At 65.0% G+C, this 54,665-nt stretch carries 58 protein-coding genes and 2 tRNA genes (1 of these 60 only partly in view); 31 read left to right on the top strand and 29 right to left on the bottom strand.

What is annotated here, in order from left to right; genetic code table 11:
• Positions 1–162: 162 nt before the first annotated feature.
• The 3 genes from I6F16_RS20210 to I6F16_RS20200 form a co-directional block, all read right to left on the bottom strand.
• Complete coding sequence (locus I6F16_RS20210; protein WP_026312634.1) at positions 163–774, bottom strand: PilZ domain-containing protein; 612 nt, start codon at positions 772–774, stop codon at positions 163–165.
• Between the two features lie 124 nt (positions 775–898).
• On the bottom strand, positions 899–2,149 hold the full coding sequence (locus I6F16_RS20205; RefSeq protein ID WP_345960993.1) for an MFS transporter: 1,251 nt from the start codon (positions 2,147–2,149) through the stop codon (positions 899–901).
• A gap of 267 nt (positions 2,150–2,416) precedes the next feature.
• A complete protein-coding gene (locus I6F16_RS20200) occupies positions 2,417–3,355 on the bottom strand; it encodes an acyl-CoA desaturase (protein ID WP_225115093.1) in 939 nt (312 codons plus the stop codon).
• 196 nt (positions 3,356–3,551) lie between these two features.
• Between I6F16_RS20200 and I6F16_RS20195 the strand changes: the two genes are divergently transcribed.
• From I6F16_RS20195 to I6F16_RS20185, 3 genes are all read left to right on the top strand, one after another.
• Entirely contained in the window at positions 3,552–4,703 is a 1,152-nt protein-coding gene (locus I6F16_RS20195) for a zinc-binding dehydrogenase (protein WP_225115092.1), read from the top strand.
• Positions 4,704–4,706: 3 nt separating this feature from the next.
• Positions 4,707–5,189 carry a DUF5680 domain-containing protein gene (locus I6F16_RS20190; RefSeq protein WP_225115091.1) on the top strand — a complete coding sequence of 161 codons (483 nt, stop codon included), beginning with the start codon at positions 4,707–4,709 and terminating at the stop codon, positions 5,187–5,189.
• A gap of 107 nt (positions 5,190–5,296) precedes the next feature.
• Positions 5,297–5,719 (top strand): VOC family protein, encoded by a 423-nt coding sequence (locus tag I6F16_RS20185; RefSeq protein WP_036015254.1) that lies wholly within the window; start codon positions 5,297–5,299, stop codon positions 5,717–5,719.
• Positions 5,720–5,725: 6 nt separating this feature from the next.
• Here I6F16_RS20185 and I6F16_RS20180 read toward each other — a convergent pair whose 3' ends face one another.
• The gene (locus tag I6F16_RS20180; protein WP_225115090.1) at positions 5,726–6,466 is read right to left on the bottom strand and encodes a metallophosphoesterase family protein; all 741 of its coding nucleotides are present in this window, start codon (positions 6,464–6,466) and stop codon (positions 5,726–5,728) included.
• Positions 6,467–6,737: 271 nt separating this feature from the next.
• Between I6F16_RS20180 and I6F16_RS20175 the strand changes: the two genes are divergently transcribed.
• From I6F16_RS20175 to I6F16_RS20165, 3 genes are all read left to right on the top strand, one after another.
• Complete coding sequence (locus I6F16_RS20175; protein WP_225115089.1) at positions 6,738–8,663, top strand: DEAD/DEAH box helicase; 1,926 nt, start codon at positions 6,738–6,740, stop codon at positions 8,661–8,663.
• 394 nt (positions 8,664–9,057) lie between these two features.
• A complete protein-coding gene (locus I6F16_RS20170; RefSeq protein WP_225115088.1) occupies positions 9,058–9,543 on the top strand; it encodes a phasin in 486 nt (161 codons plus the stop codon).
• 115 nt (positions 9,544–9,658) lie between these two features.
• Positions 9,659–9,886, top strand: coding sequence for a hypothetical protein (locus tag I6F16_RS20165; protein ID WP_225115087.1), 228 nt, complete (start codon positions 9,659–9,661; stop codon positions 9,884–9,886).
• 45 nt (positions 9,887–9,931) lie between these two features.
• On the opposite strand, the gene I6F16_RS20160 is transcribed toward I6F16_RS20165, so the two are convergent.
• From I6F16_RS20160 to I6F16_RS20150, 3 genes are all read right to left on the bottom strand, one after another.
• Positions 9,932–10,438: a GNAT family N-acetyltransferase gene (locus I6F16_RS20160; RefSeq protein WP_225115086.1), complete on the bottom strand. Its 507-nt coding sequence runs from the start codon at positions 10,436–10,438 to the stop codon at positions 9,932–9,934.
• A 79-nt stretch (positions 10,439–10,517) separates the two neighbouring features.
• Entirely contained in the window at positions 10,518–11,651 is a 1,134-nt protein-coding gene (locus tag I6F16_RS20155) for a DJ-1/PfpI family protein (protein ID WP_225115095.1), read from the bottom strand.
• A gap of 135 nt (positions 11,652–11,786) precedes the next feature.
• Entirely contained in the window at positions 11,787–12,341 is a 555-nt protein-coding gene (locus I6F16_RS20150; protein ID WP_036029643.1) for a PAS domain-containing protein, read from the bottom strand.
• Between the two features lie 450 nt (positions 12,342–12,791).
• Here I6F16_RS20150 and I6F16_RS20145 point away from each other — a divergent pair, with 450 nt between their 5' ends.
• Both I6F16_RS20145 and I6F16_RS20140 read left to right on the top strand, forming a co-directional pair.
• On the top strand, positions 12,792–13,610 hold the full coding sequence (locus tag I6F16_RS20145; RefSeq protein ID WP_036015285.1) for a rhomboid family intramembrane serine protease: 819 nt from the start codon (positions 12,792–12,794) through the stop codon (positions 13,608–13,610).
• 188 nt (positions 13,611–13,798) lie between these two features.
• Complete coding sequence (locus I6F16_RS20140; RefSeq protein WP_036015240.1) at positions 13,799–14,227, top strand: CBS domain-containing protein; 429 nt, start codon at positions 13,799–13,801, stop codon at positions 14,225–14,227.
• Here the strand turns inward: I6F16_RS20140 and I6F16_RS20135 are convergent, their stop codons facing one another.
• Positions 14,228–15,301 (bottom strand): patatin-like phospholipase family protein, encoded by a 1,074-nt coding sequence (locus I6F16_RS20135; protein ID WP_036015237.1) that lies wholly within the window; start codon positions 15,299–15,301, stop codon positions 14,228–14,230.
• 247 nt (positions 15,302–15,548) lie between these two features.
• Here I6F16_RS20135 and I6F16_RS20130 point away from each other — a divergent pair, with 247 nt between their 5' ends.
• The 4 genes from I6F16_RS20130 to I6F16_RS20115 all read left to right on the top strand — a co-directional run bounded on the left by I6F16_RS20130 (position 15,549) and on the right by I6F16_RS20115 (position 20,629).
• Positions 15,549–16,622, top strand: coding sequence for a hypothetical protein (locus I6F16_RS20130; protein ID WP_109143309.1), 1,074 nt, complete (start codon positions 15,549–15,551; stop codon positions 16,620–16,622).
• A gap of 319 nt (positions 16,623–16,941) precedes the next feature.
• On the top strand, positions 16,942–17,181 hold the full coding sequence (locus I6F16_RS20125; protein WP_225115011.1) for a hypothetical protein: 240 nt from the start codon (positions 16,942–16,944) through the stop codon (positions 17,179–17,181).
• Between the two features lie 440 nt (positions 17,182–17,621).
• On the top strand, positions 17,622–17,918 hold the full coding sequence (locus I6F16_RS20120) for a hypothetical protein (protein ID WP_225151349.1): 297 nt from the start codon (positions 17,622–17,624) through the stop codon (positions 17,916–17,918).
• A 248-nt stretch (positions 17,919–18,166) separates the two neighbouring features.
• Positions 18,167–20,629: an EAL domain-containing protein gene (locus I6F16_RS20115; RefSeq protein WP_225173961.1), complete on the top strand. Its 2,463-nt coding sequence runs from the start codon at positions 18,167–18,169 to the stop codon at positions 20,627–20,629.
• On the opposite strand, the gene I6F16_RS20110 is transcribed toward I6F16_RS20115, so the two are convergent.
• The 3 genes from I6F16_RS20110 to thrS all read right to left on the bottom strand — a co-directional run bounded on the left by I6F16_RS20110 (position 20,615) and on the right by thrS (position 24,647).
• Positions 20,615–21,883 carry a serine hydrolase domain-containing protein gene (locus I6F16_RS20110; protein WP_225115013.1) on the bottom strand — a complete coding sequence of 423 codons (1,269 nt, stop codon included), beginning with the start codon at positions 21,881–21,883 and terminating at the stop codon, positions 20,615–20,617. The two genes, I6F16_RS20115 and I6F16_RS20110, sit on opposite strands and share 15 nt — an antisense overlap.
• 64 nt (positions 21,884–21,947) lie before the next feature.
• Positions 21,948–22,511 carry a nitroreductase gene (locus tag I6F16_RS20105; RefSeq protein WP_036010490.1) on the bottom strand — a complete coding sequence of 188 codons (564 nt, stop codon included), beginning with the start codon at positions 22,509–22,511 and terminating at the stop codon, positions 21,948–21,950.
• 93 nt (positions 22,512–22,604) lie between these two features.
• Positions 22,605–24,647, bottom strand: coding sequence for a threonine--tRNA ligase (gene thrS, locus I6F16_RS20100; RefSeq protein ID WP_225115014.1), 2,043 nt, complete (start codon positions 24,645–24,647; stop codon positions 22,605–22,607).
• 187 nt (positions 24,648–24,834) lie between these two features.
• Between thrS and I6F16_RS20095 the strand changes: the two genes are divergently transcribed.
• Together I6F16_RS20095 and I6F16_RS20090 are read left to right on the top strand one after the other, a co-directional pair.
• Positions 24,835–26,010, top strand: a complete 1,176-nt coding sequence (locus tag I6F16_RS20095) for an MFS transporter (RefSeq protein WP_225115015.1) — start codon at positions 24,835–24,837, stop codon at positions 26,008–26,010.
• Between the two features lie 89 nt (positions 26,011–26,099).
• Complete coding sequence (locus I6F16_RS20090) at positions 26,100–26,465, top strand: hypothetical protein (protein WP_036010500.1); 366 nt, start codon at positions 26,100–26,102, stop codon at positions 26,463–26,465.
• A 21-nt stretch (positions 26,466–26,486) separates the two neighbouring features.
• On the opposite strand, the gene I6F16_RS20085 is transcribed toward I6F16_RS20090, so the two are convergent.
• Positions 26,487–27,806, bottom strand: coding sequence for an alpha/beta hydrolase (locus I6F16_RS20085; RefSeq protein ID WP_225115016.1), 1,320 nt, complete (start codon positions 27,804–27,806; stop codon positions 26,487–26,489).
• Between the two features lie 360 nt (positions 27,807–28,166).
• Between I6F16_RS20085 and I6F16_RS20080 the strand changes: the two genes are divergently transcribed.
• The gene (locus tag I6F16_RS20080) at positions 28,167–29,534 is read left to right on the top strand and encodes an amino acid permease (RefSeq protein WP_225115017.1); all 1,368 of its coding nucleotides are present in this window, start codon (positions 28,167–28,169) and stop codon (positions 29,532–29,534) included.
• 2 nt (positions 29,535–29,536) lie between these two features.
• Positions 29,537–30,751 carry a hypothetical protein gene (locus I6F16_RS20075; protein WP_225115018.1) on the top strand — a complete coding sequence of 405 codons (1,215 nt, stop codon included), beginning with the start codon at positions 29,537–29,539 and terminating at the stop codon, positions 30,749–30,751.
• Here I6F16_RS20075 and I6F16_RS20070 read toward each other — a convergent pair whose 3' ends face one another.
• Together I6F16_RS20070 and yidD are read right to left on the bottom strand one after the other, a co-directional pair.
• The gene (locus tag I6F16_RS20070) at positions 30,752–30,958 is read right to left on the bottom strand and encodes a hypothetical protein (protein WP_036044035.1); all 207 of its coding nucleotides are present in this window, start codon (positions 30,956–30,958) and stop codon (positions 30,752–30,754) included.
• Between the two features lie 89 nt (positions 30,959–31,047).
• On the bottom strand, positions 31,048–31,386 hold the full coding sequence (gene yidD / locus I6F16_RS20065; RefSeq protein ID WP_225115019.1) for a membrane protein insertion efficiency factor YidD: 339 nt from the start codon (positions 31,384–31,386) through the stop codon (positions 31,048–31,050).
• Between the two features lie 255 nt (positions 31,387–31,641).
• On the opposite strand from yidD, the gene I6F16_RS20060 reads away from it, so the two are divergent.
• Complete coding sequence (locus I6F16_RS20060; protein ID WP_036027720.1) at positions 31,642–32,538, top strand: hypothetical protein; 897 nt, start codon at positions 31,642–31,644, stop codon at positions 32,536–32,538.
• Between the two features lie 105 nt (positions 32,539–32,643).
• Here I6F16_RS20060 and I6F16_RS20055 read toward each other — a convergent pair whose 3' ends face one another.
• Positions 32,644–33,099: an iron-sulfur cluster assembly scaffold protein gene (locus I6F16_RS20055; RefSeq protein WP_225113268.1), complete on the bottom strand. Its 456-nt coding sequence runs from the start codon at positions 33,097–33,099 to the stop codon at positions 32,644–32,646.
• A 250-nt stretch (positions 33,100–33,349) separates the two neighbouring features.
• Here I6F16_RS20055 and folE point away from each other — a divergent pair, with 250 nt between their 5' ends.
• The 4 genes from folE to I6F16_RS20035 all read left to right on the top strand — a co-directional run bounded on the left by folE (position 33,350) and on the right by I6F16_RS20035 (position 37,108).
• Complete coding sequence (gene folE, locus I6F16_RS20050) at positions 33,350–34,042, top strand: GTP cyclohydrolase I FolE (protein WP_036027718.1); 693 nt, start codon at positions 33,350–33,352, stop codon at positions 34,040–34,042.
• Between the two features lie 27 nt (positions 34,043–34,069).
• The gene (gene hisI / locus I6F16_RS20045) at positions 34,070–34,492 is read left to right on the top strand and encodes a phosphoribosyl-AMP cyclohydrolase (RefSeq protein WP_128264665.1); all 423 of its coding nucleotides are present in this window, start codon (positions 34,070–34,072) and stop codon (positions 34,490–34,492) included.
• Positions 34,493–34,588: 96 nt separating this feature from the next.
• The gene (locus I6F16_RS20040) at positions 34,589–35,662 is read left to right on the top strand and encodes a transglycosylase SLT domain-containing protein (protein ID WP_225113267.1); all 1,074 of its coding nucleotides are present in this window, start codon (positions 34,589–34,591) and stop codon (positions 35,660–35,662) included.
• A gap of 270 nt (positions 35,663–35,932) precedes the next feature.
• Positions 35,933–37,108, top strand: coding sequence for a DUF2336 domain-containing protein (locus I6F16_RS20035; RefSeq protein WP_225113266.1), 1,176 nt, complete (start codon positions 35,933–35,935; stop codon positions 37,106–37,108).
• 129 nt (positions 37,109–37,237) lie between these two features.
• Here the strand turns inward: I6F16_RS20035 and I6F16_RS20030 are convergent, their stop codons facing one another.
• From I6F16_RS20030 to I6F16_RS20020, 3 genes are all read right to left on the bottom strand, one after another.
• Positions 37,238–37,816, bottom strand: coding sequence for an Hpt domain-containing protein (locus I6F16_RS20030; RefSeq protein WP_225113265.1), 579 nt, complete (start codon positions 37,814–37,816; stop codon positions 37,238–37,240).
• Positions 37,817–37,844: 28 nt separating this feature from the next.
• On the bottom strand, positions 37,845–38,390 hold the full coding sequence (locus I6F16_RS20025) for a response regulator (protein WP_011088265.1): 546 nt from the start codon (positions 38,388–38,390) through the stop codon (positions 37,845–37,847).
• Between the two features lie 92 nt (positions 38,391–38,482).
• Positions 38,483–39,262 carry an NAD kinase gene (locus I6F16_RS20020; protein WP_036010536.1) on the bottom strand — a complete coding sequence of 260 codons (780 nt, stop codon included), beginning with the start codon at positions 39,260–39,262 and terminating at the stop codon, positions 38,483–38,485.
• Between the two features lie 251 nt (positions 39,263–39,513).
• On the opposite strand from I6F16_RS20020, the gene I6F16_RS20015 reads away from it, so the two are divergent.
• On the top strand, positions 39,514–41,082 hold the full coding sequence (locus I6F16_RS20015) for a peptidase S10 (protein ID WP_225113264.1): 1,569 nt from the start codon (positions 39,514–39,516) through the stop codon (positions 41,080–41,082).
• Here the strand turns inward: I6F16_RS20015 and I6F16_RS20010 are convergent.
• Entirely contained in the window at positions 41,069–42,457 is a 1,389-nt protein-coding gene (locus I6F16_RS20010; protein ID WP_036010539.1) for a serine hydrolase domain-containing protein, read from the bottom strand. The two genes, I6F16_RS20015 and I6F16_RS20010, sit on opposite strands and share 14 nt — an antisense overlap.
• Positions 42,458–42,579: 122 nt before the next feature.
• Entirely contained in the window at positions 42,580–43,122 is a 543-nt protein-coding gene (locus I6F16_RS20005; RefSeq protein WP_225113263.1) for a tetratricopeptide repeat protein, read from the bottom strand.
• Positions 43,123–43,370: 248 nt separating this feature from the next.
• Between I6F16_RS20005 and I6F16_RS20000 the strand changes: the two genes are divergently transcribed.
• The 4 genes from I6F16_RS20000 to I6F16_RS19985 all read left to right on the top strand — a co-directional run bounded on the left by I6F16_RS20000 (position 43,371) and on the right by I6F16_RS19985 (position 45,926).
• Positions 43,371–43,778, top strand: coding sequence for a hypothetical protein (locus I6F16_RS20000; RefSeq protein ID WP_225113262.1), 408 nt, complete (start codon positions 43,371–43,373; stop codon positions 43,776–43,778).
• A 230-nt stretch (positions 43,779–44,008) separates the two neighbouring features.
• Positions 44,009–44,404: a hypothetical protein gene (locus tag I6F16_RS19995; protein ID WP_036010577.1), complete on the top strand. Its 396-nt coding sequence runs from the start codon at positions 44,009–44,011 to the stop codon at positions 44,402–44,404.
• Between the two features lie 261 nt (positions 44,405–44,665).
• Positions 44,666–45,370, top strand: coding sequence for an outer membrane protein (locus I6F16_RS19990; RefSeq protein WP_036027726.1), 705 nt, complete (start codon positions 44,666–44,668; stop codon positions 45,368–45,370).
• Between the two features lie 313 nt (positions 45,371–45,683).
• The gene (locus tag I6F16_RS19985; RefSeq protein ID WP_036010549.1) at positions 45,684–45,926 is read left to right on the top strand and encodes a DUF6719 family protein; all 243 of its coding nucleotides are present in this window, start codon (positions 45,684–45,686) and stop codon (positions 45,924–45,926) included.
• Positions 45,927–45,953: 27 nt separating this feature from the next.
• Here the strand turns inward: I6F16_RS19985 and I6F16_RS19980 are convergent, their stop codons facing one another.
• Together I6F16_RS19980 and I6F16_RS19975 are read right to left on the bottom strand one after the other, a co-directional pair.
• Positions 45,954–46,208 carry a hypothetical protein gene (locus I6F16_RS19980; protein ID WP_036010552.1) on the bottom strand — a complete coding sequence of 85 codons (255 nt, stop codon included), beginning with the start codon at positions 46,206–46,208 and terminating at the stop codon, positions 45,954–45,956.
• A 312-nt stretch (positions 46,209–46,520) separates the two neighbouring features.
• Entirely contained in the window at positions 46,521–46,889 is a 369-nt protein-coding gene (locus tag I6F16_RS19975; RefSeq protein ID WP_109145738.1) for a hypothetical protein, read from the bottom strand.
• Positions 46,890–46,988: 99 nt separating this feature from the next.
• On the opposite strand from I6F16_RS19975, the gene I6F16_RS19970 reads away from it, so the two are divergent.
• Positions 46,989–47,153, top strand: coding sequence for a hypothetical protein (locus I6F16_RS19970; RefSeq protein ID WP_167361680.1), 165 nt, complete (start codon positions 46,989–46,991; stop codon positions 47,151–47,153).
• A 43-nt stretch (positions 47,154–47,196) separates the two neighbouring features.
• Here the strand turns inward: I6F16_RS19970 and I6F16_RS19965 are convergent, their stop codons facing one another.
• Positions 47,197–47,400, bottom strand: a complete 204-nt coding sequence (locus I6F16_RS19965; protein WP_225113261.1) for a hypothetical protein — start codon at positions 47,398–47,400, stop codon at positions 47,197–47,199.
• 235 nt (positions 47,401–47,635) lie between these two features.
• Between I6F16_RS19965 and I6F16_RS19960 the strand changes: the two genes are divergently transcribed.
• On the top strand, positions 47,636–48,355 hold the full coding sequence (locus I6F16_RS19960; protein ID WP_225113260.1) for a class I SAM-dependent methyltransferase: 720 nt from the start codon (positions 47,636–47,638) through the stop codon (positions 48,353–48,355).
• Here the strand turns inward: I6F16_RS19960 and I6F16_RS19955 are convergent.
• Together I6F16_RS19955 and I6F16_RS19950 are read right to left on the bottom strand one after the other, a co-directional pair.
• Positions 48,343–48,417: transfer RNA gene (locus I6F16_RS19955), tRNA-Thr, on the bottom strand. The genes I6F16_RS19960 and I6F16_RS19955 overlap by 13 nt on opposite strands.
• A gap of 170 nt (positions 48,418–48,587) precedes the next feature.
• Positions 48,588–49,082 carry a hypothetical protein gene (locus I6F16_RS19950; RefSeq protein WP_057029593.1) on the bottom strand — a complete coding sequence of 165 codons (495 nt, stop codon included), beginning with the start codon at positions 49,080–49,082 and terminating at the stop codon, positions 48,588–48,590.
• A 283-nt stretch (positions 49,083–49,365) separates the two neighbouring features.
• Between I6F16_RS19950 and I6F16_RS19945 the strand changes: the two genes are divergently transcribed.
• Entirely contained in the window at positions 49,366–49,848 is a 483-nt protein-coding gene (locus I6F16_RS19945; RefSeq protein ID WP_225173960.1) for a hypothetical protein, read from the top strand.
• 41 nt (positions 49,849–49,889) lie between these two features.
• Positions 49,890–50,402: a hypothetical protein gene (locus I6F16_RS19940; RefSeq protein ID WP_225139850.1), complete on the top strand. Its 513-nt coding sequence runs from the start codon at positions 49,890–49,892 to the stop codon at positions 50,400–50,402.
• A gap of 262 nt (positions 50,403–50,664) precedes the next feature.
• On the opposite strand, the gene rlmB is transcribed toward I6F16_RS19940, so the two are convergent.
• Positions 50,665–51,495, bottom strand: coding sequence for a 23S rRNA (guanosine(2251)-2'-O)-methyltransferase RlmB (rlmB, locus tag I6F16_RS19935; protein ID WP_225173959.1), 831 nt, complete (start codon positions 51,493–51,495; stop codon positions 50,665–50,667).
• Between the two features lie 207 nt (positions 51,496–51,702).
• On the opposite strand from rlmB, the gene I6F16_RS19930 reads away from it, so the two are divergent.
• Positions 51,703–51,788: transfer RNA gene (locus I6F16_RS19930), tRNA-Tyr, on the top strand.
• A 123-nt stretch (positions 51,789–51,911) separates the two neighbouring features.
• Here I6F16_RS19930 and I6F16_RS19925 read toward each other — a convergent pair.
• The 3 genes from I6F16_RS19925 to I6F16_RS19915 all read right to left on the bottom strand — a co-directional run.
• Entirely contained in the window at positions 51,912–52,943 is a 1,032-nt protein-coding gene (locus tag I6F16_RS19925) for an LLM class flavin-dependent oxidoreductase (protein WP_225173958.1), read from the bottom strand.
• Between the two features lie 95 nt (positions 52,944–53,038).
• Positions 53,039–54,019, bottom strand: coding sequence for an NADPH:quinone oxidoreductase family protein (locus I6F16_RS19920; protein ID WP_225173957.1), 981 nt, complete (start codon positions 54,017–54,019; stop codon positions 53,039–53,041).
• A 56-nt stretch (positions 54,020–54,075) separates the two neighbouring features.
• On the bottom strand, positions 54,076–54,665 hold the final stretch of the coding sequence (locus I6F16_RS19915) for an ATP-dependent helicase (RefSeq protein ID WP_225173956.1). Its footprint extends 1,468 nt past the window's final position; 590 of the gene's 2,058 nt are visible here — the last part of the coding sequence; the start codon falls outside the window, past its right edge — the gene reads right to left on this strand; the stop codon is at positions 54,076–54,078.

Below are 54,665 nucleotides of genomic sequence, written 5' to 3'. Positions count from 1 at the left end.
TTCCTATTAACGCGGAAACGCTGGGAGGAGCGTTGTTTGCGCTCATCTGCGGCCCCTCCGTTAACCGCTGGCCATTCACCGCGGGACATGAAAAAGGCGGCGTCCGCATCGCGGAAGCCGCCTTCGAGCCTGGAAATATGGAGGTTTTCGCGTCCTTGCGCTTTACCGCGCGGTAACGCTCTCTTCGAGTGTCTCCGCCGGCTGCTCGTGCATGAACTCGAGCGCGAAGCCGTCCTCGAGGTTTCGGACCACGCGGCCCTGGACCCGGCCGAGCAGAACCGTCGATTTCAGCGGCGGCCGGTTCTCGGCAGCGATGGCCGCGCCCGACAGCGAGAGGTCGATGATGCGGCAGGTCATCTTGGTGCCGTCCTCGAGCGTCAGCACCGCGATCGGGTTGCGCGGCACGATGCGGTCGTGGCGGCGGTCCTCCGGCAGATTGAGGATGTCGCGGTTGGCCAGCCAGGTCAGCTGCGCGGCGAGCTTGTCGCGCTTGCGCGGCGTCGCACCGATGGTCATGGCGAAGCCGTTGTCGATGATCCGGGTGATCTTGCCCTCGACGCGGCCGATATGGTCGAGATAGGCGACCACGCGGTCGCCGACATTGCCGATGCCGGGGGCGAGCAAAGCGAGGCCGCCCGGCGACATGTTGATCACCTGGCAGGGGAATTCCCGGCGGTCCGGCAGCATGTAGCGGCCGAGCAGGTGCACCTTCACCCGCTGGAAGCGCCTGCGCTCCTCGGCGGCCGGAAGAAATTTTTTGTTCGCCAACGCCATTTCCAACACCCGACCCCCCGCCCGGGCGGAGTCCTTGCGACCCTAAGGTGCACAGGGTTAATGCCGCGTTAGGATCGGGCGCGCTGGACACGGACAGACACGATGCGCTCGAAAAGCCACACCTTCAGGCGGGGCTCGGCTTCCTCGCGGCGCGCCCATAAAGCAGGCACAGCAGCGCCAGCAGCACGGCGGCCGACAAGCCGAGCGACCAGTGGATGCCGATCGCCGCGCCTGCCACCCCGACCGTGATGCCGCTGAAGGCGCGCATGCCGAGGCCGGCCATGTTGTAGAGGCCGACGACGCGGCCGCGGATGTCGTGCGGCGCGTTCAGCTGCACCAGCGCCTGCGCCATGGTGTTGAACGAGAGCTCGAAGAAGCCCGCGAAGAACAATAGCGCGATCGCGACCGGATAGACCGGCACCAGCGCGAAGCCGAGCAGCGCCACGCTCCACAGCATTGCCAGCGTGATCGCGGTGCGCGGGGTGCCCTTGAGCCGTCCCCAGGATTCCAGCACGATTGCGGCAAGCACTGCGCCGGCCGCGTCCGCGGCGAGCAGCACGCTGTAGGAGACGCCGGGATCGCCATGGCCGAGATCGCCGGCATAGCCCGGCATCTGGGCGTGATAGGCGTTGCCGATCATGAAGGAGGTGAGGCCGGCGAGCCACGTCATCGCCGACAACACGGGCTGGGTGCCGATCGCGCGGATGGTGAGCACGATGTCGGCAAGGCCGCGCACGGCAAAACGCCTTGCCGCCACGCTCTTGTCCCTGATCGGGGCCCAGAACAGCCAGAGCAGCATCGGCAGATAGAACAGCGTGTTGAAGATGATGCCGTGCGAGGGACCGAGCGTCAGCATGATGAGCCCGCCCACCGCAGGTCCGACCAGGATGCCGAGATAGCGCGCCATCGCGTTCAGCCGCACCGCGCTCGGCAGGTCGGCCGGGCCGACCAGGTCGTAGAGCAAGAGCTGGTTCGGCGTCTGCCAGAGCACGCCGGCGCAGCCATGGATCACCAGAAGCAGCATCGCGTGCCACATCTGGATCGTATCGGTCAGGAAGAAGAAGCCCCAACCGGCGGAGGCGACGATGAACAGCAGCATGCCGCACTGGATGATGCGGCGCGGATCAAACCGGTCGGCGAGGCCGCCGACCGCGACGGAGAACAGCAGGAACGGCAGCCAGTGCGACAGCACGGCAAACCCGCCCAGCGTCGGCGAATGGAATTTCTGGAACACCACCCAATAGCTGATCACATGCTCGATATTGTCGGCCATCATCGCCAGCACGTAAGAGGCGAACTGGAGACGGTAGGGCACGGACCTCATCGCCGCGAACGATCCGGACGCGGCCACGGGATTTTGGGGAAGCGGATTCACGGGATGACCTGAGGTGAGACTCGTGGCGAGTTACACGCTCGCCGGCCGGCGCTCAAGACAATTGGGCGTGCTGGAACACCAGCCATTCACTCTTGCCACGAGGCTCCGTGATCTCAGGTGCAAGCCTTGCGAGCTCCGGCCCGCTCTCGTCGAGCCGGAGCAGCGACGCAATCCAGACTGCCCTGTTGAGGGATTCTGGATTGCTTCGTCGCAAGAGCTCCTCGCAATGACGGCGCCTGTAGTGCATCGACGTCACCATCGCGATCATCACGCAGCATCGGCGACCCCATCGTCCCGTTTCGCCTCGGTCAATCGCCGCAAGCCGGGCCGCTCCGGCAGGTTGTGCGGCGTCCTGACATTCCAGACCAACCCGATCGCTTCGAGTGATCGGATCAGCCACCAGCCGGGATCGACCTGTCCCGGCAAAAGTCCGAGCTTCGCCGAGCCCGGATAGGCGTGATGGTTGTTGTGCCAGTTCTCGCCCATGCTGATCAGCGCGGCGAGGCGGACATTGTAGCCTTGGGCCGCGACGCCATCGACGCTCCAGATCTGATCGCCGCTTGTGTGGGAGAAGTGGCCGACCAGCCAGTGGCCGGTGACGCAGACGCTGACGCGCACGCAAATGCCCCAGACCAGCCAGTCCAGCGCGCCGATTGCAAAGAAGAGGAGGGCCCAGGGCAATTGCTGCAACATCCATGTGCGTTCGATGAAGGCATAGAACCGGTCACTGGCAAGCGGCGGCTCGAGCCGGAATCTTGGCGGATGGCGCAGCACCAGCCGGCAATGCAATTGCCACCAGGCATCGCGCCAGAAGCCGGCGCCGTGGCGGGAATATTCATGGCACGCGGGCTGGCGCTGCGCCCAGTCGCGGAAATCGTGCAGGCGGATCATGCCGAACGGCCCGGCCATGCCGACGAGCGTGCCGAGATAGACGAAGAGATGTTCCAGCCAGAGTGGGCAGTCGTAGCTCGCATGGATCAGCTTGCGGTGCATGCCGACGGAGTGCCCCGCGCAGAGCGTGACGGCGCTCGCTGCGAGGAAGAGTGCGAATGCCGACCAGGAGAAGCAGAGCGGCGCAAGCGCGATGGCGGCCGTCGTCATGCCCGCGAGCCACAGCGACTTCTGCGGCGCCCATTGCACATATCCGTCTACCGGATCGGTGTCAGAGGCGACAAAAATTCGTTCCGAACCCGGTCGCAAATCCATCTGATGATCCCGGCTGACCGCGGCGCGAGGAGCCGCGCAGGTCCGAAGCAGGCATCGCTCCGGCACACGCAGCCTGCTCACACAACTGCGGCGTGTCAACGCGCCGCGTTGGTATTTCCAATGTCGCAGGGCTGTCATAGGTTGATCGCAGGCCCGCACGATCAAAACACAACAAGCGGGCAGCGAGGAAACAGCCATGCAACAAATCCGCGTCTGCACCCACGCAGGTCCCGGCTCGGAGCCCGTGATCCGCACCGTGCCGTGGCCGAAGGTCGGCCGCAAGGCTGCGCTGATCAAGGTCGGCGCCTGCGGGGTTTGCGGCACCGATCTCCATATCCTCAAGGGGCACTGGCCGAAGCCGCTGCCCTGGCCGTTCACGCTGGGACACGAGCTCGGCGGCGTCATCGTCGAATGCGGCGACGAGTTCACCGAAGATTTCATGAGCAAGCCGCTCAAAGTTGGATCGAAAGTGATGATCCCGCCCTTGATGCCGTGCGGCCGCTGCTACTATTGCATCCACTATCCGCAAACCGCGAACAAATGCCTGACGCCGGTCTATTACGGCCGCTATCTCGGCTTCGACAAGGCGCCGCATTTGTGGGGCGGCTGGGCCGAATATGTCTATGTCGATCTCGACATGCTGCCGGGCACCAAGATCTACAAGCTGCCGGACGACATGTCGTTGCGCCTGGGTGCGCTGTCGGAGCCGCTGACCTCCTGCATTCGGGCCTTCAATCGTGCGACCCGCGCCGGCGGATTCAGCTGGGGCGACACCGTGGTGATCCAGGGCTCCGGCCCGATCGGCATTCTGGCGGTCGCGGCCGCCAGGGAGATGGGGGCGGGGCGCATCATCTGCGTCGGCGCGCCGGAGGAGCCGCGGCTCAAGCTGGCGCGTGAGTTCGGCGCCGAGGCGACCGTGAACATCGAGGAGCTGAAATCACCGCAGGATCGCATTGCGCGCGTCCGCGAGATCGTCGGCGGCTTCGGCGCCGATCTCGTGATGGACTGCTCGGGCCACCCCTCAGCCGGCCCCGAAGGCATCGAGATGCTGCGCGACGGCGGCACCTATGTCGAGATGGGCCAGTTCACCGACGCCGGCTCGATCGACACCTCCTGGCACCGCATCTGCACCAAGGATCTCAACGTGCTGGGATCCTGGGGCTTCACCGGCAACGACCTCCCGCTCGGCGTCGACATGCTCTACCGCACCCGTGACAAATACCCGTGGCTGAAAATGCAGACGATCTACCCGTTCACGGAAGCGGGCGTCGCGCAGGCCGTGCAGGACGCAATGGCGATGAAGACGGTGAAGGCGACGATCGTGCCGTGGCCGGAGCTGGTGGAGTAGACGATGCCGTCCGCGCCTCACGATCTCGCGGCGTTCCTGGTCGAAGCCAAACGCCGCACCTATGCGGGTCTCGATGACGATGCGACCGTTGCTGCGCCGCTGCTTACCGGCTCCAAGCAGCTCGAGCATCACGCGCCGCCTTATGCCTATCGCGATATCTATTTCGGGATGGGCTTCTTCGTCGGGCAGGAGACCGTGTCGCGGGATGAACGCGTCATCTGGTCGATGAGCTACAGCGGCGGCGTTCGTGCGGAGATCACGGAGCGGGAGATCTTCCTCGCCATCTACAAATTCCTGCGCCAGGCGTTGCTGCGCGTCGGCGTCGAAGAGCCTTACCGGGGACCTCGCCTGTTCGAGCAGGACGGCATGGCGTACCGCAACGAGATCGAAGGCGGTATCGATCGCGTCCACGGTGTGGAGACGATTGCCCGGCAGGATGGTACACCGCTTTATGAGCTGCGCTATGGTAGCGGCCTGCTGCGATAGACAAAATCCGTAGCCCGGGTGGAGCCGAGCGTAATCCGGGGACGTCCGTCCCGCATTCCGCTTTGCTCCATGCGGGCTAAAAGTCGGAGCCTGGAACGAGCGACGAAATGACCGACGAAAAGACACCCGAACCAGCCCGACAATCGCCCTTCCACGCCATCCGCGCGATCGACTACACGGTCATCTTCGTGCGCGACATGGCGCCGATGCGCCGCTTCTACGAAGACGTCCTCGCCTTTCCGCTCTCGCGCGAGCTGTCGCCGAACTGGATCGAGTACGGCCTCGGCAGCAACACGTTGGTGCTGGCAAGGCCGAGCCGCACCGCCAGCGATGCGCCGACGCCAGCGGGCAGCGCCTCGCTGCAGCTGGCCTTCAAGGTCTCTGCTGCAGAGGTCGACGCGTGCGCCGATGAACTCGTGCGGCAAGGCGTAGCGCTGCTGTCACCGCCGACCAACCAGCCCTTCGGCCATCGCACGCTGTTCTTCCGCGATCCCGACGGGAATCTGCTGGAGGTGTACGCCGAGATCTGAGAAATTCTATTTGACGTATCCCGACAACATGGCGTGCGCCCAGTCCGGACGGTTGTTGGCGAGCGCGCGCGCCGAGGCGGCCTCCCAGTCGTATTCGAGGGCCAGCAGCTCGACCTGCCAGCCCCTTTTGCCCTTGGTGAGGATCGCGTAGCGGGCGTGAGGCGAGCGGTGTTCCAGTTTCGCGGCAAAGGGAATGTCAGCGAAAACAGGGCATCCGACGCTGCCGGGATTGAGGACCAGACATTCGCGCGGCCCGTGAACGACGGCCGGGCGGTGGCTATGGCCACACAGCACCACGCGCGCCGCCGGCCCGCTCGCAAGGCGTGCTTCCAGCACGTCGCGGCGTGCCGGCACGAAGCGGCCGTCGTCGAGTGCGTCCTCCAGCAGGCACGCCGTATCGCTGTCGGGCGTGCCATGGCAGGCCAGGATGCCGTCGTCCAGCCGCAGCTGGGAGGGCAGGTTGTGAAGCGCGCGGCGCTGCTCTGCAGTCAGTGCGTTTCGCGCAAACAGACCTGCCGGCGAGAGCTTGTCGTCCGGAAACTCCTCGATCCAGCGATCATGATTTCCGCGCACGGTCGGCAACGACAGCGATTGGAGGAATTCGAACGTTTCCCTCGGCCACAACGGGCTGGTGACGCAGTCGCCGAGGTTGACTATCCGATCGACGCCCCGCGTCTTGATATCCGCCAGCACCGCCTCCAGCGCGGCGAGATTGCCGTGGATGTCGGAAATGACCGCCAATCGCATCTTTATTCCCCATATCGCCAGACCTGAGCGTGGCTCGGCTATAGGCCGATCCCGCCGCGCCAAGGTTAATCGAGCTGGCCGCAAAAATCCGCTGCAAGCTTCAGGCGCGGCTCGCCGTCAAGCCATGCATCACGGCTATGGTGATTTCCGGGCGCTTGGCGTAAAGAGCGCCCAGATCAAATCAGCGTGCGGTCGGGCCGTTTGCCGCGCACGCAGCTCGGGGCGCCGGTTCACCGTTTGCGCGCCTGAATCAAACAAGGTTTCCCATCTCGTGTCTCTTCCGGCCCTGACCCCGCCGCTCGCCCGCGCTTTGGCCGAGCGGAACTATGATTCACTGACGCCCGTCCAGCTCGCGGTGCTCGCCCATGAAGCCACCAGCCGCGACCTCCTGGTCTCGGCCCAGACCGGTTCCGGCAAGACCGTCGCTTACGGCTTGGCCATCGCAAAGAACATCCTCGATGACGCCGAGCAGTTCGCACCAGCGGCCGCGCCGCTCGCCTTGATCGTGGCGCCGACCCGCGAACTCGCGCTCCAGGTTCAGCGCGAGCTGGCCTGGCTCTATGGGCATGCCGGCGGGCGTGTCGTCTCTTGCGTTGGCGGCATGGATCCGCGGCGCGAGCAGCGCGAGCTCGCCGCCGGCGCGCATATCGTCGTCGGCACCCCCGGGCGTCTGTGCGATCATCTGCGGCGCGGCCGTCTCGACATTTCCGAGCTCGCCGCGGTTGTGCTCGACGAAGCCGACGAGATGCTCAATCTCGGCTTTCGCGAGGACATGGAATTCATCCTCGAGACCACGCCGCAGACGCGCCGCACCTTGCTGTTCTCGGCGACGTTTCCGCGCGGCATCGTCGCGCTGGCGCGGCAATATCAGCGCGACGCCTTCCGGATCGAGGTCGCCGGCGACGAGGGCGGCCACGCCGATATCGAATACCGCGCGATCCGCATCGCGCCCGCCGACGTCGAGCATGCCGTCGTCAACGTGCTGCGCTTCTACGAGGCGCCGAGCGCGCTGGTGTTCTGCAGCACGCGCGATGCTGTCAGGCATTTGCAAGCCGCGCTCCTGGAGCGCGGCTTTTCGGTGGTCGCGCTGTCGGGTGAATTGACGCAGAACGAACGCACCCTGGCGCTGCAGTCGCTACGCGACGGGCGCGCCCGCGTCTGCGTTGCGACCGACGTTGCCGCCCGCGGCATCGACCTGCCGAGCCTCGACCTCGTCATCCATGCCGATTTGCCCAACGACGCCGAGGTCCTGCAGCATCGCTCGGGCCGCACCGGGCGCGCGGGCCGGAAGGGGACGAGCGTCCTGCTGGTGCCGCCCACGCGGCGGCGGCGCGCCGAGCTGCTGCTCGATCTCGCAGGGGTCGACGCGGTCTGGGGCACGGCGCCGCAGGCGGAAGACATTCGCAAGCTCGATCATGCGCGCATGAAGGACGTGCTGTTCACGGAGGAGACTGGTCCCGACGATCTGGCTTTGGCGCAATCGCTATTGGCCGAGCGCTCGGCCGAGGACATCGCCGCCGCGCTCGCGCGGCTTTATCGCGCGCGGCTGCCGTCGCCAGAGGACATCATCGATCCCGGCGAGCGAAGCGGCAGGCCGGAACGCGGGCGTGATAGGTCCGAACAGGGCGAGGACCGCGCCAAGCCGCGGTCGAAGGCTGGGAAATCCTCGAAGCACGCCATGGCGGATGGCAGCGTCTGGTTTCGCGCCGCCATCGGGCGCCGCAAGAACGCGGAAGCGCGCTGGCTGCTGCCGATGATCTGTCGCCGCGGCGGCATCGACAAGCGCGACATCGGCGCCATCAGGATCATGGACACCACTACCGAGTTCGAGATCTCCCAGCGGGTCGCCGAATCCTTTGCGGCGAAGATCAAGCGTCCCGACAAGGAAGACAGCATCCGGATCGAGCCGATGACGGATGCGCCTCACCGGCAAGACGCTCCTCAGGAGCGCCCCCGCGCGCCGCAGCGCGAGGCCGGCGCTCATCATGAACGGCGCGAGGATCGCCCGCGCGAGGCAGCCGGATTCAAGCCGCGCAGCAAGCCTCACGGCGAGCGCGCGCCGAAACTCGGCGATGCGCCTTCTTTCGCAAAGAAAAAGAAGCACAAGAACAAGCCCGGCCATGCAGAGCCTTCGGTCACGCCGTGGCCTGCGAAGGGCGCGCCCGAGAAAAATGCGAAGAAGAAGCGTCGGGGCTGATCTGCCGCTTTCCGGCCCCGGCCAGACTAACGCCGCCGAAGGCTCGCGCGGTGCGCTATGGCGCAATCAATCAGTAACATGGTGCCATCCGGACGCGCCTGCGAGCCCGCGCCTTCTCGAGTTGGCAGAATCCTTTTCGGCAAACTCAAAGCGGCAAGAGCGGCGCCTGCGGCGAGGCGTCGCTTGAATCGAATTTAATCAAGTCGAGAGTCTGAAAGCGAACTGAAGGTCCGATCCTGGTTGGTCATAGTTGGCATCGGCAGGGGGGCGAGAGCAGCTCATCAGCAGCATCCCTCCATTTTGAGAGTAGGGGCACTGGTTTCCCGGTGCGGCCCGCACCGGGGAGCTTCTGAGAGTCTTCAATCCAACATCTGGTTTCGCGTGAAAGGATGGAATGACGATGCATGATGCCAATGTGAAAGCCGAGACGAATGCCACTCCCGCGGGTGGGAATGGTGGTGCAAGGCTCAAGTTCGACGTGCCGTTTTTCAATATCCAGGAGATCTTCGGTGATCTTGCCGAGCAGGGCGCCGCGCGGGCCAAGGCAAATCTCGAGCAGATGAAGGCGGCTTCCGAGGAGATCACCGACGCTTTCCGCGAAGCCTGTGCGACCAATGCCACGCGTGCCGCCGACTACGGCACCAAGGTCATCGAAATATCGAAAATCAATACCAGCTCCGCCCTGGAATTCCTGTCCCAACTCGCCGATGCGAGGTCGTTTGCGGATGTCGTGAACCTCTCCACCACCCACAGCCGCAGGACCTTTGAAATGGCTTCCGGGCATAACCGGGAGCTTTGGGACCTTGCTCAGAAGGTTGCGACCGAGACGGCCGAGCCGATCAAGAAGAGCTTCAACCGGGTTCTGCACAGGGCAGCTTGAATCGAGGCTATCGGCCGCGTGAATCGGCGGACGAGCGTCTTCGCCAGAAGAGACGCCATCCGGCTGATGGCGGCGACGCCCTTCCGTGAAGGGATGCCGAGCTGGAGGAAATCAGATGGGTATGGTGATGATCAAGTGCCCGGAAACGGGCCGAGCCATTTCGACCGGCATCGAGATGGACCGCGAACGATTTCGGTGCAGTGCAGTGTTCTTCTCTCGCACCTATTGCGAGATGTGTGCGGCAACGCACGAGTGGTTTGCCAAGGAGGCCTGGGTCTACGAAACGGGAAGTCCGGGGGTAGGCAGTCGTTCCGCGCGGGGGCGGCGTGAAGAAGCAGCCTGACGGCGTCCTGCGAAGCAATCCGATCAATTTGCCCGGGGACGGGCATTACGTCGCGGCGAGGTCGCGCAGCATGTAGGTCGCGCCGTCGCCGTAGGATGCGAGCTTTGCGTGCAACTCGGCGTCCGCCGTCACGGTCCGAAAGCCGACGCGTTCCCATAGCGGCGGCGTGCCGTAGACCGAGACCAGCGCGAGCGTTCTGATGCGTGATGCACGCGCCAGCTTCTCGATATCACCGACATAAGCGCGCACGCCGCCGCCGCGGAACTCCGGCAATACGGCGACGTCGTGGATGTAGAGACAGTCGGCGCGAGCGGGCAATGCTTGCAGAAAGCCGTCGAGCGGCGGAATTCGGTACCGCATCCAGGGATGTGCCAGTCCGTAGCCGATGATGCCCTGGTCCGTATCGAGCACGCCGCAGCCCTCCGGGCAAAGCCTGATCTTCTCCGCCAGCACCTCTTCGCGTTCGGGCAACGCCGGATGGATGCGTGCCGCAATCGCGCTTATCGCAGGAAGGTCGGAGGCGCGCGCGGGACGCCAATGCGGCTTGCTCATGTCGATCCGTCGTTCCGTGGTGTCCTTCCAATCTATTCCGCCGCGGCGATGCGCGCAGCGGGAAAGATCCTGGCGGTCGTTATCGCGGATATTCCAGCTGCATCGCCACGAAGTCGGCCGTGCGTGCTCCATAGCGCGTCTCGATCGCGCGCAGCGTTTCGTCCAGCGCCCGCGCCGGCGGCGAGGCGCCGGAATCCGGCACAGCCTGCTCCGCCGGCCAGCTCCCGGCAATGCGGTCCGGCAGGATGCGAAGACCGCTGCGGCTGGTCCGCGCCTCTGCCGTGGCGGCGAAGGTGAGGGCGCGCGAGCGGTAGGTGCGCGACCACGCATCGGCGATCAGGGCGAGCGAGACCTCGTCGACATCAGGCGTCAACGCGATGCCGAGTTGCTCGCGCTTCCAGAATGCGAGCGTGTTTGCGATCGCCGTCAGCGCGAAGGGGCGTGTGAAGCTGAACGCGTCGCTGCGGTGGCGTGCGTCCCATCGCGCAAGGCCGATGTCGCCGGCGACCGCCTCGGCCTTGGCGCGGCCGGCGATCGCCTCGATCAAGGTGAGGGCCATCGGCATGGATGCGGTGATGCCAGTGGTCGTCGCGACGCCCTGGTCGACGACCAGCCTGCGGTCCGCCGCGTAGCGGATCGTCGAATGCTTCTTCAGATCACCCACGGAATACCAATGCGTCGTGGCCCGCTTGCCGTCGAGCAGCCCGGTGTTGGCAACAACCGTGGCACCGACGCACACGCCGATCACAATCGCGCCCTTGCCGGCTTGGCTCCTGATCCAGTGCAAGACCGTTGCGTCGTCGTCGCGGCTCATCGCCGGCACGATGACGTAGTCGGCGCCATCGGGGTGCGCGGCATCGAACTCGGCGATGGTCGCATGCGGCTGCACCTTGAGGGCGGGATAGAGCGTGACGGGCCCTGGCTGCGTCGACAAGGTGAGGACGTCGGCAATGTCGGCGCGGGCGAGAATGCCGTAGGGCATCAGGTAATCGGTGGTCTCGCTCATGTCGTTGATGCCGACGATGGCGATCAAGGGTCGCTTGCGTTTCGGCGGTTTCAGCGCCGCCAGGGTCGATTCGGTTTCGTCTCTGGAAATCGCAGGCGCGGGTCCCGAGGCTGGCGCGGCTGGCAGCAGGAGCAGCCAGGTCGCGCCGATCCCTGCCAGCAATGTCATGCCGCCGAGGGCAGTCCACGCCAGATTGCGCCAGCTCATCATGATGTCACCCGCTCGTCTCACGCGGCGCGGAAGCTATCCGGTCGCATCGACGTCAGGAATGACGCAAATCCGGCAAAAACGGTCATGCCGCGCGGCGATCCATCGCAGGATCGCCGCACGTCTGCAGAGGCTCTATCGCAGCCCCTCATACACCATCAGCCCGCGCGCGATCTGCAATTTGCGGATGGCGCGCGGCAGGAGTTTCTCCGGCTGGTGCAGGTAGCGCCAGGAAGTGAGGGTGAAGGCGGACAACGTGCCGCATTCGTCGTCGAACGGCGCGAGCACGCCGGTGACGCTGACCGGCGTATGCGGGCGGGCGTTGAAGGGCAGCAACAGGAGCTCGAGATGCGCCTTGCTGCCGTCCTCGCGCGCGGCGGTGACGCCGGCGATCGCGCCCAGCGTCTCGTCGGCGACGATCGTCGTGATTTCCTCGATCTCGCTGCGGCTTGCTTCTGTGAACAGCGCCGCAAAGCTGCGGTCCTTGAGGTCGGTTCCCGCGAGCGCGCAGACGCGCGTGCCGGCGACGCGGAACGGGAAGCCGAGGTTCGGCTCGCAGGACAGCACGAAGATGTCGCCGAGCAGGCCGCGGACCGCGGCCGGGTCGATGTCGGCCCGGTCAGGAGCCCGTGCAGTGCCGCGCTTCTTGTCCCAATACGCGAAGAACGCGCGGCTCGACGGATGTTTCATGACTGAACGCTCGCCCCGGGGGTGCAACCTCGAAGGGACAGACTTGTCCCGCTTCAGTGCACCCGCGATCCCTTCTGTTGTTGTGCAGGAGGGGATTTGCAGCGTCCATGCCGCCGGCGCGTTTTGAGGCTTCTTGGGCCGGCCTTTACGTCGTTAACGTTAAATTAACTATGCGCTTCGTGCCGGCCGCGCGCCTGCTATGGTGACCGCGGTCGCAAGCCTCGCCGCTTTTCTCCAGGTTCTCGGCGGGGCCTGTACAGGGCGTCAAACAGTTTGGTCACGGGCCGCGGGGAGGGGTGGGGATACGCCTTATCTCTCCGGCCACCGGAAGACCGACACGGACAGGCAGGGCTTCGGCCCTGCCTTTTCCTTTTGTGCACTTGCGCAGGGACGGCAAAGGCGCCTATCTCCAAGTCTGTCGCCCCGATGTCGCCCGAAAGCGAAGCTGCCTTGGATTCCCCGCAAGATTCGTCGCCGCAAGGTCCTGAGCCGGGCCCGCCGGCCGTCGTGGAGGCTCCGCGCGAGCCGATCCTGACGCTGCCTCCGGCGCTGACCGCCTATATCCTGCTGCTGGCGGTGATCCATCTGCACGTGCTGCTACCGCCCGAGCTCGAGAACTGGACCATCGACGTCTTCGGCTTCATCCCGAAGCGCTACGATTCCTCGCTGCTCAATCTGCAGATCCCGGGCGGGGCGGGGGCGAAGGTCTGGACCTTCGTCACCTATTCGCTGCTGCACGCCAATCTCACCCATCTCGGCTTCAACGTGCTGTGGCTCTTGCCGTTCGGCAGCGCGTTGGCGCGGCGTTTCGGCACCGTCAGGTTCTTCGTCTTCCTGGCCGTGACGGCGGCGGCCGGCGCGCTCGCCCATCTCATCACCCATGAGCATGCGGTGGCGCCGATGATCGGCGCCTCGGCCTCAGTGTCGGGCGCGATGGCAGCCGCAATCCGCTTTGCCTTCGTCCGCGGCAGCTTCCTGTCGTTCAGCCGATCGGATGCCGATACCGCCGCGAAAGTTCCGGCGCTGCCGCTGTCGCGCGCGCTACGCGACGGGCGGGTGGTCGGCTTCCTCGCCGTCTGGTTCGGCATCAACATCATCTTCGGCGTGGGCGCGATCGGGGTCGATGCGGAAACCACGAGCGTGGCCTGGCAGGCGCATATCGGCGGCTTCTTCGCCGGCCTGTTGTTGTTCGCGCTGTTCGATCCCGTGCCGCGCGTGCGAAGCGATGCTGCGGATGCGTCATCACGGGACGTTTCAGATCGTATCTGAAGCGGCGCTTGCGACGCGGCCCGAATTCATCCATCATTCCCGCGAAGAATGTTCCAAAGCGACACGTCCTTAGCGAAGATGCTTCGCAAAGCGCACGAGCGTGAAACCGGCGCTGTAACTGTTAGTTGAAGACTCGCGAACAAGTCCGAACCGCCAAAGGCGGACGGCTCGGATTCAGGGAGGCGACAATGACGGTACGTTCCATTCTGAACACCAAGGGCCACCAGATCATGAGCGTCGAGCCCGATGCCAAGCTGGCGGACGCGATCAAGCTGCTCGGCGAGAAGAAGATCGGCGCGGTGCTGGTGATGAGCCAGAGCCGGCTCGAGGGCATCCTGTCGGAGCGCGACATTGTGCGCGTGCTCGGCGAGCGCGGCGCCGGCGTGCTGGAGGCGCCGGTCTCGGAGGTGATGACCCGCAAGGTCGTGACCTGCAAGGAGACCGACACCGTCGCCGAGCTCATGGAGATGATGACGACCGGCAAGTTCCGTCATCTGCCCGTGATCGACAACGGCAAGGTGGTCGGCCTGATCTCGATCGGCGACATCGTCAAGCGCCGCGTCCAGGAATACGAGAGCGAGCAGGAAGCCCTGCGCGACTACATCAAGACTGCCTGATCAGGCCAAGTCTCCCGCTTTCGGCTCGTCCGCTTTCGGCGCGATGCCCGCGGGCGCCGGCGCCAGCACGTGGATCGCCTCCTGGATGGACTCCAGTGCACGCTCCGCAGCGCGCGTGCCATGTGCGATCAGGTCTTCGGAGCGGTGGAAGTCGAACCAGCCGAACTGACCGACCCGCGGCGTGATCAGCATGTCGGGCGGATCGCCGGCGAGACGGGCGCGGGTGATGCGGTCCTGCATGATGTTGAAGGCGTCCACCATCACCGAGGAGATGCCGGGCCGGCCGTTACCGCCGAAGAACTCGCGCTTCATCGTCTTCTCGGGCGAGAACAGGCGCGGGAAGCGCCGCTTCGCCGTCGGCTCCTCGGCCACCGGTACGACCGGGGCGGGCACTGCGCCGTGCGAATAGATCGTGGTGGAATGGGTGAAGATGTCGCTGGAAAGATTTGCGGCGATGACGATTTCGGCGCCGAGCGCGCGGGCGGCCGAGACCGGCACCGGGTTCACCAGCGCGCCGTCGACCAGCCAGCGGTCGCCGATCAGCACGGGCGCGAAGATGCCGGGCAGGGCGTATGAGGCGCGCATGGCATCGACCACGCGGCCGCGCGTCAGCCAGATCTCGTGGCCGGTGCGAACCTCGGTCGCGACGCTCGCGAACTTGATGGGCAGGTCCTCGATCAGGATCTGCCCGATCGCCTCCTCGAGCCGGGTCGCGAGCTTCTCGCCACCGAGCAGGCCGGAGCCGTTGAGACGGATATCGAGATAGCCGAGAATGTTGCGCATCCCTTGCAGGCTGCGCCCCCATTCCTCGAACGTATCGAGCCGGCCGGCCGCGTGGAGGCCGCCGACCACGGCGCCGATTGACGTGCCGACCACGACATCGGGCACGATTCCATTGGCAATCAGGGTCCTCAGGATTCCGATATGGGCAAAGCCGCGCGCCGCGCCGCCGCCGAGGGCAAGGCCGATCACCGGCCGGCGGATGCTGCCCAAGCCAACTTTTTCGCCGACTTTTTCGCCCACTTTCTCGCCGTTCGAGCCGTTCGCGCCCCGGCCTTTCAATCTGTCCAGCACCGAAACTCTCCTACGCCGGGCCAGCCCGCATCGTCAGACTAGGCATCGCACTTGCGCTTCGCCATATCAGGCGCGAAGCATGGTTTATGCCGCTTTGGAAAGGGCACGGGGCAGGAATATGGCGAGGGCCGGTTGCCACGGGACTAATCACGCAGCCGTCAAGCCGGTTCCACCGAAGGTCCAGGGCCGTATTTCCTGGGGTTTCAGAGGCTTGAATTTGCCGCGTTTTCGGTGAAAAGCAGGAAGCATGACACGCGGGGGTGACGGCATCGGCGGATGGCGGCGCAGCAGCAGGCTGCTGCCGGCGCTCGTCCTTGCCGTATGCCTCTTTACTTCCGGCCGAAATGCCGCCCAGGCGCAGCTTTTCTCGGATCGTCCGCCGCCGGTACCGCCGGCCTCGGTGCCCGACCCAGGCAACGCTGTCAGCCTGGCGCCGCCCTCCGGGCTGGGCGCGGGACCGCCAAGCCTGCCGCCGACCCTGATGCAGCCGGCGACCCCGAGCATGCCACCGCCCGCTGTCTCGACCGTGCCGCCCGCCGCCCCGCTGAATGCGGCCGTGCCCGGACAGGGCGTGCTGTCGCTGACGGCGAAATACGGCAAGGACTCGGCGCCGATCACCAGCGGCCTGGTCTGGCGCGTGTTTGCCGACCGGCCTGACGAGAACGGCACCTTCAAGCTGATCCGCGAGGACCGCAGCGGGACGCCGAACATCGTGCTGCCGCCCGGCAATTATGTCGTCCACGTCGCCTTCGGCCTCGTCAGCGCGGTGCGCACCGTCAGCCTGAAGTCCGAGACCAATCGCGAATCCTTCGTGCTGCCGGCCGGCGGCCTGCGCATCGAGGGCCGCGTCGGCACCAGCCGCATTCCGCAGAACCAGATCTCATTCGCGATCTACAAGGGCAGCCAGTTCGAATCCGGCGAGCGCGCTTCCCTGGTGCCGAACGTCGCCGCCGGCGACGTCGTGCTGATCCCGGAGGGCACCTATTACATCGTCTCCAACTACGGCGATGCCAATTCGGTGGTGCGCTCGGACATCCGCGTCCAGGCCGGCAAGCTCACCGACGTCACCATCACCCACCGCGCCGCCGTCATCACGCTCAAGCTGGTCAGCGACAGGGGCGGCGAGGCGCTCGCCAACACCGCCTGGTCGGTGCTGACCCCCGGCGGCGACGTCATCAAGGAATCGATCGGCGCGTTCCCGCGCGTCGTGCTGTCCGAAGGCGAGTACCGCGCCATCGCCAAGAACGAGGGCAAGGTCTACGAGCGCGGATTCAACGTCGTCAACGGCGTCGACGGCGAAGTCGAGGTCATCGCGCGCTAAGGGCAGCCGGCGGCGAGAGGCTCCGGCACGACGATTCTCATCGCGCGCACGGATGTGCATCTTCTGTTACCGTCGCCGTCAGTGGGTTTCTGCCAGGTAACCTCGGACCCCTCTCCGTGTTCTGTTGTGAACACTGGTAGCGTCATCATTACGTGCAGGGGCCAGCAAACACCGGCGGCATCGGCTTATTCCAGCAGCAGCGCGTCTTGCTTACGATCGTGGACGGTACGTATTTCCGATAATCAATTTTATTCTCTTTCCATCCTGCTGCGCTATATGTCTGGCGTCCGTCCAACGGGGGGGAAGCCGGAGCAGGCTCATGCCTTGCAGGACCGGCATGGAGCAGGGGACCAGGCTTGTCGACATGTTCGAAGTGATCCTCACCAGGCGCAAGCGGTTCGGCTGGCGGTGGCAGGTGTGCGACCAGTCCGGCAAGATATTTGCCGACGGCTTCGAGCGCACGCGCCCGTCCGCCAAATATCAGGGCGAACGCGCGTTGTTCTTCCTGCTGTCCCAGGCCTATTTGCGCAACCGCTCGGCGGCCTCCAGCGAGGATTAGCGGGGTAGGCCACCATCCCTTGCGTTGCCCGACGGGCAAAACACGCGAGCGCTAGGTCAACGCACGCGGACGAAAATATTCCGCTTTACCGAAATTCGGAAATCGCGTATGTGTCGCGCAACCCGGCCCAAGGAAGAGGGGCGTATCGCGATCGTCACGAACGCGGGACGGGGGGCGGTGGACGCTGATGGCGTTGGCGCGAAAGGGTTTGCAGGGCGAGAGCCGTGAGCAAAGACCTCGCGCATACCACCGGTGTCATCGGCGTACGGCAAAATCGTGTGGTCCTGGCGCCCGGGGTCTGTGCGCCAAGTCTTGTGGTGATGTGAGCGGCCCAACCGGGCCCACGCGTCAGCAATCCGCAAGGCGACGGGGGCAATAGTGCATCGCTCCCCGGGGAGAGCACGACATAAGCCGTAAAGCCACTGCGCAGGGAAGGCCGGATGTTTGGCTTCACCTGTATGCCGCTGTGCAAATTCTTCGTTGCCACCTTTCGCACAGTGGACCGTGGGTGCCCGGCCGGCACCCGGTCTTCCCTGCGCCCTCTTTCAATTATGAGGGTGAGCGAGAAGCAAAGCTCGGGCGAGAAATGCCGCGAGGATGCGGAAGCGTGTCTGCAAGCGAAATGCGAATTGAAGAACGGCGCTGCCCACCACACACTCCGTCATTGCGAGCGCAGCGAAGCAATCCAGGAATGCATCCGCGGAAGATTCTGGATTGCTTCGCTGCGCTCGCAATGAAGGTGTTGAGGCAGGTGCGCGCCAAAGCTCCGCTCTCGTGCCCCGGCTCTGCGCCGCACCGCTTACTCGTCGCGTCCGGGACACGAGAGCATCGCCTTCGCGCAACCGTCACAGTCTCTAACGCCCACTAACCAACACCTGACTTAAAACTGTCATAATCGCTGAATGGAACCCGCGCCTGCGCGCTTTTTACACGTCGTTAAGCGCGCCTGCATTGGATGCGGCGGGAAAGTGCGTTGGGGACTGCAATGACTGCCGCGAAGAAGATGCCGGGAAAACCGGCCGCCGAAATGTTCGACGACATCCCGGTGCTTCAGCGCAAATGGCGTGCGGCGTTGAAGCCGGGCGAGCGGTTACCGCGTTACGAGGACGTCATGCTCGGCAGTCTCGGACGGCTCGCCGACCACATCGCGCTCTTGAAGAACGATGGCGTGCTCGAACTGTCGCGCAGCGGACGCTACGTGCAGAAATGGCTCGGCGAGGAGCGCTGGGACATTCCCCTAGCCGAGCTGTCGCCCGATTGCGCCACGGCGCTGTCGGAAGCGGCGGCGAGCGCGCTGGCGGCCGGACGGCCGCACCGGGCGAGCGCGCATTGCGTGCGCGACGGCATGGTCAGGACCTACGACGTGCTGGCGCTGCCGACGTCCTCGCGCTGGGGCGCGACGCTGATCGGCGCCTATGTCAACGAGCGCGGCGCGCAATACAATCTCCTCGACGCCATCTTTTCCGCGACCGACGACGCCGTGGTCTCGCTGGCGACGCTGCGCGATGCCGCCGGCAAGCCGTTCGACCTTCAGGTCGTGCACCACAACAAGAGCGCGGGTGAGCTGCTGAAGGTTGCAGGCGCAAGCCTGTTGTGGCGGCGGATCGGCGAAGGCGGCACGCTGCTGGCTTTCCCCGAGGTGATGGAATTCCTGCTCAAGGCCGTTTCGGGCAGCCGCTGCGAGCAGCTCGAGCTGGAGAGCGAGGGACGCTACCTCAGGCTCAGCGCCACGGCCTTTGCCGACGTGGTCTCGCTGACCATCTCCGATGTCACCGTCCTGAAGCGGCGCGATGCCTCGTTCCGCCTCCTGTTCGACAACAATCCAATGCCGATGTGGGTGTTCGACGCAGAGACCAAGGAGTTCCTCAGCGTCAACGACGCCGCGGTCCAGCATTACGGCTACAGCCGCGCGACCTTCCTGCGCATGAAGCTGCACGAGATATGGCCGGAGGACGAGTGGGACAGCCACGCCGCGGCGCTGGAGCGCCTCGGCGACGCCTACCACTCCTCGCGCAATTGGCGACACTTGCGCGCCGACGGCAGCGAGATCGAGGTGCTCACCTTCGGCCGTCGCGTCGCCTTCGACGAGCGCGACGGCTATCTGGTGGCGGTGGTCGACATCACCGAACGACGCAAGGCCGAAGCGCGCATCGCCTATATGGCCCATCATGACGGGCTCACCGACCTGCCGAACCGCGAGCACTTCCAGGAGCGCCTGAAGCAGGCGCTGGACCAGGCCGCGGGAAAACGGGTCGGCGTGCTCTACATCGATCTTGACCTGTTCAAGAACATCAACGATTCCTTCGGTCATCCGGTGGGCGATCGCCTGTTGAAGCAGGTCGCCGAGCGCCTGACCATAGCGGTCCGCGGCACCAATCTCGCCGCGCGGCTCGGCGGCGATGAGTTCGCCGTCATCTTGGCTGCCGACGTCTCGCCGAACGAGGCCAGCGCCTGTGCCTCCCTGCTGATCGACATGCTCAAGGCGCCTTACGACGTCGACGGACAGGAGATGGTGATCGGTGCCAGCGTTGGCATCGCGCTGTCGCCGGGCGATGGCACCACGCCGGAAGAGTTGATGCGCAATGCCGACATGGCGCTGTACCGGGCCAAGGCCGACGGCGGCGGCGTGCACCACTTCTTCGAGCGTGAGATGGACCTCCAGGCGCAGAGGCGCCGCGACATGGAGCTGGATCTGCGCCGGGCGTTCGCCAATGGCGAGTTCGAGCTGCACTATCAGCCGCTGGTGTCGATCGCCTCTGACCGCATCTCCGGCTTCGAGTCGCTGCTGCGCTGGCGTCATCCGGACAAGGGCATGATCTCGCCCGCGGAGTTCATCCCCGTCGCCGAAGACATCGGCCTGATCACCCAGCTCGGCGAATGGGTGCTGCGCGAAGCCTGCACCGAGGCGGTGAAATGGCCCGTCGACGTCAAGGTCGCCGTCAACCTGTCGCCGGCACAATTCCGCAGCCGCAACCTGGTCCAGGTCGTGATCTCGGCCCTGGCGCAGTCCGGCCTGTCGCCGAAGCGGCTCGAGCTCGAGATTACCGAGTCGATTTTCCTGGCCGAGACCGACGCCAATGTCGCCACCTTGCACCAGTTGCGCGAGCTCGGCGTCGGCATTTCCATGGACGATTTCGGCACCGGCTATTCCAGCCTGAGCTATCTCCGCAGCTTTCCGTTCGACAAGATCAAGATCGACCGCTCCTTCGTCAAGGATCTGGCTGAGCGGCCCGACTGCGGTGCGATCGTGCGCGCGATCTCGGGTTTGGGGCGCAGCCTCAACATCACCACGACCGCGGAAGGCGTCGAGACTGAGGATCAGCTCGACTGGCTGCGCGCGGAAGGCTGCAACGAGGTGCAGGGATTTCTGTTCAGCGCCGCGCGGCCGGCGGCCGAGATCGGAGAGCTCCTCGCCGATTTCGGCCAGCGCACCTCACGGGCGGCGTAATGCGGGCGGATAGCAATCGTAGACCAGCGCCTTGAACGCGGGGGTGATGCGCCCGCGCTCGTTCTGGGTCTGCTGCATCATGACATAGACCATGTCGAGCTTGGGATCGACGCCGAAATAGGTGCCGCTCCCCGAGTCCCATTTCAATTCGCCGAGCGAGCCCGGCGGCGGCGGTTTTGCATTGCCGGGATCGGTGCGCACCGCAAGGCCGTAGCCGTAGCCGAAGCCGTCGCCTGGAAAATAAAAATAGTCACGTCCGACGCCGGAGCCCGGCCCGATCTGATCGGTCGTCATGGCCTTGAACGCGGCGGGGCTGAGATAGCGCCTGCCCTCGAGCTCGCCGCCGTTGAGCAGCATCTGCGAGAAGCGCTGATAGTCGGTGATGGTCGAGAGCAGGCCGCCGCCGCCCGACTGCCATTCCGGATGGTCCAGGCGGTCGCGCTCGCCGGCGAGCAGGATTGAGTCGCTCGGCAGCGGCCGCGCCATCCGCGCCAGCTCGTCCTCGGTCGCGAGCGCGAATTTGGTGCTGTTCATGCCGAGCGGATCGAAGATGCGGGCTTTCAGGAAGTCGTACAGCGTCTGGCCCGAGATGATCTCGATGACGCTGCCGAGCACGTCGGTGGAATGGCCGTAGCGCCACAGCGTTCCGGGCTGCCGCGCCAGCGGCAACTTGGCGATGCGATCGGCGAATTCCCTGTTGTCGAAATGGCCCGCGAAGATGTTGGCCATCTTGTAGGCGTGCTCGACCCATTCGCTGCCGATGTAATCGTAGCTGATGCCCGAAGTATGCCGCAGCAGATCCTCGATGTTGACGGGGCGGTCCGGTGGGTCGAGGTCCAGCTCGACCGTGCCGCCTGGTAGGGTCACCTCGCGGCCCACCTTGGTCTCGGCGAACAGCGGGACGTATTTCGACACGGGGTCGGTCAGCGCGAGCTTGCCCTCGTCGATCAGCATCATCGCGCCAAGGCACGTGATCGGCTTGGTCATGGAGTGGATGGCAAAGATCGTGTCCGGCGTCATCGCGACGCCGCTCCTGGTGTCGCGCACGCCGAAGCACTTCAGGTAGACCGGCTTGCCGTGCTGCTGAACGAGGATCACCGCGCCCGGCAGCCGGCCGCTTGCCACCTCATTGTCGAAGTACGCCGTGATGCGGTCGAGGCCGTCGGGCGAGGGGGCGGGGATGTCCGCGGCCCGGCTTCGCGCCATCGTGCCGGCGAGCATCGCGGCCCCGACCAGAAATTCACGGCGTCTCATCCGCACCTTCCTCCCTCGGCGGGATCAAAGCCGCAAGAGGCTCGATGCGTCAACACAACATCGATTAAAATCGCGTCACGATGTCCGAAAGTGACGGGCGCGGACGGTCCTCGTTCGGCTTGGTCGGCGTGCCGATATGAATGAAGCCGGCGAGCTTCTCATCCGGCTTGAGGCCGAGGCCGTCGAGCACGTCGCGGTCGAAAGAGAACCAGCCGGTCAGCCAGCAGGCGCCGTAGCCGAGTGCGGTGGCGGCGGTGACGATGTTCATGGCGCTGGCGCCCGCCGACAATTCCTGCTCGAACGCCGGCACCTTCGGATGCGGCTTGGTGAAGCTGACGATGCCGATCACCAGCGGTGCGTCCATTAGGCGCTTGCGCTCGGTCTCGACGTCGGCCGCCGGCGCCCCCGGATTCTTCCTGGCGAAGACCCGCGCGATCACCTCGCCGGCACGTAGCCGGGCCTCGCCCTCGAAGATGATGAAGCGCCAGGGCGCGAGCTTGCCGTGATCCGGCACGCGCGCCCCGATGGTGAGGATGGTCTCGAGCTCGGCCGCCGACGGGCCGGGCCCCGTCATCTCGCGCGGCTTGACCGAGCGGCGGGTCTTCAGGAGTTCGATGGCATCGGGCACTGCGATATCCTCTTCAAATGGTCGGCGGGCGTGCCATGCCGAGATAAGCATGCACGCCCGCAACCGGAAGCGAATTTAGATCGATTTCAGGGCTCAGACGGCGCCGCGCATTCGCTTCACATCCGGCGGCGTCGCCTCGTCGACCAGGGCGGCGATCGCCTCGGCCGTGGTCATCACTTTCTGGCCGTCGCTGCCGAGCCGGCGGACCGAGACGGAGTGCGTCTCGGCCTCTTTCTTGCCGACCACGAGCAGGGCCGGGATCTTGGCCAGCGAGTGCTCACGGACCTTGTAGTTGATCTTTTCGTTGCGCAGGTCGATCTCGGCCCGAAGCCCGGCGCGCCGCGCCTGCTCCAGCACCACCTTGGCGTATTCGTCGCCTTCCGAGGTGATGGTGGTGACAACCGCCTGCACCGGCGAGAGCCAGAGCGGGAAGTTGCCGGCATAGTGCTCGATCAGGATGCCGATATAGCGCTCCATCGAGCCGCAGATCGCGCGGTGCACCATCACCGGCGGTTTCTTGCCGCCGTCATGGTCGATGTAGAAGGCGCCGAACCGCTCCGGCAGGTTGAAGTCGACCTGCGTGGTGCCGCACTGCCAGTCGCGACCGATGGCATCGCGCAGAACGTATTCGAACTTCGGCCCATAGAACGCGCCTTCGCCCGGATTGATCTCGGTCTTGATGTGATTGTTCTGCGACTGGATCTCGCGCAGCACCGTCGCCATTACGCGCTCGGCGTGATCCCACATCGCATCGGTGCCGACGCGTTTCTCCGGCCGGGTCGAGAGCTTCACCGTGAGGTCGCCGGTGAAGCCGAAATCGGCATAGGTCGACAGGATCAAATCGTTGATCTTCAGGCACTCCTCGGCGAGCTGATCCTCGGTGCAGAAGATGTGCGCGTCGTCCTGGGTGAAGCCGCGCACGCGCATCAGGCCGTGCATGGCGCCGGAGGGCTCGTAGCGGTGCACCACGCCGAACTCGGCGAGGCGCAAGGGCAGGTCCCGATAGCTCTTCAGGCCGTGCTTGAAGATCTGGACGTGACCGGGGCAGTTCATCGGCTTGAGCGCAAACCAGCGCTTGTCCTCGGCCTCGTCGCCGGCCGATTGCGCCGCGAACATGTTCTCGCGATACCAGCCCCAATGGCCCGAGGTCTCCCACAGCACCTTGTCGAGGATCTGCGGCGCGTTGACCTCGTTGTAGTCGCCGGAGAGGCGCCGGCGCATATAGGCGATCAGCTGCTGGAAGATGGTCCAGCCTTTCGGATGCCAGAACACGACGCCCGGACCTTCCTCCTGGAAGTGGAAGAGGTCGAGCTCGCGCCCGAGCTTGCGATGGTCGCGCTTCTCGGCTTCCTCGATCTGCTTGAGGTAGGCGTCGAGGTCCTCCTGCTTGGCGAAGGCCGTGCCGTAGATGCGGGTCAGCATCGGGTTGTTGCTGTCGCCGCGCCAATAAGCGCCGGCCACCTTCATCAGCTTGAAGGCGCCTCCGACCTTGCCGGTCGAGGTCATGTGCGGACCGCGGCACAGGTCGAACCAGTCGCCCTGGTAGTAGATCTTGATCGGCTCGGTGCCGGGAATGGCGTCGACCAGCTCGACCTTGAAGGCCTCGCCCTTGTCGCGGAACACCTGCTTGGTCTTTTCGCGGTCCCAGACTTCCTTGGTGAAAGGCTTGTCGCGCGCGATGATCTCGCGCATCTTCTTCTCGATCGCGGCAAAGTCTTCCGGCGTGAACGGCTCGTTGCGGAAGAAGTCGTAATAGAAGCCGTTCTCGATCACGGGGCCGATCGTGACCTGGGTTCCCGGCCACAGCGTCTGCACCGCTTCCGCCAGCACGTGTGCGCAGTCGTGCCGGATCAATTCGAGCGCGCGCGGATCGTCGCGATTGACGAGCTCGATTCCAGCGTCGGCCTCGATCGGATCGTTGAGATCGGCAAGCGCGCCGTCGAGCGCCATGGCGACCGTGCGCTTGGCCAGCGACGGCGAGATGCCCTTGGCGATATCGAGGCCGGTGATGCCCTTGTCGAACTGGCGCTTGGCGCCGTCGGGGAAGGTGAGGGTGACTTTGGCGGCGGGGGTCACGGGCTTCAAATTGGAGAGGCTGTACTGGAAGCCGGACTCGGATTTGGGCTGGTCGGACATTGCTTTTCTCCTGGGGCTCACTCCTGCGAACGAGCGCAGGTAAGCGGGAACGAGCGATATATCAGGCGATTCGGCCTGCGCAATCCGGCATTTCCAAGAAAGTGGCGCGCAAAACCCGGGGCGGAGCCAGCAACTATTTCACGTTGTACCCTTTAACCGGTCGCAGGCCGCCGCTACATGCGTTTGCATGAAAAGCGCCCCAGCCGCCGGCCGTTTCGCGCCAACCGCCCTGATGCTCGGCAATCTCGTGACCGGCTGCTCGGTCTTGGCACCGGCGGGCATGCTGCCGGAATTGTCGGCGGGGCTCGGGATCAGCATCCACGCGGCCGGGCTCCTGATCACCTTCGGCGCGGTGACGCTGTGCGTCGGCTCGCCGCTGACGGCGTGGCTGACCAGCCGTATCGAACGGCGGATCCTGCTCGCCACGACGCTGGCGGTGCTCGCACTCGGCAATCTCGCCTCCGCGTTTGCGCCCGATTACACCAGCCTGCTGATCATTCGGCTCGCGATGCTCGCAGTCGGCTCGCTCTATACGCCGCAGGCGGCCGGCACGGCTGCGCTGATCGTACCGGCGGAACGGCGCGGCAGCACCATTGCGTACCTCTTCCTCGGCTGGTCGCTCGCAGCCGCGGTCGGCCTGCCGCTCATCACCTTTATCGCCAGCCGCTACGGCTGGCGCGCGGCCTATGGCGGGGTCGGCGCGCTCGGCTGCGTCAGCTTGCTGCTGTTGCTGCTGCGTCTGCCGGCGGGCCTGCAGGGCGCACCGGTCGATCTGAAGACATGGGCCGCCGTCGGCCGAAGCAGGACGATCCTGCTGCTGCTCGCGATCACGATGCTGCAAATGTCGGGGCAGTTCGTCGTATTCACCTATATGGGCCCGCTGCTCAACAAGCTCAATGGCGCCGGTCCCGATGCGATCGGCTTGGTCTTCGCGCTGTACGGGATCTGCGGCTTCCTTGGCGTCGTCGTCGCCACCCGCATCGTCGACACTGCGGGGCCCTATCGCACCTCGTTGCTGTTCACCTGCCTGCTGCTTGCCGGGATGAGCGGGTGGGCCCTCGGCGCCGGCTCGCTCGTCATGATGGCGGGCGCGGTGACGATCTGGGGCCTTGGCTTCGCCTCGACCAACTCGATGCAGCAGGTGCGGCTGGTCGCGGCTGCGCCGCCGCTGGCGTCGGCCACCGTCGCCCTCAACACATCCGTCCTCTATATCGGCCAGGCGGTCGGCTCCGCGGTCGGCGGCTTGCTGTTCGCCCGCGAGCTCCTGCACACGCTCGGCTTCGTCGCGGTCGGTTTCGTCGTGCTGGCACTGATCCTGGTGGTCGTGACCCGGCCCAGGCGGGCGGCTGCCGCCACCGCCTGAACGCAGCAGGTCGTGCGCGCAAGGCGCTTGGCAAACCTCGCGCGGGAGCGGTAGAAGGCCGGCGTGGGGATCAAAGAGAGTTGACTGAGATGAGGATGATTCTGGCGGTTGCCGCGGTGCTCTATTCAGCCTCCGCATTTGCGCAGACCGAGAAGCCACCCATGGTGGGGGACAAGCCGCTGGTGCAGGTCAAACCGAAAGGCGCCAAGGAGGCTGTCGCCGCTCCAAAGGGCAAGCCGCAATCGATCGCGGTCCGCCTCCAGACCTGCCTCGAAATCGACGACGGCACCAAGGATCGCCTCAACTGCTACGACGCGGTGATCCCGCCGGCGCCGAAGCCGAAGCCGGCCAAGGCCAAGGGCTATGCCGACTGCCGCTTCTTCAAGGAAGAGGACGAGCGGCTGGCCTGCTTCAACGGCTTTGCCGAGAGCATTCCGAAGCTGCCCAGGAACTGATATTGGGAACTGATATCCCGGCTAGGGATTTGTGGAGGCGACGCGCGTCAGCGCGAGCGACGGCGTCGCCGCCATCTTCACCAGCACGTCCTTGAGCGGATCGCGCGTCCAAGCGCGGGTGACATAGTCGCGATGGGTGATGCCCTCGCCGGTCTCCACGAATACCACGCTGCCGGGTCGTAGCGGCCCGTCCATGTCCTCGGCGACGCTGATGCCCTTCTGGCGGAGCATGCTCATCAGCTCGCGGTCGCGCCGCGCGGTGTGGCGGGTGTAGGCGCTGACGAAGAAGCCGGAACGGTGGCTCTCGATCCAGGACGCGAATTTGTCCATCTCGCCATAGACGGCATCGAGCAGCACCACGCCGCGCACGCGGTCGCTGATGCCGCCGACCTCGAGGCTCCAGGCCGTCGGCAGGAAGCCGCCGCTATAGCCGACGATCACGATCGGCATGTTGGCGAAGGCGCGCGCGCTGTTGGGATCGCCGGTGAGGCGCGCAAGATGGTCGGCCGATTCCGCCATGAAGCGCTTGAAGCCGCCCGGCTGCCAGAATTTTCCGGCGCTGGAATCGGCGGCGTCGACCGCCATCTGCGGCGCGAGCAGGATCGCATTGGCGCCGGAATCGGTGACCTGTTTCGGCACCATCTGCCGGTCGCGGACGTCGCGCTCGAGCGTTGCGCCATTGCCGTGGAAGAACACCACGATCACGCCCGGCTTGCGCAGGTCGAAATGCTCGGGCACGTGCACCAGCACGCGGCTGTCGCTGTAGGTCTCGTCCTGCCAGTAGACGCGGCCGGAATAGCTGCGGTGGCCGCGGCGGTCGCCCTTGGAGATGTTGAGGAAGGGCGCGTCGGAGGCGGGGTTGTTGCCGAAATAGGGAAAGGCCGACGACTTCATGCTGACGAGTGTCGTCAGATCCTCGCGGGCGGGGCGCTTGTACGGCACTTGCGGCTCGAGCGAGGCCACCTTGTAGGACGCCTGCTCCGGCTGAGACTGCACGGCGCGCTTGGGCGAGAAGTCCGACATCTGCCGCTGCAGGAAGCTCTCACTCGCCGAGGGAAAGCGCTCCCTAAACTGCGGGGCAGGGAAGCGGTCCTCGAACGTGTCGCCGCTTGCCAGGCGCGCGTTCGAGCTCTGCGAATTGGTCTTGGCGACCACCTGGACATTCGCCTGGGAGTTCGCCGCCAGCGCCGCCGGATCCGGCGCCTTGCCGCATTGAACCAGCGTCAGCGACAACGGCACCATGACTGAGATTAGAGCGGCCCGGAGCGCACGATCATGCCGACCGGACATTGTCCGATCGGCACGATCATCAGCTCTCAGTTTAGGAGCGGCCCCGGCCATCCACCCATGACCCCAAAGTCACGACCCAAGTCTTACGTCCCAGGTCACACGTCCAAGTCACACGTCCATCGGCAAACTTGAAACAATTGAGCCGACTGGCGTTTAGGCGACGTTAAGCGTCCGGAGAAACTTCCCCACATCCGGAACGCTCGAAAGGACCATGCAATCGTGTCCTGATTGTGGGGGAGCGGAACAGACAATCCCGGGTGCATCCAGAGACATCGTCCAAAGAAGCGCCTAGGCGGTGGTCAGGTACCTACCTCCGTTGCCTCATTTAACCCTTGTTAACCCTGCTTGAATTGACTGGGCCAAAGTGCACGATCGGCCCATTAGGCGAAGCGCCTGAGGTTAAGGACCCCGATGACGGCATCAGATGCGGGTACCCCGCCCTGGACGGACCGGCTGACCGGGAGGGGGGCCGGGGTCTCCGTTCCGGTCGCCACCGCCATCGTCGTCGCCGACATGATCGGGGTCGGCGTCTTCACCAGCCTCGGCTTCCAGGTCAAGGACATCCCGTCCGGCTTCTCGATCCTGCTGCTCTGGACGGTCGGCGGCGTCGTCGCGCTGTGCGGTGTGTTCGCGTACAGCGAGTTGGGCGCGATGTTTCCGCGCTCGAGCGGCGAGTACAATTTCCTCGGCCGTGCCTATCACCCGGCCTTCGGCTTCCTCGCCGGCTGGGTGTCGGCCACGGTCGGCTTCGCGGCGCCGGTCGCGCTCGCCGCGATGGCGTTCGGGGAATATGCCAAGTCGGTCGTACCCGATCTGCCGGCGATTCCGCTCGCCATCGGCGTGGTGTGGCTGGTTTCGCTGGTGCAACTGACCGGCGTCAGGCACTCATCCACGTTCCAGTTGATCTCGACCGTCCTCAAGGTCGTGCTGATCGTCGGCTTCCTGGTCGCCGGCTTCGTCATCGCCGTGCCGCAGCCGATCAGCTTCACGCCGCAGCCCGGCGATATCGCTCACATCGTCAGCGCGCCGTTCGCCATCGGGCTCGTCTTCGTGATGTATTCGTTCTCGGGCTGGAATGCCGCCACCTACATCATCGGCGAGATGAAGACGCCGCAACGGAACCTGCCGCGCGCGCTGCTCGCGGGCACGCTGATCGTGCTCGTGCTGTATGTCGCGCTGAACGCGGTATTTCTCCATTCGGCGCCGGTCAGCGCGCTCGCCGGCCAGCTCGACGTCGCCAGTGTCGCCGGCACGGCGATCTTCGGCACCCTCGGCGGTCGGATCGTCGGCGCCATGATTTGCTTCGGTCTGATCTCTTCGATCAGCGCGATGATGTGGATCGGCCCGCGCGTGATGATGACGATGGGGGAGGACATTTCCGCCTTGCGCGTTTTCTCCAAGCGGTCCGTGAGCGGCGCGCCGGCCTATGCCATCCTGTTCCAACTGGCCATCGCCAATCTTCTGCTGTTCACGCGCAGCTTCGAGGCGGTGCTCGATTTCATCCAGTTCGCGCTGTTGTTCTGCTCGTTCTTCACGGTCGCCGGCGTCATCAAGCTGCGGATCACCGATCCCGATCTGCCGCGGCCCTATCGCGCCTGGGGATACCCATTCACGCCGCTCGTGTTTCTGCTCGTGACCGCGTTCATGATGTACTACCTTCTGACGGAGCGGCCGCTTCAGTCGCTGTCGGGAATGCTCGTCATGCTCTCCGGCCTTTTGATTTACGCTGTTTTCCGCAGGCGGCCCGTCGTCGCTGCCGCATCACCGCATCGCGAATAGACATGCTCCGCCCCCTGAGAATTGCGGCCGTTGCTTTCGTCCTCCTGGCTGCGGCCGTCTCGTCCGCGCGTGCCGCAGACGTCACCTTCGATGACACGGCGCGCTTCCTTGCGGGCATGCAGCCTTCGGCGGACTCGCCGCTGGTGCCGCTCACCAGGGACCCGGCCTGGCAGCGTCACGCCAAATTCTTCGACGGCGCCTTCGCTCAGCTCGAGCAGCGTCAGCTCTCGAAGATCCGCAGCTGGGCCGACCTCAATCTGGCCGCGCCCCGACCGACCATGTTCTATTTGTTCAGCGGCCCCGATTTCCTCTACGCCAACACCTTCTATCCCAAAGCCAGCACCTACGTGCTCGGCGCGCTGGAGCCCGTCGGCGCGGTGCCCGATTTGACGCGGCTGCCGCGCGGTTCGGTCGGAGCTGCGCTCTATAACGTCGAACGCTCGCTTGGCTCGATCCTGAGCTTCTCGTTCTTCATCACCAAGCAGATGAAGGTCGACCTGAGCGCCAACCAGGTCAACGGCACCCTGCCGATTCTCTATGTCTTCCTCGCCCGCTCCGGCAAGACCATCCGCAACGTCGAGATGATCGCGCTCGACGACAAGGGCGGGCTACATGTCGGCGGCGACAATCCCGGACGGAACGCGACGCGCGGCGTCCGCATCAGCTTTGCCGGCAGCGACGGGGAAGCGCGTACGCTGTATTATTTCGCAACCGACCTCTCAAATTCCGGCGCACGTGCCACGGGCTTCCTGAAATTCTGCGAGACGCTCGGGCCCGGCAACAGCCTGCTCAAGAGTGCGTCCTACCTGTTGCACTCTGGCAATTTCACCGTCGCACGCGACTGGTTGCTCGCCAACAGCGCCACCGTCATCCAGGACGATTCCGGCATTCCCCTTGCGAACTACAATGCGCGGCAATGGCGGTTCTTCCCGTTCGGCCGCTATCTCGGCCCCATCGACGAATTCCCCGGCCGCTACCAGGAGCGCTACGCCGAGCTGTTCACGCGCGCCCAGCCGATCGATTTCGGCGTCGGCTATCGCTGGCGCATGCGTGAATCGAATTTGCTGCTGGCGGTGAAGGTGCCGGGCAGCGAGACCGCACCGGCTGCAGAGACCACTTCGGCCGCCGAGCCGGCGCCAAAGCCGCCGCGCCCGAAGCGGCTACGACCGCCGGAGTCGATCCCTCCGTCACAGGGACGGTTCTACTGGTTCCGGTGACTACCAATGCACGCTCTGGCTCGGCACGATGAACGTCGTCGTGCTCGGCTGTGTTGCAAGGCTCCTCTCAAGATACCAGCCTGAGCCGAGGACGAGCGCAAGCAAAGCGATGATGGCGAGCAGATCGATGGTTCTTGGATCGTGTGCCCTGTGATCGAGATTCGGACCGGGCTTGACGTGAAAATGCGGGCTGATTTTCCAGCGCATTGTTGTTTCCTCCCGTGGGGAGCATCAAGACAACGCGGGCGGAAAGTCTAAGGTTCCGGTCAGGGCGGCGCTGTTCAGAGCACCGCAGGTCAGGACGCGTTAACTCCGCGCCAGCGGCCATAGCGCCAGGGGAGATACCAGCGTGCGCCTTTGGGCGTCGTGAGAGGCACGTTGTCGATGCCGGACGTGCCGAAGGGATGGCAACGGAGCAGGCGCGCGAGCGTCATCCAGCCGCCGGCCCACAGCCCGAACCGTTCGATTGCCTCATCGCCATAGACGGAGCAGGTCGGCAGGTGCCGGCAATTGTAACCGACCAGAGGTGACAGCGTGTGGCGATACAGCCAGATCAGTGCACGGCCGAATCTGCGCGGCAGCCGGAGCACACCATCGACGGAACTGGAACAATGCTCGCAAGCTGAATGCTTCATGTGCGTTGTGCTGCGATGTTGAGCGAAGCTTTGCCCGGTTCCGGTGCAGGGAACCATAAGTTGTTGTTTCCACGCCATATTTTGCGTGTTTTTTGGGAGCAGTGCAGCAAGTATCTGTGGACGATCTGTATTCGCCCGGATACCATTTTTATGACGGTCGTGTGTAGAAACATACGCCTGTATGATGGACTCAGGTAGCGCCACCGGGGATTGTTTGGGGACCTTGGGGCTTTGGGGCTTGGGGAAGGAACCAGATTGAGACTTCTGAACTCCCTTAAACTTCGCGGCTGGTTGCTGGTGGGAACCGCCGTCTGCGGAGTCGCGCTGGCTGGCGCTGTCGCAACATTCGGATCGTCGGCCCGCGCCGGCGCTGCCCTCGAAGAGCGCAAGCTGCCGATGAAGTTCAGCTGGGTCGCCTGCGAGCCGAACTGCCGCGGCTGGATCAGCGCGGTCGGCATCATCACCGCCGATACGCCCAAAGAATTCGAAGAGTTTTCGCGCGGCCGCCAGCTCGGCGGCGCCACCGTAGTGCTCGATTCCAGCGGCGGCTCCGTCAATGACGCGATCACGCTCGGCCGGCGCTTCCGCAATCTCGGGCTTTTGACCACGGTCGGCGTGAGCCTCCGCGGCGGGCCGTCGACACGGCCGGCCGTCGCGCCGGAAGCGTATTGCGAATCCATGTGCGCCTTCCTGCTGCTGGCCGGCAAGAAGCGTTACGTGCCGGAAGCCGCTCATGTCCGGGTTCACCAGATCTGGATGGGCGACCGCGCCGATGATGCCAAGGCGGCGAGCTATAGCGCGCAGGACCTGATGATCGTGGAGCGCGACATCGGCCGCCTCGCCAAATACACCTTCGATATGGGTGGCGCCGGGGATCTGTTGTCGCTTGCGCTCAGCGTCCCGCCTTGGGAGGACCTGCACGAGCTCGATGCCGGCGAGCTCAAGCTCACCAATCTGGTTACGACCGATCTCGTGGCTGACGTGCTCCCGCACGTGGATATCTCGGCGCCGGCAATGGCGGAGCTTGCACCGAAGACGCAGGCGAGGTTCGGCGCGGAACCGGAGCAGGCTTCCAAGTCGACCAAGACGGCGGAAGCCCTGGTGCCGACCGGTAGTGTTGCCACACCGGCTGCTGCGGCGGCGCCGAAGTAAGCTCTTAAATCTCGGTAGTCATCCCGGGGCGCGCGTCAGCGCGAACCTTGGTGAGCAAGTGCGTACCTGGGGTGCGCAAGTTCGCCCGGAATGACGGAGAGGGGGTTAGCCTTGCGCTGCGGCCGGCTGCTTGGTTTTGGCTTCGATCTGGCCGATGGCATCAACCACGGCATCGAAGGTGAGAAGCGTCGAGGCATGGCGCGCCTTGTAGTCGCGGACCGGCTCGAGGAACTTGATCTCCTCCCATTTTCCTTGAGGAGGCGCACCATTCTCCTTCAGCATCTTGCGAACGGTTTCGCGTAACTCACGGAGTTCGCTCGCAGTCGAGCCGACCACGTGACTTGCCATGATGGATGAAGAGGCCTGGCCCAAAGCGCAGGCCTTCACGTCATGGGCGAAGTCGGTGACGGTATCCCCGTTCATCTTAAGATCGACCTTCACGGTCGAGCCGCACAGCTTGGAATGGGCGGTGGCGGAGGCATCGGGGTCCGCCAACCGTCCGAGCCGCGGAATATTCCCGGCCAGCTCGATGATCCGCTTGTTGTAAATGTCGTTCAGCATGTGATGGAGTCCAACGCGTCACACCCGCTTCCAAGCCGGATCGGCCTTGGCGGGCGCCGCCCACGGTCCTATATAGGGGCGGAACTGGTGGAAAAACAGTCCAGCGGAGCGGTGGGGTGATCCAGATCTGCGCTGCCGGCTTGTGACCTTGGGACTTTTGCACCGAAACTGTTCTGTTCAGGCGTCCGGCGGCTTGGCCGCCCCGTCTGCCGGTGACACTCCGGCCGTTAGGCCGTCGAACGGAGAAGATATGGACGCTGCAATCAAATCCATCCGCCCGGGCAAGCCCTCCGACCGGCAGCCCGAAAACCGCCCGGCCGAGCTTGATCCTGCCGAATTCCTCGCGGCCGCCGTCCGCGCCGACCAGCCGCGTCCCGCGCGCGCCGAGGCGGAAGCGGCGGTGAAGACGCTGCTCGCCTATATCGGCGAGAACACCGAGCGCGAGGGCCTGCTCGACACGCCGCGCCGCGTCGTCGAGGCTTTCGACGAGCTCTATCAAGGCTACCACCAGTGCCCGGCCGAGGTGCTCGACCGCACCTTCGGCGAGACGGCGGGCTATGACGATTTCGTCCTGGTGCGCGACATCGAGTTCACCTCGCAATGCGAGCACCACATGATGCCGTTCTACGGCAAGGCGCACATCGCCTATACGCCGGTGGAGCGCGTCGTCGGCCTGTCCAAGCTGGCCCGCCTGACCGACATTTTCGCCCGCCGGCTCCAGACCCAGGAGCACCTGACCGCGCAGATCGCCGCCGCGATCGACGAGGTCCTCAAGCCTCGCGGCGTTGCCGTGCTGATCGAGGCCGAGCATACCTGCATGTCGGTGCGCGGCGTCGCCAAGCATGGCGCCTCTACTTTCACCAGCCGCTTCACCGGCATGTTCCGCGACAATCCGGCGGAGCAGGCCCGTTTCCTGTCCCTGGTGCGAGGCACGACGCGCTGACCTCGCGACAAACCGGCGAGAGTTGCTGTGTCCGCTCATTCCCATGAGATCGAGGAGGGCCTCGCCTTCCTGCCCAGATTTGATGCCGCTGGCCTCGTGACGGTCGTCGCCACCGACGTCGCCACCGGCGACGTGCTGATGGTCGCGCACATGAACGAGGAGGCGCTGCGCAAGACCATTGCGACCGGCGAAGCCTGGTATTTCAGCCGCTCGCGCAATGCGTTGTGGCGAAAAGGTGAGACGTCGGGTCAGACTCAGCGCGTGGTCGAGATGCGCACCGATTGCGATCAGGATGCGGTCTGGATCCGCATCGAGCAGATCGGCGCGGCCTGCCATACCGGCCGGCGGTCGTGCTTCTACCGCAAGGTCGAGGCCGAGGGCGGGGGAGCGAGATTGGTCTTCACTGAGGCGGACCGGCTGTTCGATCCGAACGACGTTTACAGGAAGTAGCAGCCTGTCATTCCGGGTTCGCGCTGTCGCATGCCCCGGAATGACGCGGAGCGTCAGTTAACCCCGCCTTAACCATACCTGTCCCACGGTGAGACGATGGGCGCCGAATTGCCGGCGTCGCTCAGCGCCGCGCGGGGCGGGCCCTCCACCATGTCGATCGACAGTTTCAGTGCCACGCAGACGGCCGGCCTTGATCCGTCGCGCGCGCGTGTCGCCGGTGCGATCAAGCAGGCCTCGAACGTCACAGGCGTCAGCTTCCAGTACATGCTGACCACGGCCAAGATGGAATCGGACTTCAATCCGACGGCCGCCGCCACCACCTCGTCCGCGCAGGGGCTCTACCAGTTCATCGACCAGACCTGGCTCGGCACGGTGAAGGAAGCGGGTACCCAGCTCGGCTATGGCAGCTACGCCGACGCCATCACCAGGACGTCATCGGGGACCTACACCGTCGACGATCCCGTCAAGAAGCGGTCGATCATGAAGCTGCGCGACGATCCCGAAGCCGCTTCCGCCATGGCCGCGGCGCTGACGCAGTCGAACAGCTTCAAGCTCACCGGCCTGCTCGGGCGCAGGCCGAGCGACAGCGAACTCTACATGGCCCATTTCATGGGCGTCCGCGGCGCGGCGAAATTGATCGCCAATGCCGAGGACAATCCGCAAGCCGTCGGCGCGCGGCTGTTTCCCAACGCGGCGGCCGCCAACCGCCCGATCTTCTACGCCAAGGACGGCCGCGCCCGCAGCGTCTCCGAGGTCTATTCGGTCCTGGACAGCCGCTATGCCAGCGCCGCCAATTCAAAGGTAACCCGCAGCGCGATGGCGATGTATGGCGCCACGCCTTCGACCACGCAGGTCGCGAGTGCCAATGCAGTGGTGCCCACTGCGCCTGTCGTGGACAACGCCGCCTATCTCCAGACCTTCCCGAATGCCCGCACAGTGACGCCCGTCAGCGCGACGTCGTCGACACATGTCGCGGACAATCCGACGGGCACGCCGGTGTTTCGTTCGATCTATCAACCCGGCGATGCCACGCAGCCGGTCTCGACCACGGTGCAGAAACTATGGGGCAACAATGCCTCGCTCACCTCGGTCGCAGCGGCGACGCCGGACGTGCGGCCGCCGCAACCGCTCGATCTCTTCAGTGATCGCAGCGGCACGTTCTCGAGCTAGCCGAGATCTCGTGTCCCGGACGCGCTGCGGCGCAGAGCGGGGACTCATGCAACAAAACTGCTTTCGACCATCTGGGCCCCGGCTCAGCAGCGCATCACTTGCGTGCTGCGCTACGTCCGGGGCACTCCTGCCAAGCGGCTTTGTTCCCTTAACAAATCATCAACAAAACCAGCCAGTTACGGTGAACGCTTTGTTAAGCGTCGTGGTTTATTTTGTGTTGCAGGTGACGAGCGTCATCGTTTTTCGTTTGTTGTGTAAGCCGGAAGCAGCATGATTGTTCGGCAGTTCATTCATTGGATCAGGACGGCGCCCGCAGGCGAGCGGGCCGAGGCAACACGGGCGCTTGCCCGGGCCTGGCTGATCTCGGACCTTTCTGCAGACGATCGCATCGCCGCCGAAGGCGCGCTTCTGATGCTGCTCGATGATGCCTCGCCGCTGGTCCGGCAGGCGATGGCCGAAGCCTTTGCCCGCAGCCTCGACGCGCCGGCCGCAATCGTGCGGGCGCTGTCGGCCGATCAGCCGACGGTCGCGCTGCCGGTGCTCGAACATTCCCCGCTCTTGATCGACGCCGATCTCGTCGACATCGTCGCGACCGGCGGCGAGGAGGTGCAATGCGCAGTCGCCCGCCGCATCGCATTGCCGGTGTCGGTGTGCGCCGCGATCGCCGAAGTCGGCTGCGCGGCTGCCGCGCTGGAGTTGATCGAGAATCCCCATGCCGAGCTCGCCCCGTTCTCCTGGGACCGGATCGTCGAGCGTCACGGTCATCTCGCCGCGATCCGCGAGGCGATGCTGGTGCTGGAGGATCTGCCGGCCGCAACGCGTGCTGCGCTGGTGGCAAAGCTCTCCGAGACGCTGGCGCAATTCGTCGTGGCGCGGAACTGGCTGAGCGCCGAGCGCGCGGACCGCATCACCATCGAGGCGCGCGATCGCTCCACCATGAACATCGCGGCGCGCTCGCGCGGCGATGACATGCAGGGCCTGGTCCGGCATTTGCGCGTCACCGGCCAGCTGACCGCGGGCCTGATCCTGCGCGCACTACTGTCCGGCAATCTGGGCTTGTTCGATGCGGCACTCGCCGAGCTCGCCGATCTGCCGCTCGCGCGCGTCTCGGCGCTGCTGCACGAGCGCGGCGGCAACAGCGTGCACGCGCTGCTCCGTCGCGCCGGGCTTCCGGAGGCGACATTTGCGGCGTTCCAGGTCGCGCTCGATGCCTGCCGCGAGCAGGGCTTCGTCGACAGCGACGACGGCGCGGTGCGGCTGCGCCGGCGCATGGTCGAACGCGTGCTCACCCATTGCGAATCCGATCGCGGCGCCACCGAGCCGCTGATGGTCCTGCTGCGCCGCTTCGCCACTGAATCCGCGCGCGAAGAGGCACGGCTGTTCTGCGACGAGATTGTCGCGGATGATGTGGTCGATCCGCTCTATGACGATCTGATTGCGGCGTAGTTCGAAGCTCGCGACAAGGCGGGCCAGGCTCCGTCATTGCGAGCGCAGCGAAGCAATCGAGAATCCCTCCGCGGCGACAGTCTTGATTGCTTCGCTGCGCTCGCAATGACGAGAGGAGAGAGTGAAGCCTTATTCCCCCGGCGCGATGCTCGGCGCCAGGATCACCTCGAGATGCTCGGGGCGGTCGCGGTTGACGTGGGCAAGATAATCGTCGGCGACCTTGCGCAGGCGGCGGCTGAGCTCGGCCGAGACGCTGATCCTGTCCAGCCTGGTGTTCTCGTGTACGATGGCGAGAATGGCGTTGATGTGGTGCGTGAACAGCTCGGCCGGCACCTTTTCCAGGTCGGGCGCGTGCTCGATGACGCGGCACAGGCTTTCGGCGATGCCTGCGGCTGAAGGAAAGCCGAATGTCGCCGCATCGCCCTTGATGTCATGCGCGGCGTGAAACAGCTCGTCGCGCAGTTTCTTCGTGAAGCCGTCGTTCTGCACGGCCGTCCAGGCGGCGGACAGTCGCTGGACCTCGATCACCATCCAGTCCTTGAACTCGCCGGAGAGGCTCGCGAGCGCCTGCTCGGCGCGGGCGACCGGGTCGTCGAGGTCTTTTTCTTCGACGCGGCGCAGGACCTTGCGCAGCGGATTGGGCTGCGTGATGACCTGGTGCGTGGCGAAGGCCTTGACCTCGATGTCCTTTGCGCTGTTCTTCGCCATGATGCCTGCCTCGTCTGAAGCGGTTGCGCTAGATGGTGGAGCGGGCCTTGTCGAGCAGCGAGGGCTGCTGCAGCACCTCGTGCTTTTCGCCGACGCGGCGCTCCGGGCCCATATAGGCGGAGTTGGTGTTGCGGCGCCGGTCGGGGCCGAAATAGGTCTTGGTCTTGATGAAGGGGCGGGGATTGGCGACGACGTTGAGGATACGCTGATAGAGCCCCTTGGCCGAGATCGGCTTGGCCAGAAATTCGGTGACGCCGGCATCGCGCGCGACCGTGACGCGACGTTTCTCCGAATGTCCGGTCAGCATGATGATCGGTGCATAGGGATTGCCCTTGGATTCCGGCTGCCGGATCATCTGCGCGAGCTCGAGCCCGTCGAAGATCGGCATGGCCCAGTCGGTGATGACGATGTCGGGCACGTAATGGCTGTACATTTCGAGCGCCGTGGCGCCGTCCTCGGCCTCATAGACCTCGCGCGCGCCGAACGAATGCAGCAGCGTCCGCAGGATGCGGCGCATGTGCGGATTGTCGTCGCAGACGAGGAAGCGCAGCTTGTTGAAGTCGATGCGGAACATGACGCCCGGGCCAAAAGCGGGTCAACCTTCGTTAACCATATCGTGCCGGGAGTTAACGAAGGGTTGCGGCCAGGGGTGGGCCGGCAGGACACTCAGTAGCCGAACTGCTCCCGCAGGATACGCTCTTCCAGGCTGTGGCCAGGGTCGAACAGCATCCGCATCGAGATGCTCTTGTCCGAAAGCACTTCGACGCGCCGGACCCTGCGCACCTCCTCGTGGTCGGCGACCGCTGCGACGGGGCGCTTGTCGTCTTCCAGCACCTCGATCACGACATAGGCGGTATTGGGCAGGAGGGCGCCGCGCCAGCGCCGCGGCCGGAAGGCGCTGATTGGCGTCAGCGCCAGCAGGGCGGCGTTGATTGGGAGGATGGGTCCTTGGGCGGAGAGGTTATAGGCCGTCGAACCTGCCGGCGTCGCGACGATAATGCCATCGGCGATCAGCTCCGGCATGCGTTCGCGCTCGTCGATAAGTATCCGCAAGCGCGCCGCCTGGGAGGTCTGGCGGAATAAGTAGACCTCGTTGATGGCGTGGTGCAGGTGAACGCGGTCGTTGACGTCGGTCGCGCGCATCAAGAGCGGATTGATCTCGGATTCATGCGCCGTCTCGAGCCGTTGGCGCAGATCATGCGTCGAGTACTCGTTCATCAGGAAGCCGACCGTGCCGCGGTGCATGCCGTAGATCGGCTTTCCCGTGCGCATATGGTGGTGCAGCGTCTGCAGCATCAGCCCATCGCCGCCGAGTGCGACGACTACGTCGGCCTCATCGGGATCGCAATTGCCATAATCCCTGGTCAGCTGGCCAAAGGCGGCTTGCGCCTCGTTGCTCGGGCTGGCGACGAAGGCGATCCGGTCGTATCGCGCAGGCTTGGTCATGGCTTCTCGGCAGGCCGCTGGGTCGAGGAAGGTTCCGCCGGGCTCGTCTATACGAGGTAGGCCCGTATTGTCGAGGATGACCGCCCACCAAAGCTAACGGGGACGATCCAACCGGACTTAAGCACCGAACCGGGCAATTTGAACCCGGCCGGCCGCTTCAGGGTTCGCACTGCCAATGATTCCCCAAACCGTCGCAATTTGGCGCTACCTTTCTGACTGCCGGCGATCACGGCCGGACACGGAGGACGATCATGGTCACGACTTTGCCGGCGCTCCGCCGCGCGGGCCTGGTGTTGGCGGTGTCGGCTTTCGCGTTCGCCGGCCTTGCACACGCAGATGATGCGCCGCAGCCGCGCTCCGAGGCGGCCGCGCCGGCCGGACAGAAGGGGGGCCGCGGCGGTGGCGCACAAGGCGCGCCGCAGACGTCGTCGTCCGCGGCCGAGCCGCACCGTCTGCCGCCGGATTCGACCACGAAACAGACGCTCGATCTGCCCGGCCGGACCCTCAACTTCACGGCCACCGCCGGGTCGATCCGCGTGTTCGATGGCAAAGGCGAGCCGTTGGCCGACATCGCCTATACGTCCTACCAGCTCGACGGTGCCGAGCGCGCCACGCGTCCGGTGACGTTCCTGTTCAACGGCGGGCCCGGTGCGTCCTCGGCCTGGCTTCAGTTCGGCGCGGCCGGGCCGTGGCGGTTGCCGCTCGATGGCGAGGCCCTGTCGCCGTCGGCCTCGCCCGAGGTGAAGCCGAACGCGGAGACCTGGCTCGACTTCACCGATCTCGTCTTCATCGACCCCGTCAGCACCGGCTACAGCCGCTTCGTGGCGAGCGGCGAGGATGCCCGCAAATCGTTCTACTCCGTCGATGGCGACGCCAACTCGATCGCGCTCGTGATCCGCCGCTGGCTCGAAAAGCACGAGCGGCTGACTTCGCCGAAATACGTCGCCGGCGAAAGCTATGGCGGCATTCGCGGCCCCAAGGTCTTGCGCCAGTTGCAGCTCCAGCACGGCGTCGGCGTCAGGGGCTTGATCCTGGTCTCGCCGCTCCTGGATTTCCGCGAGTTCACCGGCACGAGCCTCCTGCAATATGTCGCGACCTTGCCGAGCTACGTGGCAGTGGCGCGCGAAGCCAAACGTCCGGTCAAGCGCGCCGACCTCGCCGACGTCGAGGCTTACGCGCGCGGCGAATTCCTGACCGATCTCGTCAGGGGCGAGGCGGACAAGGAGGCAACGACGCGTCTGGCCGACAAGGTCGCCGAACTCACCGGCATCGACCAAGCGGTGAGCCGCCGCCTCGCCGGCCGCTTCGACGTCGTTGAATTCCGCCGCGAATTCGACCGCAAGAACGGCAAGGTGACCGGACGCTACGATGCCTCGGTGCGCGGCTTCGATCCCTATCCGGATTCGAGCAGCTCGCGCTTCGGCGATCCCTCCGGCGATCCGCTCCAGGCACCGCTGACGAGCGCCGCGGTCGACGTGCTCTCGCGCAAGCTCAACTGGCGGCCCGGCGGCTCATATGAAGTCCTGAACGGCGCCGTCGAAGGTCAATGGGATTTCGGCCGCGGCATCAACCCGCCGCAATCGGTTTCCGAACTGCGCCAGATCCTCGCCACCGATGCGAAGCTGAACGTGCTGGTCACGCACGGCCTGTTCGATCTCGCCACGCCCTATTTCGCAACGAGGCGGGTGCTCGACCAGTTGCCGGCCTTCGTGACGCAGCGCGTGAAGTTCGTGGTCTATCCCGGCGGTCACATGTTCTATTCGCGCGACGGATCGCGGCAGGCGTTCCGAAGCGAGGTCGAGGCGCTCATTCGGGAGTAGGCCGGCGCTTGCGCGGCGGATACCGGCGCGCGATCTCGCGTGCGACGACTTTTTTTGGCTTCACGTTCGCGCCGGCAATCCAGATGTCGCTGATCTTGCCGCGCTTGTCACGGACCCGGCGCACCGGCTCGCCGTGGCTGGAATAGCCGGCAGCCCAGGCGAGCTTGCCGGTGTCGCGGCCGGTCACTTCGATTTCGGCGGCATCCATAAACGGGTTGTTGAACTGCGGGTTGGCGACGAGCACGCGGTTGCCGGCGGGGACGAGATCGGTCGCGCCCCAGATCGTCCACCAGCGCCCGGTCCAGTCGCGCACGCGCCGGTCGGGGGCGCCGCGGGTCTGGAAGACGCGCAGGATCTGCATCGCGCCGTCCATCCAGAACGGCGCCGCGCCGTCGATCGAGTTGCTGAGGATGCTGATTGCAAGCTCGCAAGCGGGAATGGAGCAGGTCCGCGAGATATAGCCCTGGAAGCCGCCGCCATGGCCGAACCAGTCCCAGCCATCGGTCTTGCCGGCATTGACGCCCAAGCCGTAATAGGCCTCGAAGCTCTGCGGGATGCGCCAATGGTTTCGCGTCATCTCGCGGCGGCTGGCGACCGACAGCACGCTCTTCTTCGCGTTGGGCGCCAGCTGCGCGAAGAAGCGGGCGGTGTCGGCGGCGGTGGCGACGAAGCCTGCGGCAGATGCCATTGCATGGGCGGGATTGTCGCCCGGGATCACGCAACGCTCGCCAAAGGGCACCCTGCGCGTGTGGCCGCGCGCGAACGCTGCGCCCTTGGGAAACGGTGCGTCAGGCTCCGTCTCGCGCAGGCCGGCGGGCGCAATGATCTCGCGCTTGATCCAGACGGAGTAGGGCTCCTTCGCAACAGCTTCGATCACGAGGCCGAGCAGGCCAAAGCCGTGATTGGAATATTTGAAGCGTGTGCCGGGGTCAATCGCGGTCGGCAGCTTCAATTCTGCAAGCAGCTCCTTGGCATCGAGATAGGGACGGCTGTCGATGAACTGGCCGGAATCGGCGCCGTCGCGCGTCAGCCCCGCGCTGTGCGACAGCACTTGCGCGATCGTGGTCTCGGCGACGCACGGATCGAGGCCGCCGACATATCGGCCGACATGGTCGTCGAGCCGGAGCTTGCCCTGCTCGCGCAGCTTCATGATGCCAGCCGAGGTAAAGCTCTTGGAGTGCGAGGCGATGCGGAAGCGATGGCGCGGGGTGAGCTTCTCGCCGGTGTCGAGATTGGCGAGGCCGAACGCATGCTCGGCGACGACCTCGCCGCGATGGGCGAAAGCCACGATGACGCCCGGCTGCTGGATCGTCGTCAGCTGGTATTCGATCCAGGAGCCGATGTAGTCGATCGCGGATCGCAGCCACGTGTCCATTGCGCTACCGGTTTGCGAGGGAGGTCGGTGCGAAAGGCTAGCCGAGAAAGCAGAACGGGCACAACCTGAAAGGTTGTGCCCGTTTGCGTCGTTCGGAGATGCGATGTCTCCAGTCTATGCCTTCAGTAGACGAGCGTCGCGCCGGTCGGCTTGTCGAGCGCTTCGGCCAGCGAGCGATATTCCGAGCTGCCGGTGCCGGCGAGCGAGGCGATCTTGTCGAGGTGGTATTGCGCCTGCTCGCGGTTGCCCTGCTCGAGCTGCCAGAGGCCGTAATATTGCCAGGTGCGGACGTGGTTCGGATCGTCCTTCAGCGCCAGCTCATAATAGGCCTTCGACGACTGGTAGTCGCCGAGCTTGCGATAGGAGTAGCCGATCAGGTTGGCGACGTCGGCGACGTCATTGCGCTTGAGCGACTTCAGTTGGTCGATCGCGCCCGTGTAATCGTGCTTGTCGTAGATCGCGGCATAGGCGGTGCGGTAGGCCGCGAGGAACTTGGGGTCACTGACGGAAGAGCTCTTCTTCTTGCTCTTCTTGGTCGAGGTGTCCGATTTCGGTGGCGACGAAGGGTCGTCGCCGCCCGCGGCGTACGCGCTGGACAGCACCGGCGCGGCCGCAAGTGTCACGGCGACGAGTCCCGGCACAACGAGCATTGAGAGTTTGCGCATCTAAGTTCTCCGGTATGGAACGTGGCGATCCTACACGATTGCCCGAAGACCGGAACACCTCTCGGGCAAAAACATTCCCGCGTCGCACGATCTATTCGCCCGGCCGTGGATGACAAACGTGTCATCGAGATGAACGGAAGCCTGCAAGGGGCTTCAGATTGGGTTCAGTGCACCCCGCTTATGTTCCTTCCCACGATCGATGGGGGCGAGAGGGCGCCGCCTGATGATCCTTCCAAGAGGAGACCACCATGTTGAAGACCATTTCTGCAGCCTTGCTCGCAACCTCCGTGATCGCAGCCCCGGCGCTCGCCGCCGAGGCCGGCAAGACCACCACAGCCGCGCCGGTGATCAAGGCCGACCAGAGCCAGACCAAGGCGGCGACCACTGCCGCAAAACCGGAAGCCGGCGTCAAGGCCGACGCCAAGACCGACGCCAAGACCGACGTGAAGACGACGGACGCGAAGGCTTCCGATGTCAAGACGGACGCCAAGGTGGATGGCAAGTCGAAGGCAATGGACGCCAATGCCGCGGTCACCACCGACCAGCACAAGAGCGTGAGCAAGCATCGCCATCACGACAAGCAGGTCACGGCCAAGGAGTCGCAGAAGGCGCAGCCGGATGTGACCAAGCCCGCGACGTCTGACAAGCGCAACTGACGACTGATCGCGCGCGGCGGCATCCCTGGCATTGCCCGCCGCCGCGCGCGGACGTCAGGCCCGGCCCGTTGCCACGCCTCGGGCGGAAGCCCGAGATGTCGGCGGCTGGCCGGTGCGCTGTTTGCGCCGCTGCAAGCGAATTCCCTTCATCCCGGCTTGGGGCTAGAACGTCTCCTGATCTGTTCGAGCGGAGAGCGGGGCCTGTGGGGCGATTGGCGAGATGTGCGGTGATCCTGGCGTTGCCGCTGGCGCTTGCGGCATGTTTCGGCAGCGACAGTGACCGTCCGACTTTCATGGGCGGGACCCAGGCCGGCGGGCCGCAGCCGTTTCCCGACAATTTCCGGAACGACACGGTGGCGTTGATGCGGGCCTATCTCAACAATCCGGTCGGCGTGCGCAATGCCGCCATGGCCGAGCCGGTGCAGCGCGAGGTCGGCGGCCGGCAGTTCTATGTGAGCTGCCTGCACTTCACCCCGCGCGAGACGGATGGGAGCTACAAGGGCATGCGCGAGCGGGCCGTGATCTTCGTCAACGGCCGGGCGGACCGCGTGGTCGACCAGACCAGCGATCTCTGCGCCGGTGCGGTTTACGCACCGTTTCCGGAACTGGAAAAGATGACGCGGTAGCGCAAAGGCAGCCTTTATCGCCCGGTGTTAGACAGAAGGAGCCGGAGCCGCTGGATCACATTTCGGCGAGCTTTGAACGGGGTGGTTTCGTCTTGCGACAAATCGTGGCGGCGGCCTTGCGCAGCCGAATTGACGGAACAAATTCGTGTTGTTGCCACGCCGTCACAGTCACGAACGATCAACGTTCCGGCATTGCCGCGAAGCAACCCAATTCACGCCACGTTGTTTCCCGAGTGTCGTAATGAAAGAACGGGGATGATCATGAAGTCGATCTTGCTGGGTGCAGCAGCTCTGCTGGCGCTGGTTGCGCCGGCCGTAGCGGCCGACATGCAGCCGCGCGCCTATACTAAGGCTCCGGTCACGCCGCCGCAGGTGATCTATAACTGGACCGGTTTCTATATCGGTGGCCATCTCGGCGGCGCGTTTGCCGGCGACAACAGCTTCCAGTCGAGCGACGCGCGTTTCCTGGGCGGCGTGCAGGGCGGCTTCGACTACCAGTTCGCGCCCAACTGGGTGGTGGGTATCGAGGCCCAGTATTCCTGGCTGCCGACCAACAACAATGGCGCCATCTTCCCGCTGGGCACGCAGGTGACATCCAACACCGACCAGATCGGGTCGGTGACCGGTCGCATCGGTTACACCTGGGGACCGACGCTGCTTTACGCCAAGGGCGGTTATGCCTGGCGGAATAACGGCCTTGGCGTGAACATCGCCGGGGTGCCGCAGGCCTTCACCACCACCGGCAACAACAAGGACGGCTATACGGTCGGCGCCGGCCTCGAATACATGTTCGCGCCGAACTGGTCGGCCAAGGCCGAGTATCAATATTACAATTTCGGCAGCACGACCTTCACCTCCGGCCCGGCTGACATCGTCGGCGTTCGTGGCCGGGAGGACGAGCATACCGTCAAGGCCGGGGTGAACTATCGCTTCGGCTGGGGCGGCCCGGCCGCCTCGCGGTACTGACGGTCAGCGCCGACCCAAGATCTGAAGATCCAAGACCTGAAGATCCAAGACCTGAACATCCAAGACCTGAACATCCAAGACCTGACAAAGGCCGGCTCCGCCGGCCTTTCGTTTGCCGGCCTGCCGCCTCCGGCGCCTGCTTTCTTTGCATTCCGTGAACCATTTGGCGCGTCATTTGCTTGCAAACGATGCTGGCGCGCCTTCTCACGCGCGTCATGGGGCTGGCGTAAAGCAAAAATAATTTTTGCGGTTTACGGAACTCGCGCTCCGGAACGCGTTATATGACAATTACCGGGCAGGTGGGACGACGGACATGCGTATCTTGGTGTCGGCAGTGGTGCTCTCGTTCTTCGGCTGCCTGCCGTGCTCTGCACAGACAATCCTCAGATCCGAGCCTCTGATGTTGGCACCGTACGAAGTTGCCTTCGTCAAGGACGCTTCATGTCCGTCGGGCAAGGTCATGAAGGTCACCGGCGCCATCCGCGGGCTGCACCGCCGCAAGGCCTGCGTGACTATGCCGGGCGAGCAAGCCTCGCTTGTGGCGGCCACCCCCTGAGCTTTCGCTCCGGCTCCGTGCCGGAACTCAGGAATTCAGCTCGAGCTCCATTCTGGACTGCCGATCGGCCTCCGCCTTGTTCTTGGCGGGGTCCTCGCCTTGAGCCGCCTGGCACGGCTCGATCTTGTAATCATTGTCGAGCACCCGGCGCGGTCCCGGCCGCTCGTCGTCCGCCGTCACGTCCACGACGAGACCACTCCGCTCGGCGAGCTTCCAGACGTCGGCCTCGCTCGGATAGGACTTGCTGATTTGGGCGTCATTGCAGAAGAGGGCGTAGGGCATGCATCCCGACTCCAGGAATGCCCGTTAACGAGCTTACGGGGGGAGGGTTCCGGCCACCCGCCCGATCACGCGCCCGTGATCGTCGTGGACGGCCCTTGAGTCCTTAACGAGTCCTGAATCCCGGAAAAAAGAATCCCTGGGACTCTTCGGCCGGAATCAGCGGATGTTTTCGGCCATGACGAGCGACCTGAACACATCCTGCGGGCACATGCTCCTGCCGCTCACGCTGGCGCTGTTCGGCGCCTGCGCGGCCAATCTCTGGCTGGTCTGGTCGTGGTTGTAGGGTCCTGGCTGTAGGGCCCTGGCCGGGCCTTATTCGGCCGGCGGACTGGAGGCGTCGCGGATGGCTGCACGCAATTTGGTCAGGGTCGCCGCACAATATTCCTCACGTTCGCGCTCGAAGCGCTCCTGGTGCTTGCGGAAATTGGCGATGCGGGCCTGCATCTCGGCACGGAATTCGCCGCTCGTCCGCGTCGGCAGAGGCGCGGGCCGCGGCGGAAAGGGGGCTTGCGGCGGTTCGATCTCGACGGTGACCGCCTCCACGGTGACGATCTCCATCGCGACGGCCGGGCCAGATGCGGGCGCCTCCGGCTGAAGGACGTCATCCTTCCTGCCGGTCACCGATTGGACGAAAGCCAGCGTCTGCGCGATCAGTGCGTCGCGCTCCCTGATCCATTTCATGATCCACCTCAGCCGCGCGTATTCCAGCAAAGCGGCTGCTTCGAATCAAGGCTGTTTGCAAGGGTTGCATATTTTTCCCGGTAGCCCGACACTGGGCAGATGGATGCATCGAAAGAAAGACCGAACGAGGCGGAGGGCCTGAGGCTCATCCGCGCGTTCCTGACGCTGCCGCCCGACAAGCGGGCGGAGGTGATCGCGTTTGTCGAGGAATTGGCGCGTGTCCACGGCCGACCCGAGGAGGGCGCCAAGGCCTCGCCGAGGTGAGCAAGGCCTCGCCGAGGTGAGCAAGGCCTCGCCGAGGTGAGCGCTACCGCTCGCGCGGCTTGACGTTGGGCTCGAAGGGCGCGCCGACCACCCGAACCGGGATCTGAGCTGGCGTGCGCGGAGTGGGCTCGATCACGGCCCTATCGGCGACCAGCTTATCGGGCGTCCGTCCCGGCGCCGGCTCGAACAGCGCCAACGTCCCGGCCACGGCGCTACAGCACAGCGTCACCGTCGCCAGCAGAATCATGTTTCGGTTTTCTTCCCGGATCCGCATGCGCTGACAACGGCTGGCGCCGGAGCCGGTTCCGGGCCGGCGATTTTCGATGCGAAAACGGGGGGCTTTAGATCGCGCCTAGTGCGACAGCACCAAGCCGAGCGCGAGCACGAACAGCATGGCCGTCGCGACGACGGCCGTCATCGCGGCGGTTTCGAACAGTTCGCCTGGGTTGTATAGTGCGCGCGTGCCGCAAAAGGCTCGCCCAATGACCGCCGATCGTCCCCCCGTGCTTGCGCACGAACGCTTCGTTGCCGACCGTGACAATTTCTCAGGGCTGGATCTCGCCGCGCGGTTCGCGCGGATCGAGCGGACCAACCTCTGGGGCGCGGCCACTTCGGTGTCCGGCCTCGGCTCGGAGGATGTCGCCACAGCCGCGATCCAGGAGGCGCTGCCTGCATTGCTGCTACGGCTCGGCGTTCGCTCGCTGCTCGATGCGCCCTGCGGCGATGCAGGTTGGATCGGCCGGCTCAAGCTCGATGTCGATTACACCGGCATCGACATCGTACCGTCGCTGATCGATGCAAACCGCCGGCGTGTCGCAGCCGACGGTTCGTCCGGTCGGTTTCTCGTCGCTGACATCACGCGCGATGCGCTGCCGCACGCCGACGTCATTCTCTGCCGGGATTGCCTGGTGCATCTGAGCTTTGCGAACATCTATCGCGCGCTCGCGCAATTTCGGATGAGCGGCGCGCGCTTCCTGCTCGTCACGACCTTTCCGGAGTGGGACGACAATCACGATTGCGAGGATGGCGACTGGCGCGCGCTCAACATGGAGAAAGCGCCGTTCGGCTGGCCGGCACCGCAGGCAGTGATCGACGAGCGTTGCGAGGAGGGCGGTGGCGGCTGGCGCGACAAGAGCCTCGGGCTCTGGCGGCTGGATGAGCTGCCGGAGAATAGCTTCGCGTCAGAAGCTGGTGCCGGCTGAGGGGATTGAACCCCCGACCTTCGGTTTACAAAACCGCTGCTCTACCGCTGAGCTAAGCCGGCGATGCCTCAAGAGGCAGGGCAGAGCTCGGCTCGCGCCGGCCCCGTCTACCCGTGCGCGCCGCAATACCAGACTTGATCGGAAAGTGCCAGAACCGGGAGGTCGTCGTCGCAGGACGTGAATCGGGCGGCCGCGCGGGCCGCCCGATGTGTCGCGTTCGGCTCAAGCCGGCTTACTGGCAGAGCTGCCGGCGGCCGTCTGCGCCCTTGAAGTACGTGCCGGGCGTACAGACGAAGCCGTTGCGCTGGGCATAGGTGCGCCTGTCCCAGCTACGATTGTCCCAGCCGCGGTCCCACGAATTGTCATAGGCGTAGGAATTGTCCCAACCTCGGAATGGGGCGGTGGCAATCGCGCCGGCGGTGCCGATCGCGGCGCCCGCGACGCCGGCCGCCGTCCCGACAGCGCCCGCCGCAACGTCGGTCGGCCAGAAGCCAGTGGGGCTTCTGTTCCAGTCGTTATTCCAGTCGCGGTTGGTCTGGCGATAGGCCGCGCGGCGGTGGCGGTAGCCGCTCTCGGTGGTGGCCTGTCCCGGTCCGAAGGTCTGGCAATTGGCGTTCGGGAATTGCGCCGAGCAGCGGCCCTGATTGGTGACGACGGTCTGCGCCATGGCAGAGCCTGCCAGCATGGTCGCTGCGATCGCCGTGGCCCCGAGAAGCTTGATGGTCATGGTTGTTCGCTCCCATTTTGTGGACAGGAGCTAAACGCTGACGGCGCAGGACGTTCCGATGCAACCTTGGGATTTTTCGGAGGCGAGCCGTCAAACCGATGTGAGCAGCATGCGTTGTTCCAGCCGCGCGGTTCCGCGCCGTTAACGCTTCGCTAGCTCGCCGTGCAGCATTTGAGCGGCGCGCAATCCTTGCACGTTAGGCTTACCGGAATTTGGTGAGCAGGCCTTAACTCTCTCTGCGTCGCGATCGGTTAGGTTGCGTCCGGATAACCGGGGTCTCCTCATGCGTGCCGTGGCGCCCGCCGCCTTTCTGATCGGACTGCCTGCAACCGCGTTTGCAGCCGGCTTCGAGATCGTCGTTCCCGGCCGTCCCGGCGTGCCTGTCATCATCAACAACATCGATGCGTCCTATGCCGTCGTCGAGGGCACCTGGGGCCTCGGCAAGGGCCAGCAGGTGCAGCCCACGATCTATGGCGGACGCTATATCGCCGAGCGGCAGCCCGACAACGTCGGCCATTATTATCCGACGCTGGGCCTGCGGCCAGGATACGGCCGGCTCGAGGTCGAGCCGCCGGCGAACCGCAAATTGCCGAAGCCCGCCGAGAGCTACCACCAGAGCTGGGGTGCCTCGTCCGCGCCGCTGCCGGCGCAGATGGATCCGCCCGTCGATCCGCCGCCGGTGATCTACGCGCCCGAGATCAACGACCGTCCTCGGCCCCCGCGGCCGCGGCCGCGCACAGAGATACCCGGCAGGCCGCCGGGTTGAGAAACGTGAAAACCAAAAACGGAAATCAACAGGAGAGAGTAATGCGTCAAATGATTTCGGGACTGGTCGCGGCAACTGCCGTGATGTTCGCCGCCACCGCGCCGGCCGCGGCCTGCGGTTTCACCACATGCGCGCCGGTGGCGCCGGTCTATACCGGCTGCAACACCGGATGCGGCGGATATGGCTACGGCTACGGCTACGGCTACGGCGCCTATGAGCGTCTCGCCGAGCCGACCACGCAGTATTATTACGTCAACCAGGGTCCGACCTATACCGGTCCGGGCGCCTTCGCGCCGTACCCGACCTATCGCGAGGACGCGGTCGTCGCGCCCGCCAATTACGGCTATGGCTATGGCTATCGTGCCGCTGCGGTCGCGCCGCCGGCCGCTTATCCCTATCGCCGCCCGTACTTCCGTCCCTATCGCTACGGCTACGGTCCCCGCTACGGCTATCTGCCGCGCGTTCACTACGGCCATGCTCACCGCTACGGCTACGCCCACCGCCATGCGCCGCGCTATTATGGCGGTCACCGCGTGCTGCGCCGCTATTACTGATCTCTGATCGGTTGAGATTTGCGAAGCGCCCGTTCGCGTGATGCGGACGGGCGTTTTGCTTTCTCTTCAAAACAACCCCATGCACAGTAGCCGGGAACAGTGAAATCAAGGACTTGAAGCGCAATGTGCCCGAGATGAGCGAGCATCGCTCATTAGCTCATTGTTCGAACTCCAAATTTCGGAAAAACAGAGACTTCGATTGATCCGTCGGGCAAAACAGGCGTAGTCTAGCATCATCCGGATATGGGCGGCGCCTAAAGCGCTAGCGCTTCATCAGCCCCAGCCGGCTCGCGCCGACATAGAGCGAGAGTACGGCCGCATTCGAGACGTTGAGGCTCTTGATCTCGCCGGGCATGTCGAGCCGCGCCACGACGCTGCAGGTCTCGCGCGTCAATTGCCGCAAGCCTTTGCCTTCGGCGCCGAGCACCAGCGCGAGCGGCTCGCGCAGTGTGACGTTCGAGAGGTCCTCGGTACCTTCGCTGTCGAGACCGACGGTCTGGAAGCCGCGCTCGTTCAACGCCGTTAAGGCGCGGGCGAGATTTTGCACCGTGACGACAGGCACAAGCTCCAGCGCGCCGGAGGCGGCCTTGGCGAGCACGCCCGTCGCCTCGGGGCTGTGACGCGCGGTGGTCACGATCGCCTTCACCGCGAAGGCCGCTGCAGAGCGCAGAATGGCGCCGACATTGTGCGGATCGGTGATCTGGTCGAGCACCAGCACCACGCCTTCCTGCTTGAGCGTCTCGATGTCCGGCGAGGGCAGGGGATCGGCCTCGGCGAGCAGGCCCTGATGCACGGCGTCGGGCGAGAGCAGGCGGTCGATCTCCTGGGGACGGACGATCTCGGGCGCGATGCGGGTCGCGATGTTTTCGTCCGCCAGCCGCCGCGCGGCGTTCTCGGTTAACGTCAGCTTGCGGATCCGCCGCTGCGGGTTGGCGAGGGCCATGGTGACGGTGTGCCAGCCATAGAGAATGACGGGCCCGTCGGGGTGCGAATCGCGTTCGCGCCAAGCCGGCCGGCCGGTCGATTTCCCTGGTTTGTTGAAGGGCTTAGCCCCCCTGCGGGGGCCCCTCGGGGCGAATTTTTTGTCCTTCATGGGCTCGCTTGTGTCACGGGGACCCCAATATGGCAATTTGAGTGGCTTCGAGGGCGATTTTAGCTGCTTGCCTCGGTTGACTTTGCCCCACCGCTTCGCCCATAAACGCGCCCGGTCGCGCCCCGATACGGGTTGCCGCGGCCTTCACGTTCCATGGCCGTCTTCGGTCCGCCGGCAAGGTCCGGCCCGATTGTGCTGCCGTCGAGCGGGGGAGTGTCCCGAGTGGCAAAGGGAGCTGACTGTAAATCAGCCGCCTCATGGCTTCGCAGGTTCGAGTCCTGCCTCCCCCACCAGCCTTCGCTCGCTTCGCGAGCTACGGCTCGGCAAGCCAGCACAAGTGCTCGTGGCGCGAAGTGAGCGAAGGCTGTCACGCCGTAGCCCGCAGGGCGTAGGCGGACTGACTCATCTCGAGCCCGCTACCCCATCATCTCCCGCACCATCGGCACCACCTTCCGCCCGTAGAGCTCGATGCTCCGCATCAGCTTCTCGTGCGGCAATGGCCCCGCCGAATACTTCAACTGAAACCGCGAAAGCCCGAGCGCCTTTGCGGTCTTCGCGATCTTGCGCGCCACCGTTTCCGGCGAGCCGACATAGAGCGAGCCGTGCTCGGCCTCATGGACGAACTCGTCGCGTCCCATCGGGGGCCAGCCGCGCTCCTTGCCGATGCGGTCGCGCATCGCCTTGTAATCGGGCCACAGCTCCTCGCGTGCCTGCGCGTCGGTCTCGGCGACGAAGCCCGGCGAATGCACGCCGATCGGCTGGGCCGGGCGACCGAACTCCCTGAAGGCCCGATGATAGAGCTCGACATAGGGCGCAAAGCGCGCGGGATCGCCGCCGATGATCGCCAGCATCAAGGGCAGATCGTAATGCGCGGCGCGCACCACCGATTGCGGACTGCCGCCGACGCCGATCCAGGTTTTCAGCTTGCCGTTCTCGACCGGCGGATAGACCAGTTGATCTTTCAGCGGCGGGCGCAGCTTGCCTTGCCAGGTGACCGGCTGCTGCGACAAGAGCGCGGCGAACAGATCGAGATTCTCCTCGAACAGCTCTTCATATTTGCGCAGGTCGAAGCCGAACAGCGGGAAGGATTCGGTGAACGAGCCGCGGCCGAGGATCACCTCGGCGCGTCCGTTCGAGACCGCATCCAGCGTGGCAAAGCGCTGGAACACGCGGATGGGATCGTCCGAGGACAGCACCGTCACGGCCGAGCCGAGATGGATGCGCCTGGTGCGCGATGCGATCGCCGCGAGCACGGTCTCCGGCGAGGAGATCGCGAAATCGGCGCGGTGATGCTCGCCGAGACCGATGAAATCGAGACCGAGCTCGTCCGCCAGCACCGCTTCGTCGACCACGTTGCGGATCACCTGCGCATGCGGAATCATGTCGCCGGACGCATCTCTTGTGACGTCGCCAAAGGTATCCAGTCCGAATTCGAGCGGTGGGGTCATCGATCAGGTCTCTGTGGGAGGATCGGCCACATCTAAGGGACCGCAGCCCGGTCACAAGCGCACGTGCGGAAATGCTCGGTTTCCGTTTGTGGATCTTATCGCCCGATGCGCACCACCATCTTGCCGAGCGCAGCGCGCGTCTGCATCGTCTTGAATGCCGCGCGGAAATCCTCGAAGGCGAAGACTTGGCCGACCACGGGCTTCAACTGGCCATCGGCAAGCCAGTCCGTCAATTGTGACATCAGGCGCTTCTGCACATCGGGCTCGCGCGTTGGAATCTGCGCAAGATCGACACCGAGTAAGGCGCCGCCTTTCAGAAGCGGCAGATTGAACGGCAGCGCGGGAATGGTGCCGGCGGCAAAGCCGACCACGAGATGGCGTCCGCGCCAGGCGATGGATCGAAATGCCTGCACCGAGATTTCGCCGCCAACGGGATCGAAGATCACGTCCGCGCCACCTCCTGCCGTCAACTCCTTGAGCGTGTCGCGCCAGCCGGCCTGCGTATAGTCGATCACCGCATCGGCGCCATGCGCCTGCGCAAACTCGCGCTTCTCTGGTGTTGATGCAGCCGCGATGACGCGAGCGCCGAGCAGCTTTCCAATCTGGACGGCCGCAATCCCAGTGCCGCCGGCGGCACCCAGCACGAGAAGCTGCTCGCCTGCGGCCAGCGAAGCGCGCGCGCCCAGCGCATAAAGGGCCGTCAGGTAATTGGCGCGAAACGAGGCGGCGACCTCGGCTGCGACGCCATCCGGCAGGGGATGGACCGCTTCAGGCCTAACGACGATCTCTTCGGCCAGTGCGCCCGATCGCGTCATGCCCATCACGCGCATGCCGGGTTGGTAACCGCCCGGTGCGCCGGGCGCGTCCGTCACCACCCCCGCGAACTCCGTCCCGGGAATGAAGGGCAGGGGGTCCTTGGTCTGGTAGCGTCCCTCGATCTTCAGCCCGTCGACGAAGCCGATGCCTGCAGCTTCCACCCGGATGCGCAGCTGTCCCGCCTCCATGGACGGCGGCGGTACGTCCTTCAGCTCGATCTGATCGATGGGGGCGTATTGCTCGACGACAACGGCTTTCATGTCGGACCTCTGTTGTTCCAGTTATCCTGACAGGTCTCGACACTAGCCTCTTGTGTCTACCGCCACATCCCGCGCATCCTTGCCCCGATGTCGATCTTCGGCCCCTGCGCCGCGGTGCGCGCGGCACCGCTTGCTGCCTTCGGCCAGGCGGTGCGCTCGAACAGGTAGACCAATTGCTCCGGGATGAACCGGGTGCGCGAGGCGTAGACGTGGCGGTCGCCCCTGGCGGCCTGACCGTGCACGAAGAAGCGCTGCGGCACGACGAGATGCAGATCGTCCTTGGCGCGCGTCATCGCGACATAGAGCAGGCGGCGCTCCTCCTCGATCTCGGCGCTGGTGCCGGCGCCGAGATCGGACGGCATGCAGCCGTCGACGACGTTGAGCACGAACACCGATTTCCACTCCTGGCCCTTGGCGGAGTGGATGGTGGAGAGGATCAGGTAGTCCTCGTCGCGCAGGGGTGGCCCTGATTTGTCGCTGGTCGCATCCGGCGGATCGAGCGTGAGCTCGGTCAGGAATTTCTCGCGAGAGGCATAGCCGCTCGCGATCTGCTCGAGTTGCATCAGATCGGCGCGGCGCGTCTCGGCATCCTCGTGCATGCGGTCGAGATGCGGCTCGTACCAGAGCCGCACCCGTTCGAGGTCGA

It is taken from the genome of Bradyrhizobium sp. IC4060, from assembly GCF_020193715.1.
GTDB lineage: Bacteria > Pseudomonadota > Alphaproteobacteria > Rhizobiales > Xanthobacteraceae > Bradyrhizobium > Bradyrhizobium yuanmingense.
Note: the sequence above shows the minus strand (reverse complement) of the source record. Positions and strands in the feature narration are given on the sequence as shown.

Coding starts and splice junctions, on each gene's coding strand:
- I6F16_RS20210 (WP_026312634.1), bottom strand. CDS start 774: ATGGCGTTGGCGAACAAAAAATTTCTTCCGGCCGCCGAGGAGCGCAGG.
- I6F16_RS20200 (WP_225115093.1), bottom strand. CDS start 3,355: ATGGATTTGCGACCGGGTTCGGAACGAATTTTTGTCGCCTCTGACACC.
- I6F16_RS20195 (WP_225115092.1), top strand. CDS start 3,552: ATGCAACAAATCCGCGTCTGCACCCACGCAGGTCCCGGCTCGGAGCCC.
- I6F16_RS20190 (WP_225115091.1), top strand. CDS start 4,707: ATGCCGTCCGCGCCTCACGATCTCGCGGCGTTCCTGGTCGAAGCCAAA.
- I6F16_RS20185 (WP_036015254.1), top strand. CDS start 5,297: ATGACCGACGAAAAGACACCCGAACCAGCCCGACAATCGCCCTTCCAC.
- I6F16_RS20180 (WP_225115090.1), bottom strand. CDS start 6,466: ATGCGATTGGCGGTCATTTCCGACATCCACGGCAATCTCGCCGCGCTG.
- I6F16_RS20170 (WP_225115088.1), top strand. CDS start 9,058: ATGACGATGCATGATGCCAATGTGAAAGCCGAGACGAATGCCACTCCC.
- I6F16_RS20165 (WP_225115087.1), top strand. CDS start 9,659: ATGGGTATGGTGATGATCAAGTGCCCGGAAACGGGCCGAGCCATTTCG.
- I6F16_RS20160 (WP_225115086.1), bottom strand. CDS start 10,438: ATGAGCAAGCCGCATTGGCGTCCCGCGCGCGCCTCCGACCTTCCTGCG.
- I6F16_RS20155 (WP_225115095.1), bottom strand. CDS start 11,651: ATGAGCTGGCGCAATCTGGCGTGGACTGCCCTCGGCGGCATGACATTG.
- I6F16_RS20150 (WP_036029643.1), bottom strand. CDS start 12,341: ATGAAACATCCGTCGAGCCGCGCGTTCTTCGCGTATTGGGACAAGAAG.
- I6F16_RS20140 (WP_036015240.1), top strand. CDS start 13,799: ATGACGGTACGTTCCATTCTGAACACCAAGGGCCACCAGATCATGAGC.
- I6F16_RS20130 (WP_109143309.1), top strand. CDS start 15,549: ATGACACGCGGGGGTGACGGCATCGGCGGATGGCGGCGCAGCAGCAGG.
- I6F16_RS20125 (WP_225115011.1), top strand. CDS start 16,942: ATGCCTTGCAGGACCGGCATGGAGCAGGGGACCAGGCTTGTCGACATG.
- I6F16_RS20120 (WP_225151349.1), top strand. CDS start 17,622: ATGTTTGGCTTCACCTGTATGCCGCTGTGCAAATTCTTCGTTGCCACC.
- I6F16_RS20115 (WP_225173961.1), top strand. CDS start 18,167: ATGACTGCCGCGAAGAAGATGCCGGGAAAACCGGCCGCCGAAATGTTC.
- I6F16_RS20110 (WP_225115013.1), bottom strand. CDS start 21,883: ATGAGACGCCGTGAATTTCTGGTCGGGGCCGCGATGCTCGCCGGCACG.
- thrS (WP_225115014.1), bottom strand. CDS start 24,647: ATGTCCGACCAGCCCAAATCCGAGTCCGGCTTCCAGTACAGCCTCTCC.
- I6F16_RS20095 (WP_225115015.1), top strand. CDS start 24,835: ATGAAAAGCGCCCCAGCCGCCGGCCGTTTCGCGCCAACCGCCCTGATG.
- I6F16_RS20090 (WP_036010500.1), top strand. CDS start 26,100: ATGAGGATGATTCTGGCGGTTGCCGCGGTGCTCTATTCAGCCTCCGCA.
- I6F16_RS20085 (WP_225115016.1), bottom strand. CDS start 27,806: ATGGCCGGGGCCGCTCCTAAACTGAGAGCTGATGATCGTGCCGATCGG.
- I6F16_RS20080 (WP_225115017.1), top strand. CDS start 28,167: ATGACGGCATCAGATGCGGGTACCCCGCCCTGGACGGACCGGCTGACC.
- I6F16_RS20075 (WP_225115018.1), top strand. CDS start 29,537: ATGCTCCGCCCCCTGAGAATTGCGGCCGTTGCTTTCGTCCTCCTGGCT.
- I6F16_RS20070 (WP_036044035.1), bottom strand. CDS start 30,958: ATGCGCTGGAAAATCAGCCCGCATTTTCACGTCAAGCCCGGTCCGAAT.
- yidD (WP_225115019.1), bottom strand. CDS start 31,386: ATGAAGCATTCAGCTTGCGAGCATTGTTCCAGTTCCGTCGATGGTGTG.
- I6F16_RS20055 (WP_225113268.1), bottom strand. CDS start 33,099: ATGCTGAACGACATTTACAACAAGCGGATCATCGAGCTGGCCGGGAAT.
- folE (WP_036027718.1), top strand. CDS start 33,350: ATGGACGCTGCAATCAAATCCATCCGCCCGGGCAAGCCCTCCGACCGG.
- I6F16_RS20040 (WP_225113267.1), top strand. CDS start 34,589: ATGGGCGCCGAATTGCCGGCGTCGCTCAGCGCCGCGCGGGGCGGGCCC.
- I6F16_RS20035 (WP_225113266.1), top strand. CDS start 35,933: ATGATTGTTCGGCAGTTCATTCATTGGATCAGGACGGCGCCCGCAGGC.
- I6F16_RS20030 (WP_225113265.1), bottom strand. CDS start 37,816: ATGGCGAAGAACAGCGCAAAGGACATCGAGGTCAAGGCCTTCGCCACG.
- I6F16_RS20025 (WP_011088265.1), bottom strand. CDS start 38,390: ATGTTCCGCATCGACTTCAACAAGCTGCGCTTCCTCGTCTGCGACGAC.
- I6F16_RS20020 (WP_036010536.1), bottom strand. CDS start 39,262: ATGACCAAGCCTGCGCGATACGACCGGATCGCCTTCGTCGCCAGCCCG.
- I6F16_RS20015 (WP_225113264.1), top strand. CDS start 39,514: ATGGTCACGACTTTGCCGGCGCTCCGCCGCGCGGGCCTGGTGTTGGCG.
- I6F16_RS20010 (WP_036010539.1), bottom strand. CDS start 42,457: ATGGACACGTGGCTGCGATCCGCGATCGACTACATCGGCTCCTGGATC.
- I6F16_RS20005 (WP_225113263.1), bottom strand. CDS start 43,122: ATGCGCAAACTCTCAATGCTCGTTGTGCCGGGACTCGTCGCCGTGACA.
- I6F16_RS20000 (WP_225113262.1), top strand. CDS start 43,371: ATGTTGAAGACCATTTCTGCAGCCTTGCTCGCAACCTCCGTGATCGCA.
- I6F16_RS19990 (WP_036027726.1), top strand. CDS start 44,666: ATGAAGTCGATCTTGCTGGGTGCAGCAGCTCTGCTGGCGCTGGTTGCG.
- I6F16_RS19985 (WP_036010549.1), top strand. CDS start 45,684: ATGCGTATCTTGGTGTCGGCAGTGGTGCTCTCGTTCTTCGGCTGCCTG.
- I6F16_RS19980 (WP_036010552.1), bottom strand. CDS start 46,208: ATGCCCTACGCCCTCTTCTGCAATGACGCCCAAATCAGCAAGTCCTAT.
- I6F16_RS19975 (WP_109145738.1), bottom strand. CDS start 46,889: ATGAAATGGATCAGGGAGCGCGACGCACTGATCGCGCAGACGCTGGCT.
- I6F16_RS19970 (WP_167361680.1), top strand. CDS start 46,989: ATGGATGCATCGAAAGAAAGACCGAACGAGGCGGAGGGCCTGAGGCTC.
- I6F16_RS19965 (WP_225113261.1), bottom strand. CDS start 47,400: ATGATTCTGCTGGCGACGGTGACGCTGTGCTGTAGCGCCGTGGCCGGG.
- I6F16_RS19960 (WP_225113260.1), top strand. CDS start 47,636: ATGACCGCCGATCGTCCCCCCGTGCTTGCGCACGAACGCTTCGTTGCC.
- I6F16_RS19950 (WP_057029593.1), bottom strand. CDS start 49,082: ATGACCATCAAGCTTCTCGGGGCCACGGCGATCGCAGCGACCATGCTG.
- I6F16_RS19945 (WP_225173960.1), top strand. CDS start 49,366: ATGCGTGCCGTGGCGCCCGCCGCCTTTCTGATCGGACTGCCTGCAACC.
- I6F16_RS19940 (WP_225139850.1), top strand. CDS start 49,890: ATGCGTCAAATGATTTCGGGACTGGTCGCGGCAACTGCCGTGATGTTC.
- rlmB (WP_225173959.1), bottom strand. CDS start 51,495: ATGAAGGACAAAAAATTCGCCCCGAGGGGCCCCCGCAGGGGGGCTAAG.
- I6F16_RS19925 (WP_225173958.1), bottom strand. CDS start 52,943: ATGACCCCACCGCTCGAATTCGGACTGGATACCTTTGGCGACGTCACA.
- I6F16_RS19920 (WP_225173957.1), bottom strand. CDS start 54,019: ATGAAAGCCGTTGTCGTCGAGCAATACGCCCCCATCGATCAGATCGAG.